This window comes from Nocardia jiangxiensis NBRC 101359 (assembly GCF_000308615.1).
GTDB lineage: Bacteria > Actinomycetota > Actinomycetes > Mycobacteriales > Mycobacteriaceae > Nocardia > Nocardia jiangxiensis.
Genome location: NZ_BAGB01000076.1, coordinates 326,057 through 383,727 on the forward strand (window position 1 = coordinate 326,057; position 57,671 = coordinate 383,727).

47 protein-coding genes (2 of these 47 running past the window's edge) are annotated in these 57,671 nt (G+C 67.5%); 22 read left to right on the forward strand and 25 right to left on the reverse strand.

Annotated elements, in window-relative coordinates:
- From ON40_RS34085 to lon, 5 genes are all read right to left on the reverse strand, one after another.
- A protein-coding gene (locus ON40_RS34085) for an enoyl-CoA hydratase/isomerase family protein (protein ID WP_040829226.1) crosses the window boundary here: on the reverse strand, positions 1 to 186 show its 5' end (the start). It extends 600 nt beyond the left edge of the window; 186 of the gene's 786 nt are visible here — the first part of the coding sequence; the start codon lies at positions 184 to 186; its stop codon lies off the left edge, out of view.
- Positions 187 to 257: 71 nt separating this feature from the next.
- Positions 258 to 1,325 carry a DNA polymerase IV gene (locus ON40_RS34090; protein ID WP_040829227.1) on the reverse strand — a complete coding sequence of 356 codons (1,068 nt, stop codon included), beginning with the start codon at positions 1,323 to 1,325 and terminating at the stop codon, positions 258 to 260.
- Between the two features lie 86 nt (positions 1,326 to 1,411).
- Positions 1,412 to 3,523 carry a hypothetical protein gene (locus tag ON40_RS34095; RefSeq protein WP_040829228.1) on the reverse strand — a complete coding sequence of 704 codons (2,112 nt, stop codon included), beginning with the start codon at positions 3,521 to 3,523 and terminating at the stop codon, positions 1,412 to 1,414.
- Positions 3,524 to 3,760: 237 nt separating this feature from the next.
- Positions 3,761 to 5,380, reverse strand: a complete 1,620-nt coding sequence (locus ON40_RS34100; protein ID WP_040829232.1) for an FAD-dependent monooxygenase — start codon at positions 5,378 to 5,380, stop codon at positions 3,761 to 3,763.
- A gap of 106 nt (positions 5,381 to 5,486) precedes the next feature.
- Positions 5,487 to 7,874, reverse strand: coding sequence for an endopeptidase La (gene lon, locus ON40_RS34105; RefSeq protein WP_051193996.1), 2,388 nt, complete (start codon positions 7,872 to 7,874; stop codon positions 5,487 to 5,489).
- Between the two features lie 318 nt (positions 7,875 to 8,192).
- On the opposite strand from lon, the gene ON40_RS34110 reads away from it, so the two are divergent.
- The 9 genes from ON40_RS34110 to ON40_RS34150 all read left to right on the forward strand — a co-directional run bounded on the left by ON40_RS34110 (position 8,193) and on the right by ON40_RS34150 (position 16,498).
- The gene (locus tag ON40_RS34110) at positions 8,193 to 8,768 is read left to right on the forward strand and encodes a TetR/AcrR family transcriptional regulator (RefSeq protein WP_040829234.1); all 576 of its coding nucleotides are present in this window, start codon (positions 8,193 to 8,195) and stop codon (positions 8,766 to 8,768) included.
- Between the two features lie 108 nt (positions 8,769 to 8,876).
- Positions 8,877 to 9,404 carry a hypothetical protein gene (locus ON40_RS34115; protein WP_157186578.1) on the forward strand — a complete coding sequence of 176 codons (528 nt, stop codon included), beginning with the start codon at positions 8,877 to 8,879 and terminating at the stop codon, positions 9,402 to 9,404.
- Positions 9,401 to 10,480 carry a PrsW family intramembrane metalloprotease gene (locus ON40_RS48555; protein WP_051193961.1) on the forward strand — a complete coding sequence of 360 codons (1,080 nt, stop codon included), beginning with the start codon at positions 9,401 to 9,403 and terminating at the stop codon, positions 10,478 to 10,480. Before ON40_RS34115 ends, ON40_RS48555 begins: the two co-directional genes overlap by 4 nt.
- Before the next feature lie 42 nt (positions 10,481 to 10,522).
- Entirely contained in the window at positions 10,523 to 11,527 is a 1,005-nt protein-coding gene (locus ON40_RS34125) for a zinc-binding dehydrogenase (protein ID WP_040829238.1), read from the forward strand.
- 60 nt (positions 11,528 to 11,587) lie between these two features.
- Positions 11,588 to 12,943, forward strand: coding sequence for a DUF445 domain-containing protein (locus ON40_RS34130; protein WP_040829239.1), 1,356 nt, complete (start codon positions 11,588 to 11,590; stop codon positions 12,941 to 12,943).
- Between the two features lie 92 nt (positions 12,944 to 13,035).
- Positions 13,036 to 13,827, forward strand: coding sequence for a TIGR03084 family metal-binding protein (locus ON40_RS34135; protein ID WP_040829394.1), 792 nt, complete (start codon positions 13,036 to 13,038; stop codon positions 13,825 to 13,827).
- Positions 13,828 to 14,155: 328 nt separating this feature from the next.
- A complete protein-coding gene (locus tag ON40_RS34140) occupies positions 14,156 to 14,824 on the forward strand; it encodes a hypothetical protein (RefSeq protein WP_040829240.1) in 669 nt (222 codons plus the stop codon).
- Positions 14,825 to 15,321: 497 nt separating this feature from the next.
- Positions 15,322 to 15,843: an SRPBCC family protein gene (locus ON40_RS34145; RefSeq protein WP_040829241.1), complete on the forward strand. Its 522-nt coding sequence runs from the start codon at positions 15,322 to 15,324 to the stop codon at positions 15,841 to 15,843.
- Between the two features lie 10 nt (positions 15,844 to 15,853).
- Positions 15,854 to 16,498 carry a ribonuclease H family protein gene (locus tag ON40_RS34150; RefSeq protein ID WP_051193963.1) on the forward strand — a complete coding sequence of 215 codons (645 nt, stop codon included), beginning with the start codon at positions 15,854 to 15,856 and terminating at the stop codon, positions 16,496 to 16,498.
- Positions 16,499 to 16,594: 96 nt separating this feature from the next.
- Here ON40_RS34150 and ON40_RS48560 read toward each other — a convergent pair whose 3' ends face one another.
- The 9 genes from ON40_RS48560 to ON40_RS34195 all read right to left on the reverse strand — a co-directional run bounded on the left by ON40_RS48560 (position 16,595) and on the right by ON40_RS34195 (position 26,316).
- Positions 16,595 to 17,446, reverse strand: coding sequence for a hypothetical protein (locus tag ON40_RS48560; RefSeq protein ID WP_157186579.1), 852 nt, complete (start codon positions 17,444 to 17,446; stop codon positions 16,595 to 16,597).
- Between the two features lie 137 nt (positions 17,447 to 17,583).
- Positions 17,584 to 18,753, reverse strand: a complete 1,170-nt coding sequence (locus tag ON40_RS34160) for an MlaD family protein (protein ID WP_040829244.1) — start codon at positions 18,751 to 18,753, stop codon at positions 17,584 to 17,586.
- Positions 18,750 to 19,832 carry an MCE family protein gene (locus ON40_RS34165; RefSeq protein ID WP_040829246.1) on the reverse strand — a complete coding sequence of 361 codons (1,083 nt, stop codon included), beginning with the start codon at positions 19,830 to 19,832 and terminating at the stop codon, positions 18,750 to 18,752. The genes ON40_RS34160 and ON40_RS34165 overlap by 4 nt, the downstream gene beginning before the upstream one ends.
- A gap of 92 nt (positions 19,833 to 19,924) precedes the next feature.
- On the reverse strand, positions 19,925 to 21,034 hold the full coding sequence (locus ON40_RS34170) for an MCE family protein (protein ID WP_040829247.1): 1,110 nt from the start codon (positions 21,032 to 21,034) through the stop codon (positions 19,925 to 19,927).
- On the reverse strand, positions 21,031 to 22,026 hold the full coding sequence (locus ON40_RS34175; RefSeq protein WP_040829398.1) for an MCE family protein: 996 nt from the start codon (positions 22,024 to 22,026) through the stop codon (positions 21,031 to 21,033). The genes ON40_RS34170 and ON40_RS34175 overlap by 4 nt, the downstream gene beginning before the upstream one ends.
- Positions 22,023 to 23,051 (reverse strand): MCE family protein, encoded by a 1,029-nt coding sequence (locus ON40_RS34180; protein ID WP_040829248.1) that lies wholly within the window; start codon positions 23,049 to 23,051, stop codon positions 22,023 to 22,025. Before ON40_RS34180 ends, ON40_RS34175 begins: the two co-directional genes overlap by 4 nt.
- Entirely contained in the window at positions 23,048 to 24,511 is a 1,464-nt protein-coding gene (locus tag ON40_RS34185; RefSeq protein ID WP_245568104.1) for an MlaD family protein, read from the reverse strand. The genes ON40_RS34180 and ON40_RS34185 overlap by 4 nt, the downstream gene beginning before the upstream one ends.
- 118 nt (positions 24,512 to 24,629) lie before the next feature.
- Positions 24,630 to 25,493 (reverse strand): ABC transporter permease, encoded by an 864-nt coding sequence (locus tag ON40_RS34190; RefSeq protein WP_040829250.1) that lies wholly within the window; start codon positions 25,491 to 25,493, stop codon positions 24,630 to 24,632.
- A gap of 4 nt (positions 25,494 to 25,497) precedes the next feature.
- Complete coding sequence (locus ON40_RS34195) at positions 25,498 to 26,316, reverse strand: MlaE family ABC transporter permease (RefSeq protein ID WP_040829399.1); 819 nt, start codon at positions 26,314 to 26,316, stop codon at positions 25,498 to 25,500.
- A 583-nt stretch (positions 26,317 to 26,899) separates the two neighbouring features.
- Here ON40_RS34195 and ON40_RS34200 point away from each other — a divergent pair.
- Positions 26,900 to 27,571 carry a S1 family peptidase gene (locus tag ON40_RS34200; RefSeq protein ID WP_040829252.1) on the forward strand — a complete coding sequence of 224 codons (672 nt, stop codon included), beginning with the start codon at positions 26,900 to 26,902 and terminating at the stop codon, positions 27,569 to 27,571.
- Positions 27,572 to 27,618: 47 nt separating this feature from the next.
- Here ON40_RS34200 and ON40_RS34205 read toward each other — a convergent pair whose 3' ends face one another.
- Complete coding sequence (locus tag ON40_RS34205) at positions 27,619 to 29,094, reverse strand: MFS transporter (protein ID WP_040829400.1); 1,476 nt, start codon at positions 29,092 to 29,094, stop codon at positions 27,619 to 27,621.
- A gap of 480 nt (positions 29,095 to 29,574) precedes the next feature.
- Between ON40_RS34205 and ON40_RS34210 the strand changes: the two genes are divergently transcribed.
- The 6 genes from ON40_RS34210 (at position 29,575) to ON40_RS34240 (ending at position 36,412) form a co-directional block, all read left to right on the forward strand.
- Positions 29,575 to 30,090: a DUF6764 family protein gene (locus ON40_RS34210; protein ID WP_308418320.1), complete on the forward strand. Its 516-nt coding sequence runs from the start codon at positions 29,575 to 29,577 to the stop codon at positions 30,088 to 30,090.
- Between the two features lie 168 nt (positions 30,091 to 30,258).
- Complete coding sequence (locus tag ON40_RS34220; RefSeq protein ID WP_051193967.1) at positions 30,259 to 31,665, forward strand: cytochrome P450; 1,407 nt, start codon at positions 30,259 to 30,261, stop codon at positions 31,663 to 31,665.
- A gap of 281 nt (positions 31,666 to 31,946) precedes the next feature.
- Positions 31,947 to 32,876: a L,D-transpeptidase gene (locus tag ON40_RS34225; RefSeq protein ID WP_051193970.1), complete on the forward strand. Its 930-nt coding sequence runs from the start codon at positions 31,947 to 31,949 to the stop codon at positions 32,874 to 32,876.
- Between the two features lie 395 nt (positions 32,877 to 33,271).
- The gene (locus ON40_RS34230; protein ID WP_040829255.1) at positions 33,272 to 34,201 is read left to right on the forward strand and encodes a carbohydrate ABC transporter permease; all 930 of its coding nucleotides are present in this window, start codon (positions 33,272 to 33,274) and stop codon (positions 34,199 to 34,201) included.
- Between the two features lie 53 nt (positions 34,202 to 34,254).
- On the forward strand, positions 34,255 to 35,046 hold the full coding sequence (locus tag ON40_RS34235) for a carbohydrate ABC transporter permease (RefSeq protein WP_083896120.1): 792 nt from the start codon (positions 34,255 to 34,257) through the stop codon (positions 35,044 to 35,046).
- 19 nt (positions 35,047 to 35,065) lie between these two features.
- Positions 35,066 to 36,412 (forward strand): ABC transporter substrate-binding protein, encoded by a 1,347-nt coding sequence (locus tag ON40_RS34240; protein WP_245568106.1) that lies wholly within the window; start codon positions 35,066 to 35,068, stop codon positions 36,410 to 36,412.
- Here the strand turns inward: ON40_RS34240 and ON40_RS34245 are convergent, their stop codons facing one another.
- The 4 genes from ON40_RS34245 to ON40_RS34260 all read right to left on the reverse strand — a co-directional run bounded on the left by ON40_RS34245 (position 36,413) and on the right by ON40_RS34260 (position 41,886).
- The gene (locus tag ON40_RS34245; protein WP_245568107.1) at positions 36,413 to 38,410 is read right to left on the reverse strand and encodes a M13 family metallopeptidase; all 1,998 of its coding nucleotides are present in this window, start codon (positions 38,408 to 38,410) and stop codon (positions 36,413 to 36,415) included.
- 108 nt (positions 38,411 to 38,518) lie between these two features.
- A complete protein-coding gene (locus ON40_RS34250) occupies positions 38,519 to 40,501 on the reverse strand; it encodes a M13 family metallopeptidase (protein ID WP_281033087.1) in 1,983 nt (660 codons plus the stop codon).
- A gap of 55 nt (positions 40,502 to 40,556) precedes the next feature.
- Positions 40,557 to 41,081 (reverse strand): hypothetical protein, encoded by a 525-nt coding sequence (locus ON40_RS34255; RefSeq protein ID WP_040829259.1) that lies wholly within the window; start codon positions 41,079 to 41,081, stop codon positions 40,557 to 40,559.
- 13 nt (positions 41,082 to 41,094) lie between these two features.
- Positions 41,095 to 41,886, reverse strand: a complete 792-nt coding sequence (locus ON40_RS34260; RefSeq protein ID WP_040829260.1) for a pirin family protein — start codon at positions 41,884 to 41,886, stop codon at positions 41,095 to 41,097.
- Positions 41,887 to 42,075: 189 nt separating this feature from the next.
- On the opposite strand from ON40_RS34260, the gene ON40_RS34265 reads away from it, so the two are divergent.
- A complete protein-coding gene (locus tag ON40_RS34265) occupies positions 42,076 to 43,467 on the forward strand; it encodes an MFS transporter (RefSeq protein WP_083896110.1) in 1,392 nt (463 codons plus the stop codon).
- Between the two features lie 167 nt (positions 43,468 to 43,634).
- Positions 43,635 to 45,254 carry a glycoside hydrolase family 183 protein gene (locus ON40_RS34270; RefSeq protein WP_373282012.1) on the forward strand — a complete coding sequence of 540 codons (1,620 nt, stop codon included), beginning with the start codon at positions 43,635 to 43,637 and terminating at the stop codon, positions 45,252 to 45,254.
- Between the two features lie 31 nt (positions 45,255 to 45,285).
- Here the strand turns inward: ON40_RS34270 and ON40_RS34275 are convergent, their stop codons facing one another.
- The 4 genes from ON40_RS34275 to ON40_RS34295 all read right to left on the reverse strand — a co-directional run bounded on the left by ON40_RS34275 (position 45,286) and on the right by ON40_RS34295 (position 49,168).
- A complete protein-coding gene (locus ON40_RS34275; RefSeq protein ID WP_245568108.1) occupies positions 45,286 to 46,434 on the reverse strand; it encodes a sulfate/molybdate ABC transporter ATP-binding protein in 1,149 nt (382 codons plus the stop codon).
- 256 nt (positions 46,435 to 46,690) lie between these two features.
- Entirely contained in the window at positions 46,691 to 47,572 is an 882-nt protein-coding gene (locus ON40_RS34285; RefSeq protein ID WP_051193999.1) for an ABC transporter permease, read from the reverse strand.
- A 433-nt stretch (positions 47,573 to 48,005) separates the two neighbouring features.
- The gene (modA, locus tag ON40_RS34290) at positions 48,006 to 48,773 is read right to left on the reverse strand and encodes a molybdate ABC transporter substrate-binding protein (protein ID WP_040829264.1); all 768 of its coding nucleotides are present in this window, start codon (positions 48,771 to 48,773) and stop codon (positions 48,006 to 48,008) included.
- Positions 48,770 to 49,168, reverse strand: coding sequence for a TOBE domain-containing protein (locus ON40_RS34295; protein ID WP_040829409.1), 399 nt, complete (start codon positions 49,166 to 49,168; stop codon positions 48,770 to 48,772). The genes modA and ON40_RS34295 overlap by 4 nt, the downstream gene beginning before the upstream one ends.
- Before the next feature lie 139 nt (positions 49,169 to 49,307).
- Between ON40_RS34295 and ON40_RS34300 the strand changes: the two genes are divergently transcribed.
- Positions 49,308 to 50,123, forward strand: a complete 816-nt coding sequence (locus tag ON40_RS34300; protein WP_040829266.1) for a hypothetical protein — start codon at positions 49,308 to 49,310, stop codon at positions 50,121 to 50,123.
- A 24-nt stretch (positions 50,124 to 50,147) separates the two neighbouring features.
- Here the strand turns inward: ON40_RS34300 and ON40_RS34305 are convergent, their stop codons facing one another.
- Positions 50,148 to 51,602 (reverse strand): CCA tRNA nucleotidyltransferase, encoded by a 1,455-nt coding sequence (locus tag ON40_RS34305; protein WP_040829267.1) that lies wholly within the window; start codon positions 51,600 to 51,602, stop codon positions 50,148 to 50,150.
- Positions 51,603 to 51,747: 145 nt separating this feature from the next.
- Positions 51,748 to 52,563 (reverse strand): SDR family NAD(P)-dependent oxidoreductase, encoded by an 816-nt coding sequence (locus ON40_RS34310; protein WP_245568109.1) that lies wholly within the window; start codon positions 52,561 to 52,563, stop codon positions 51,748 to 51,750.
- Positions 52,564 to 52,714: 151 nt separating this feature from the next.
- Between ON40_RS34310 and ON40_RS34315 the strand changes: the two genes are divergently transcribed.
- From ON40_RS34315 to ON40_RS34325, 3 genes are all read left to right on the forward strand, one after another.
- Positions 52,715 to 53,251, forward strand: coding sequence for an NUDIX hydrolase (locus ON40_RS34315; protein WP_063713138.1), 537 nt, complete (start codon positions 52,715 to 52,717; stop codon positions 53,249 to 53,251).
- A 22-nt stretch (positions 53,252 to 53,273) separates the two neighbouring features.
- Positions 53,274 to 55,838 (forward strand): DUF6049 family protein, encoded by a 2,565-nt coding sequence (locus ON40_RS34320; RefSeq protein ID WP_245568110.1) that lies wholly within the window; start codon positions 53,274 to 53,276, stop codon positions 55,836 to 55,838.
- A 1,390-nt stretch (positions 55,839 to 57,228) separates the two neighbouring features.
- Positions 57,229 to 57,671, forward strand: the 5' end (the start) of a protein-coding gene (locus ON40_RS34325; RefSeq protein ID WP_040829270.1) for a murein biosynthesis integral membrane protein MurJ. It continues 3,385 nt past the right edge of the window; only the first 443 of its 3,828 coding nucleotides appear in the window; the start codon lies at positions 57,229 to 57,231; the stop codon falls past the right edge of the window.

A 57,671-nucleotide genomic window follows, 5' to 3' on the forward strand; every position in this document is an offset into this window, starting at 1 on the left:
GAAGAACCGGCCCGAGCCGGTCAGCGTGACGACCTTCAGCTCGGGATCGTCGGCGATCAGGGATGCCACCTCCGCCAGCTCGCGGCCGAGAACATGATCGATTCCGTTGGCCGCCTTCGGCCGGTTCAGGGTGATCCGAGCGATATTTCCGGTGCGCTCGAACTCGATCGTCTGGTACTGGCTCATGAGGGCTCCCTCTCCATTGCGTCCGCATCCAATGTGACATACGGCGCATACCGTGCGGAGAGTCGGGAGGGCTATTCCGGCAGCAGTTCCAGGCGGACACCGAGCAGGCGGATGGGCCGGTCCAACTCGAAGCGACCCAGGATCTCCAGCGCGACCTGCCCGATCTCGGCCACATCGGTCGTCGGTTCGGGGAGTTTGCGCTGTTTGGTGCGAGTGTAGAAGGTGTTGGTGCGCACCGTGACTCCCACCCGCACGGTGACGCGTCCGGTCTCGGCGACCTCCTCGGCCACCGCGGTCGCCAGCCGCAGCACCGCGGCATCCAGCTCGGCGCGTTCGGTGAGGTCGTGCGGGAAGGTCTCGGATTTGCTGTGGCCCACCGGAATTCGCGGCTCGGTGACCACGTCCGTATCGCCCGCACCGCGGCCCAGCAGCCACAGATACGGTCCCGTGCTGGGACCGAATTCGGCGGCGAGCACCTGCCGGTCCGCCGCGGCGAGTTCGGCGACGGTGGTTATCCCCAGGTCGGCCAGCCGTTTGGCGATGCGCGAGCCGATACCCCACAGTGCGCTGGTCGGGCGGTGCGCCATCAGCTCGGACCAGTTCTCGGCGGTGAGCCGGAAGATTCCGGTTCGCGCATCGGAGACCTCCTGCGCCGAATCGCCGCTCTTACCCACGGATTTGGCGAATCCGGTGGCGAGTTTCGCCCGAAGCTTGTTGTCCCCGAGGCCGATTGCGCAGGTCAGATCCAATTCCTCGATGGCGCTGCGGATCTCGCGGGCCAACTGTTCGGGATCGTCGGTATCGGCGGCCAGGAACGCCTCGTCCCAGCCGAGCACCTCCACCCGGACCGGGAAGGTGCGCAGCAGATCCATCACCTCCTCGGACGCCTCGGAGTAGGTGGCCATGTCCAGCGGGAGGAATATCGCGTCCGGGCATTTGCGGGCCGCGGTGCGCAGCGGCATCCCGGCGTGCACCCCGTAGCCGCGCGCCGGATACGACGCGCAGGTCACGACCTTGCGAGGCTCGTCCGGATCCCCGTTGCCGCCCACGATGACCGGGCGGCCCCGCAGTTCCGGGTGACGGCGAAATTCCACCGCCGCCTGAAACTGATCCAGATCGACATGCAGCAACAAGCGCACCCCCGCCTCTCCGCGTCCTTTGCGTGTAGCTGGGTATTCACCCAGCCTAACGTCGTCGACCCCGGGCGCAGCGGTATTGCCGCGGATCAGTACTCGTCGAGAACGCGCCGCCAGTCGGCGCCGTATTTCTGACCGAGCACGAGGTCCTCCTCGGCGAGAGCGTGCCGCTGGTATTCGTCGAAGTCGTCCATGGACTGATGCTGCACATGGTGGATCCGGGCGCGATTGGTGACGATGCTCTGCAATCCGGCGCGCCTGATCCGGTATCCGTAGTCGTGATCGGTGCCGTATCCCATCACCATGTCCAGATCCCAGAATCCCAGCCGATCGATCGTCGAACGCTTGATGAGCGTCGCGGTCGGCTCGAGCAGGGGCTGGACGGCGGCGACCTCGTCCACGCGCTCCATGAATCGGTGCGTCGAATTGTGCTGCGGGGCGATCTGCGCGTAGTCCTGCGAGGAGAACAGCACGTCGACGAGGTTGCGCAGGACAGCGTTCCCGTAGTCGAAACTCACATCGGAATTGAGCAGCCAGAACGCGTCGTAATCGTCACGGGCCGAGGCAATTCGGTATCCGGCGTACATTCCGTGCGCGAAGCCCAGGTTCCGCGGCAGTTCGTCGGTGGCGGACAGCGGTGGCTCATCGGAGCCGTTGTCGATGACGTACACCCATTTCCGCCCGTAGGCGAGCCGGTGGTTCAGGTAGCCCGCGAGCTGGTTCGTCATCTCGGCGGTGTTGAAATTCAGGACGATGATCGCGATATTCGGCTCGTCGCCCGAATGCCGCGGCAGAACCGGCCGCAGGGAGCTGGGATTCATTCTCCCGCACGGGTTGCCGCCACCCGACGGGGTCGGCGCGGGCTGGTCGCCCGGCGGGCCGGAATTCTGGTGGGCCCGCACCTCGTCGTCGGTGGCGAGTTTGTTCTCCAGGGCGAGCTGCCAGTAGCGCCGGAGAATCGGATGGTGGTGCAGTGCGCTCGCCTGTTTGCCGGAGGAGAGATGAGCGACCAGGAAACTCGGGTGGATACAGTGCCGACGTTGCAGATAGGTGGGTATCTGGACGGACAGAGCGTGTTCGTCGTCCACCATATTCGCGGACATGTAGGACAGGTCCCGGCCGAGCCAGGAGACGAAGTGCGTGGCCAGCCGGCCCGACCATTCGACGGGTGTCGGCGGAACCTGCTCGAACAGCTGCTGGTTATCGATGAAGTGGTGGTGCAGCCCGGCCGCCAGGGTGGCGCTCTCCCAGAGCCTGCCACCGAATCCACCCGGTGGCAGTTCCAATTCCATCAGGCTCGGTGGTATCGCGCCGTGTTGCTGCTGGTGATAGGCGCACACATTGTTGTTGATCACGTTCGCGGACACCAGGAAATACTCCGGATGCGCGAGGCGGAATCGCAGGAAGTCCTCCAGCTTGTCGAGCTGGAGATAGACGATGTCGTCGTCGCATTTCAGGAATACGGTGTCGGCATGGTGGTCGGCGCGGTCGGCGTAGAAGTGCAGGGCCTCGGCGAATCCGGCACGCCACCGCTCGGTGCTGTGATAGAGGTATTCCTTCGTATCCGGCAGTCCGGTGACCCGCCATTCGCCGTCGGCGCCGTACCCGGTCTTCACGTGCACGTCGTATCCGGCGGTTGCGACGTCGGCATCGCATCGGAACACGGTGGCGCCGTCGATCGTCAGCGTCAGGCTCACCGGGTCGAGCGAGAGGCCGATGTCCCGGAATGTGTTCGCGGACAACACACCCGGGGTGAACACGTCGGTCAGCACATCGTGCGGGTGTGCCCGATCACCATCGTCCCGCACCAGGAGTTCGGCGGTGTCGACTCCCCGGAGCTGGGTGCGCTGGTTCTCCCACCCGCCGATCACGATCTCCAGAGACGGGGCATGCTCCTGCCGGGCCCGCAGGCCGAGGTGCACGTCGTGACCGGCGCGCACCCGCGCACCCCACTGTCCTACCGTCGGATCGATGCCACCCGCGGCACGGTATTCGAGGTCGTCCGCGGTGCGGCCCGGATGCGGGAAACGGGAGTGCAGCCAGTCCTCGTCGAGCTCGTCGCGGGGCAGGCTCCACACGTGCCATTCGTCCACGAGCTGGCGGTTCAGTGCCTCCCGCACGTAGCGGGCCAGCAACTCCATTCGATCCCGTCGACCGCCGAAAGTGACCAGAACCACGGACCGCCCGTCGATGATCGACATACCGCGATCCTCTCCCAACGACCTGCCCGTCACAACTCGGATCCGGGCAGCGCACCGGGGTATACCCGCTGTGGCGCAGGCCCGTGCGGGAGTACTCGCGTCACCGGACACACCCGCCACCAGGGCCGGTGCAGCTGCGAGACCTACGCCCGCAGTACAGCTGTGAGCAGGTGCTGTGCGCGTGATCCGGCCGGACTACGCGCACCTGGTCGGGCAGCAGACGTCCCGCTACTCCGGTCAGAAAGACTGCATCGGAACCGCTACGGCTGCATCGGCTTTCGCGGCGAGGCCGGTGATCGCGCGGAGCGTGTCGGTGAGTGTGGCGGGAGTGAGGCCGGTCTCGGAGCGGGCGGCGACGTGCATATCGGGCCGGACCAGGAGTGCGCCGCCCGGCGGCAGGTCGGTGCGGGCGGTCCACTGGTCCCGGGGGAGAGCGTGGACGGCGAGCTCGATTCCGGTGTCACGCTGGGCTCGGGCGGCGGCATCTCGCCAGGCGGCGGAGGTTCCCGCGACGAGCAGGGCGAAGCCGGGTCCGCACAGATCCAGGGTCGAGACGGTTTCGGCGGCGTCGATCCACAGGTGCGGGATGCGAGTTCCGTTCTGTCCCTTCAGCTCGCCTACGTGCAGCGATGCAGTGGACTCCGCGGCCACGGCGGTCGAGCGGTAACGGTACCGCACCATCACCTCGCCGATGTCGAGGCGTTTCGCCAGATCCTCGGCGTTGTCGGGAGTTTCGATGCCGTAGCGGGTCCGGAAATCGGTGCCCAGCCGGGCCTGCTCGGCGGCGACCAGCGCTCGCGGACGACGTTCTGCCACATAGGAATCCAGCAGCGCCGGACCGGCCACACCGGACAGCACGGCTGCCAGCTTCCAGGTCAGATTGTGCGCGTCGGCGATTCCGGTGTTGCCGTTGAAACCGCCCCAGGGCGCATGGCGATGGGCTGCGTCACCGGCCAGGAACACCCGACCGCGCTGATAGTCGTCGGCCACGAAAACGCCGGTGTCCCAGGCACTCCGGGCGAGCACCTCGACCTCGAGCCCCGGGACGCCGACCATCTCGCGGATCAGCTCGGCGCAACGCTGCTCCGGATAGTCCGCGACCGTCTCGTCGTTCGGATCGTATTCGATGTGGAAGGACCACTCGTCGGTGTTGTTCTTCGACAGCACCAGCCCGCGCACCCGTTCGCCGGTGATCTCGCACTGGCTGAAACTCTGCCCGTGCAGGATGCCGGTCAGATCGGTGCGAGCGAACACGTTGATCAGGTGATGCGTCGGCGGCAGTTCCCAACCGCCGATGCCCAGTGCGCGACGCACAGTGCTGCCCGCGCCGTCCGCGGCGACCAGATAGTCGGCCCGCAACCTCGTCGATACCCCGTCGGCCGCACGCAGTTCGGCGCAAACACCGTCCCCGTCGTCCCGGAATCCGGTGAGTTCCACACCGAATCGCAGGTCACCGCCGCGATTGCGGGCCAGATCCGCCAGCACCGGTTCCAGCAGCACCTGCGGCAGGAACAGGAAACGCGACGGACTCGGATCGGCGGCGGCCATCGCCGCGGCGACCCGCGAGATATCCAGCGGCTGTGCGTCGGTCAGCACCGACCCTTGCCAGGCACCGCCGAACTGGCCCTTGGCCAAGGCGGTCGCGGCGACCTGTTCCAGGCGCGGTCCCGCACCGATCTGCCGGTAGATCTCCGCGGATCGGGTGTGCAATCCGCGCGAACGCGGCAGCACCGACATCGCCGTACGTCGTTCGACGAGAACATAAGGGACACTGTGGTATTCCAGGAGCAACGCGGCCGAGAGGCCGACCATGCCGCCCCCGGCGATCAGAACCGGAACGTGCTGTGCAGTACTCATACGGCGATCGTGTGCGCGCCTGCTTGCACGGACCTTGCACCGCGGTCACATGACGAAGGGGCCGTGCGACTTCCGCGGAAGTGCGCACGGCCCCACGGGTGACCGATCAGGCCGAGGTGGCCAGCGCCTGGTAGGCCGGTTCGGCGACCGGCTCGATCGCGTAGGCCAGGATCTCGGCCACGTCGGCGACCGGACGCACATCCAGTGCGGCCAGCACCTCGGCGGGGACGTCGTCCAGATCCGGCTCGTTGCGGGCCGGGATGAACACCGTCTTCAGTCCCGCACGCTGGGCGGCGAGCAGCTTCTGCTTCACCCCGCCGATCGGCAGCACCCGGCCGTTCAGCGTGACCTCGCCGGTCATGCCGACATCCGAGCGGACCTGCCGGTCCAGTGCGAGGGACACCAGCGCGGTCACCATGGTCACACCCGCGGACGGGCCGTCCTTGGGCACCGCGCCCGCCGGGAAGTGGATGTGGATGTTGCGATCCAGTACCGCGGGTTGGATGCCGATCTCCTCGAGGTGCGAGCGGACGTAGGTCAGCGCGATCTGCGCGGATTCCTTCATCACATCGCCCAGCTGACCGGTCAGGGTCAGCGAACGCTCGCCCTCGGCGGCATTGGCCTCGATGTAGAGGACGTCGCCGCCCGCGCCGGTCACGGCCAGACCTGTCGCGACACCGGGGACCGCGGTGCGTTCCACCCCGTCGGGGGTGAAGCGCGGACGCCCCAGGTAGTTCTTCAGGTCACCGAGACCGATCACCAACGTGTCGGAACCGACTGCGGTCGAAACGGATTCGGCGTCGTAACCCAGGTCCTTGTCGTACCCCAGGCTCTCCGGCACGAATTCACCCTTCTCGACCAGACTTTCGGCTCCGGCCAGGTCCGCCGACCGGGACAGTTCGGTCGCGGCCTTGCGCAGCGCCTTGGCGATCAGACGTTCCATCTGCCGCACCCCGGCCTCGCGGGTGTAGTTCGCGGCGATCTCGCGCAACGCCTCGTCGGTGATCGAAACCTCCTGCGCGGTAAGCGCATTGCGCTCGAGCTGACGCGGGATCAGGAAGTCGCGGGCGATGGCCACCTTGTCGTCCTCGGTGTAGCCGTCGACCGTGATCAGCTCCATGCGGTCCAGCAGCGGGCCCGGGATCGTGTCCATGACGTTCGCGGTCGCGATGAACAGCACGTCGGACAGGTCCAGATCCAGATCCAGGTAGTGGTCGCGGAACGTGTGGTTCTGCGCCGGATCCAGCACCTCGAGCAGCGCCGCGGCCGGATCGCCGCGGAAGTCGGAGCCCACCTTGTCGATCTCGTCCAGCAGCACAACGGGATTCATCGATCCCGCCTCGTTGATCGCGCGCACGACCCGGCCGGGCAGTGCGCCGACGTAGGTGCGCCGGTGACCGCGGATCTCCGCCTCGTCGCGCACGCCGCCCAGGGCGACGCGAACGAACTTGCGGCCCAGCGCCCGCGCCACACTCTCACCGAGCGAGGTCTTGCCGACACCCGGAGGGCCGACCAGCACCAGCACCGCGCCGGAGCCGCGTCCGCCGACCACCTCCAGTCCGCGCGCGGCTCGCCGCGCCCGCACCGCCAGGTACTCGACCATGCGGTCCTTCACCTCGTCCAGGCCGTGGTGATCGGCGTCGAGAACTTCGCGCGCGGCCGCAACATCGGTCGAATCGGTGGTTTTCACCGTCCACGGCAGTTCCAGCACGGTGTCCAGCCAGGTGCGGATCCAGCCCGCCTCCGGGCTCTGATCGCTGCCGCGCTCGAGCCGGTCGACCTCGCGCAGCGCGGCGGTGCGGACCGTCTCGGGCAGATCCGCGTTCTCCACGCGGGTGCGGTAGTCGTCCGCGCCGTCGGGTTCACCCTCGCCGAGCTCCTTGCGAATCGCGTTGAGCTGCTGGCGAAGCAGGAATTCGCGCTGAGACTTCTCCATCCCTTCGCGCACATCTTCACTGATCTTCTCCGCCACCTCGGCCTCGGCGATGTGGTCCTTGGTCCAGCCGATCAGCGTGGTGAGACGTGTTGTCACGTCCGGGGTTTCGAGTATCTCGCGCTTCTGCTCATCGGTCAGGTACGGCGCGTACCCGGCCGAGTCGGCCAGCGCGGAGGGATCGGTCAGCCGGTTCACCGCGTCGATCACCTGCCACGCCTCGCGACGTTGCAGTACCGAGACGACCAGCTTCTTGTATTCGGCGGCGAGTTCCTTGGTGCGGCCGTCGGCCTCGGGGATCTCGACCGGTTCGGCCTCGACCCACAGCGCCGCGCCCGGCCCGGTCACCCCGTGGCCGATCTTCGCGCGCCGCTCGGCCTTCAGGACCGCCGCCGGTGCGCCGCCGCGCATCCGTCCGACCTGCTCGATCGTCGCCACCACGCCGAAGGACGCGTACCCCTCGGCCAGGCGCGGGGCGAGCAGCACGGCGTCGCGGCCCGCTGCCCGAGCGGCATCGATGGCGGCCTGCGCCGACTCGTCGAGCTCGATGGGCACCACCATGCCCGGCAGCACGATCGGATCGGTGAGGAACAGCACCGGCAAATTCTGTGGTGTAGTCACGTTCGACCCTTCCAAAGTTGAGCGATACCTACTCAACCCCGAGTCTTCCGGTTCTGTTCCGTTCTCGCGTTCACTGCTCGCGAACACGGACGCAACCCAAAGTTGAGCTTACTGCGCTCAACAACGACCGGTCGGAGATTGTTCCGATTCGAACATCCGAGCCGTGCAGACCGGCATCGCCGACGTCGCGGAACAGCGGCCGATTCCTGCTCGGCACCGCAACCACATGAGCCCGCCTAGAGATATTAGGTTGGGGGTATGTCCCCACGATCCGGCCTGACGACAGAACGTGTGGTGCGGGGTGCCGCCGAGTTGGCCGACGAGATCGGCTTCGAGAAACTCACCCTCTCGGCGGTCGCGCGGAAATTCGGGGTGAAGGATCCGAGTCTGTACGTCCACGTGCGCAATCTGCACGATCTGCGAGTTCGGGTGGCGCTGCTGGCCAGTGCGGAGTTGAACGAACGGATCGGGGCGGCGGTCGCGGGACGCTCCGGGCGCGATGCACTCATCGCCTTCGCGGACGCGTACCGGTCCTATGTGCTCGATCATCCGGAACGTTATGCGGCAACACAGATTCGGATGGATCCGGCCGAGGTGGGCCAGGACCCCGCACTGCTGCGCAGTATCGAACTCACCGCTGCGGTGCTGCGCGGTTACGACCTGGACGAGACCGCGGGTCTGGACGCGGCTCGCTTGTTGCGCAGCACTTTTCACGGCTTCGCCACGCTCGAGGCGTCCGGCGGATTCGCGCACTCCCGCCCCGCCGCCGACTCCTGGCCGCACATCGTCGACGCGCTGCACCACACCCTGTCGCACTGGCCGTCCCAGGACTGACCGCGCCGCCGCGTGTCGTGTTGCTCCTGGTCACCTCGCGTATTTACTTCTATCGTTGGCAGCGGTGCCGGTCGCCGGGAGGGTGGGGTGCGCCGAGAGGAGCGGGCGTTGGGCGCAGCACGGGACTGGCGACGAGCCGGGGCGATCCTCGGGATCGTGGGGGTGCTCATCGTGGTCCCCGCGGTACTGACCGCGCTGGTCCCGACCCGGGAGACGCCGGTGACCCACGGCACGACGATCCGTCTCACCGCACCGGGCCGAACACCCGACACGATCGAGTTCTCCGGCGTGGACGGCTGGCAGCAGCGGCCGACCGGCGACCGCACGACCGCGGTCCTGGACGGACCGAACGGCCGGATCCTGCTGGTGAGCGTCGTCAACGGGGTCACCGATTTCGATGCCGCGGCGCAGTGGCGGCGAAAAGTGCTGGGGGCACAGGCATTTCCGGTGCGCGAGGACGGCGGGAAGGTCGCCAACACGTACGGATTCACCGGACCGACCTGCCGGGGCGAGACGCGTGCGGGCGTGTGCGCGATTCTCGGTAATCACAATCTCGCGGTATCGATGCTGCTCAGCGGGACCGATATCGACGCCGATCTCCAGCCGATCGTGTACTCGCTGCGGGTCACGTCATGAGCTGGTTCCGGCCGCGTTCGGCGCTGTGGTGGACGTACTGCCTGATCTGCCTGGGCGGATCGATCGCACTGGTGCTGCAACTGCTCCCGGCCGCGCTGCTCACCTGGTCCGGCATCCTGGTCGGAGTGCCGTTCATGGTGGTGACGCTGCTGGTGGTCGCCGCACTCCTGGCGTGGCTGGACCTGTTCCGCGACCACGTGCGAATCCGCGTCGCGCTCGCGATGGGCTTCGTGTGGGGCGCCCTGGCCGGGCCCGGGATCGCGATCTTCGGCAACGACAACGTCATTCACGCCATCGCGAATCTCGCCGGTGACGCGTTCGCGGTGGACTGGCAGGCCCCGATCTCGGCCTCGATCATCGAGGAGGGCATCAAGGGCACCGGGGTTCTGGCGGTCGCCTGGCTGTTCCGGTCGCAGCTGAGCAGACCCATGCACGGGCTGCTGCTCGGCGGATTCACCGGACTCGGATTCCAGCTCACCGAGGACGCCACCTACCAGGCCAATGCCGGATTGCAGTCCGCGCAAGGCGATCTCGGCACCGCGCTGCTGGTGGCAATTCTGCGGCTGCTGACCGGCGTCACCTCGCACTGGATGCTCACCGGGATCGCCGGGATCGGCATCGTCACCGCGGTCGGCGCGTCCGGCTGGTCGCGCGGTCGGCGCGCGGCGGCCCTGGTGGTGTTCTATCTGCTCGGCGCCGCAATGCATTTCGGCTGGGACGCGCCGATGTCGGGCAGTACCGGATTCGGCAGCGTCGTGCGCCGGACCATGCTGTATGTCGTCATATTCATCGCGGTCTACCTGTGGGTGGTCCGCATCGAAACGCGCTGGTTCCGATCGGTGGTCGACTGGGCGGTCGCACAGCATCTCGCCCCGCCCGACGAACTGAACACGCTGATCTCCCGCCGCAGCAGACGGCAGGCCCGGCGCGCATTGCGTCTGCCGCACCGGATCGCGGTGTTGCGCCGACACGAACTACTGGATTGGGTGCAGATCGTGGATGCCCGGCTGACCGGTACCGACGGTGCGATACTCGGAGGGTCCGCCGGGCCCGCCATCGATCACGGAACCGGCTGAGGCCGAGCGCACCACCGACAACCGACCCGCGAGGAGTGGACGATGCTGGCAGCGCGACTGCATCTGGGACCCGAACGTCATCTGTCACTCGACGAGGTGCCCGTTCCCGAACCCGGCCCGGATCAAGTACTGATCGAGGTGGCCGCGGCGGGGGTGTGCCTGTCCGACGTCCATCTGATCGACGGCACCCTGACTCCGCTGTTCCTGGATGGTGACGTGGTCACCCTGGGTCACGAGGTCGCCGGGACGGTGCACACGCTGGGCCCGGGGGTGACCGCGGCGAAGGTGGGCGACCGGGTACTGCTGCAGGCCGGTGAGCAGCGCAACGGCGCGGTGTTCACCCGCGGCGTCGACTACGACGGCGGCTGGGCCGAATACACCCTCGCCCGCGTCGACACCCTGGTCCCGATTCCCGACGATCTGCCCTTCGAACAGGCCTGTTTCATCCCGGACGCGGTGTCCACACCGTGGGCGGCGATCACCGCGACCGCACAGGTGCGCCCGGCCGAACCGGTCGGCGTCTGGGGTGTGGGCGGCCTGGGCGCACACGGCGTACAACTGCTGCGGCTGATGGGCGCGGCGCCGATCATCGCGATCGACCCGCTGTCCGCCGCACGGGAACGCGCCCTCGAATTCGGCGCTGACCTGGCGTTGGACTCGGCCGATCCCGACCTGCGCAGCCAGGTCTTCGCCGCGACGAGCGGTACCGGACTGGCCGCGGCCTTCGACTTCGCCGGCGTTGCCGCGGTCCGCGAACAGGCGATCATCTGCCTCGGACCGGGTGGACGCCTGGTGCTGGTCGGGCTGACCGACAAACCGATCACCATCACCGGCGGCACCGCGTTCAGCTTCTTCGGGCAGCAGTTGCGCGGACACTACGGCTCGACCCCCGAACACGTCACCGAACTGGTCAAACTCCAGCGCCTGCACCGGGTGGACTTCGCCCGGTCGGTCAGCGCAGTACTGCCGCTGGCCGACGCCCCGAAAGCGGTGGCCGAACTGGAGTCCAAACAGGGCAACCCCATCCGAATCGTGCTGAATCCCTAGTATGAGAGGGTTGGTGCCTCGAGATATCAGCACCGGTACCGCATAAGGGGGCCCCAGACGATGACGTCACTCGGCAGCGGGGTGTTCATCGACTGGGAGAACCTGACCCACCAGTCCAAACTGGTCGTCGATCTGATCAGCTTCTCGATCTTCAGCGGCGTCGCGGGCTGGCTCACCAACTGGACCGGCGTACTGATGTTGTTCTGGCCGTTGCAGTTCCGCGGTATCCGCGTGCCGGGCCTCAAGGTGCTCTACCCGTACTTCCCGCGCCGGGTGCAGGTGCTGCCGACGTTCTCCGGCGACGGCAGCCGCATCGGTTTCCAGGGATTCATCCCCGCCCGCGCGGAGAAGATGGCCAGTATCTGCGTGGATATGGCGATCATGCGGATCGGCAGTCCCCGGGACTTCATCCACGAACTGGATCTGCAGGGCATCGCGGACTACATCGCCGAGGTCGCCCGCCCACAGCTGCCCGAACTGGTCGACAGCGTCATGCAGCGGGAGAATCCGGAGCTGTGGCGGGCGGTCCCGCGCGCGGCTCGCCAGCTGCTGTATCAGCGGGTGGAGCGGGAACTGCCCACGATGTGCCGCCGGGCGTTCGAGCAGCTCGGGGACAATGTCGATCAGCTGATCGATATCAAGATCTTCGTCATCCGCTATCTGCGCGAGAATCCGCACATCCTCAAGGATCTGACCACCACGATCGCCGCGCCGGAGCTGAAGTTCATGGTGCGCATCGGCCTGCTGGGCGCGCCGTTCGGACTCCTGCTGGCGCTGGGCATGTATGTGCACGACAACGCTCCGGTGCTGAACCTGATCCCGGGCTGGTTGATCATCCTGGCCGTGACGGCGGCGATCGGTGTGCTGGTGAACGTCATCGCGATCAAGATGGTGTTCGAACCGGGCGATCCGCAGCCACGCTACAAATATCTGTGGAAGCAGGCGCTGCTGGCCAAACGGCAGCCGCAGGCCGCGGGCGATCTGGCGCACATTCTCGCCTATCAGGTGCTCACGCTGCCGAATCTGGCCAACGAACTGCTCGCCGGTCCCAACGGCGACAAGACGTATCAGATCGTGGAGACGCTGATCTCGGATGAGATCCACCGGCAGCTCGGCCCGACCACCGGCATGGTGCGAGTCGCGTTCGGCCGCAGGCAGTTCGACAATCTGAAGGTGGGTGCGGCCGGCGCCGCGGTGGGCCTGGCCCCGACTCTGGTGGCGGACGAGGAGTTCGCGCTGGAGCAGGCGAAGAAGATCGACGATTTCGCCGCGCGCAAACTGCAGCAGCTCACCCCGGGCGAGTTCATGGAGATGTTCTACGCCTCGGTCGAGCAGGACGCCTGGCTGCTGTATCTGCACGGTGCGGCGCTGGGGCTGGTCGTGGGCGCGGTGCACATGGTGCTGTTCGGCTGGTAGCCCGAACCGTTTCGTTGGCGGCGGGCTCCTCTCGCTCGATAACAAGCACGCATGCTTGCATTTTTCCGAGGTTGTTTGCCATGCTGAACCGCATGGTCGACGTGGCAGCACTGCTGGAGGACTTCGCGGCGGAATGCGCGGATCTGGACCGGATCCTCGGACCGCTGCCCGCGGCGGAGTGGTCGCGCGCCACACCCGCGCCCGGCTGGACCATCTCCCATCAGATCGCCCATCTGACCTGGACGGACGACGTCGCCAGCCTCTCCGCGACCGATGACGCGGCATTCGCCGAACTGGTTCTGGCAGCATTGCCGCGGGCGGCGACCTTCGTCGACGAAGCCGCGGCCGAGGCCGCTACGACCCCGCCGGGCGAGCTGCTCGAGCGCTGGCGGCGTGGTCGCGCCGCACTGGCCGAGGCCCTGCTCGCGGTGCCCGCGGGGACGAAGCTGAGCTGGTTCGGGCCGCCGATGAGCCCGGCGTCCATGGTCACCGCGCGACTGATGGAGACCTGGGCGCACGGGCAGGACGTCGCCGATGCGCTCGGCGTGACCCGCACCCCGACCGCGCGACTGCGCACCATCGCCCACATCGGTGTGCGCACCAGGAATTTCGCGTACGCGGTGCACGACCGGCCCGTTCCCGCCGAGGAGTTCCGCGTCGAGCTGACCGCGCCGGACGGCACGGTGTGGAGCTGGGGGCCGGAATCGGCGAGTCAGCGCGTCACGGGACCGGCGGTGGATTTCTGTCTGCGGGTGACGCAGCGGCGGCATCTGGACGATCTGGCGCTCGAGGCGACCGGTGCGGATGCGCGGGAATGGCTCACGATCGCACAGGCATTCGCGGGGCCCGCGGGCTCGGGACGTACGGCGGGACAGTTCGCCTGAATCGGTGACGACGCTGGTGCGGCGGCCGATGGAGCGGGCGAGCGCCAACTCGAGATTCGCCGTGGCTGATGCCCGACCGGACGCCGTTGGCCGGAGGTCTCTGTGTTGGCAGTCGAAGCGGACGCTCGCCAGCTGATTCCCTGATTACCCGTTCGATCCGACCCGGAAACGTCGCGGCGAGACATTCTCCCGGAATGCACGACCTGTGATCTTCACCTCCACGTTCCGAATCGGTAACTCGCGACGCAGTAACCTGGACAAGCGTACGACTTTCAACGGTGCGGGTCGGCGCGGCAGGGGAGGACCAGGACAGGGAGAGGTACGCACCGTGACATCGCAGATCCTCCGGCACACCGCCGTCGTGCTCGCCGGTATGGCCAGCATCGGATTCACCGTGGCGGCGGGAACGTACGTCGTCAACCAGATGGGCGCCGATCAGCACGAGGCCGCCGGAACCCCGCAACCGGAAGCCGGTGCGGCCGATCCGATTCCGCCGCTGTCGCAACCTTCGACCGAACCGGACGTTCAACGAACGTCCACCGCCGCAGTGCGATTCATCGCGGAGACCCGCGAGCTGCCCGTCGCCATTCAGGTCCACCGGCCCATCGCGGCCGTCCCGGCGCCCGCCCTGCCGAGCATCCCGGCCACCGCGGCCGTGCGCGCGGACGCCGATCCGAGCGCCCGTCTGCCGCTGCTCGGCGACCTCTACATCGGCGCGAATCTGACCAGTCCCCAACCTGATTCGCTGTCGATAACCCTCGACACGAATCTGTTCGCCCCGCTGACCGACGCCGCCGCCCCCGGCAGCACCCGGCTCCGCACCGACCTGGACGTCCGGCACGGCCAGATCACCCTCGCGGTGTCCGACCCCTCGCTGGGTAGCCGATCGGTCCAGATGTCGCCCCGTCACGCCGATCGGGCCACGCCCGACCCGGACGCCGATATCGCGAACCCCGCGCAATCCACACTCCCGGATCACGAACTCGCTGCCACGTAGCGACGAACCCGCCGGTCGTCGCATACCCATTGCGATCAGTCGTCGAAGTGACACTGCCGCTTCATCTTCCGGGAGTAGTGCAAGTTCGTCATCCGGCGATTGCATCCCCCGGCACTACACGTAGCCGAATACCCACGTCGCACCGCAACCCCACAGCGGTCGGCGAATACCCCAGGGCGGCAGCGCCGTACGAGTCGACCAGCTCGGAACCGGTAGTAGCGCAATCACGTACGGGCACCGGCCCCTTTGCGAAACCCCCTCCCGGCCCAATCACCCTGCGGCGCAACGCAGGGACTCCCAATGTTTCACGATGAACAATGACCGCGAGCCCAGACCGGAGTGTGCGAGGTTGCCTGTTGCGACGCTCGGGTAGTCCGATGATCATGGGCGAAGCACATCCTCGCCACGCTCCGGCTTCCGAGCCATCTGCCGATAACCGTTCAATAAAGAGGATATCTGTAGTATTTTTATCGGCAGCCGTGGAACAGGGAGCGCCTATGGGCCACATCAAGTACGCGAGCGACGTCGGAGCACCGGTGGAGGTCGCGTTCACGTATACGGACACTCCGATGTTCGTGCCGGAGTGGATGGTCGGCATCGCAACCTTCGAACCGGCCGACGACGCCGGTTACGGGTCCGGAGCCGTCTACGCCGCGACACTGCGGCTGGGCCTGTGGCACCCCACGGTCGAGTGTGAGATCACGCAGTACCGCCCGAACGCGGTCATCGGATACACACTGCGCAGGCGCCGCTCGGGGAAGGCGGCGCCTGCGGACTCCGACCCGGCCCACACCCCTGCCGAATGGTGCACGATGACCCTGCATTTCGACCCGCTCGGCTATGGCCGCACCGTGCTGACCTCGGAAATCGAGTACCCCCAGGCGCATCGACTGCCCGGCCGCCTCTGCGCCCCGTCGGTGCAGGCGACCCTGCGCTGGGCGCTGCGTCGCACCGAATCTCAATTGCGAAGAGCTATAGAGGAATTCCACGGTACAGATCTTGTCGGCCGGATTGCGTAGGGTACCTGCCATGATCATCGTGAGCACCGACGGATCCTGCCTCCGCAATCCCGGTGGCGCAATCGGCTGGGCCTGGGTCAACCACCAGGGCACCTCCGGCAGCGGAGGTGCCGCATCGGGCACCAACCAGGTGGCCGAGCTACGCGCGGTGCTCGAGGCGGTCGTCTCGCATCCGGGCGCGGAACCGCTGTTCATCGAGAGCGATTCGCTGTACGCGATCAAATGCGCCTCCGAGTGGATCTCCGGGTGGCGGCTGAACGGCTGGCGCACCTCCACCGGCGGCCCGGTCAAGAACGTCGAACTGGTCCGGCACATCGACCAGGCCATCGCCAGCCGCCCCGGGCCCGTGCGCTTCCGCTGGGTGCGTGGACATGTCGGCAACTACTTCAACGAGCAGGCCGATCAGCTCGCCGGTACCGCGGCACGCCAGGCCGCGGCGGCCCCCGACGCCGCCGCGACCGGAAGTTCCGATCTGCCGGCACTGGCGATGCCCGATCCGACCACCACCGATCCGACCGAACCCATCCCCGTCATCGAGCCGGTCGATCCGACCGAGCCGATTCCGGTGGTGCCTGCGCGCCCCAAAAAGGTTGCCGCACCAGCACAATCAGCTCACGCCAAGACCCGTAAGGCCGACGCGCTGACGCTGTTCTGAGCACGGCCGCCGTACTGTGCCCACGGCGGCCCGCAAGCCTGACGGCAGTGGTGGAACGAACCCACTGCCGTCAGGCGCCCCGCGAGGTCGCTGAACTCAGTTACCCGGCTGGGTACCGCTGTTCGGCGCCGGCTGCTGGGTGTCCGCACCCGGAGCCTGCGCCGTACCGGCCTGCAGATCGTTGGTCATCGGCGACTGGAAGTTGTCGACCATCCACTTGCCGTTCTGCTTCTCCAGCGAGGCCACCACGCCGATGGTCAGCGGCTGCGGCGTCGGGGTCGCGGCCTTGGACTGGTTCTGCGTGATCAGCATGACCACCGACGCCTTGTTCGCATCGCCGGACTCGTAGGCGCAGTGGATCTCACCGACGGTGGAGCGGGCCTGCGCCTGCTGGGTGATCTGCTTGAGCGCGGTCGAGGCGCCGTCGAACTGGGTCAGCCATTCGCCGGCGGAACGATCCTTCACCCGCTTGATGTAGTCGTCGAAGTTCTTGGCGTCGTAGGTGCCGACCTGATGACCGAAGTCGCAGGCCGCGGCCACCGCCGAGTCGCGAGCGTCGAGTTTGTCGCCCCGATCGCTGGCCTGCTTCCAGAACACGACCACCGCGGCCGCGGCGGCGACCACCACGACGCCCGCGGCGAACGCGGCCACCATCGGCACCCAGTTGTTGTTCTTGCTCTCGGCGGCGGCCGGCTGCGGCGGGACGGGTGCGGCGGCCTTCGCGGCCTGCGCAGCAGGCAGTTTCACGGTCGCATCGTCATCCGAACTCGACTTCTTCACCGTCTCGTCGGCGTCGCTTTTCGCATCCCCGCCGTCGGCCACCGTAGCATCGGTGTCCTTGGCAGGCTCGTCCTTCGCGGGCGTGTCCTGCTCGACGGTCTTGTCCGTCGCGGCCGTCTCCTCCGCCTTCCCGGTCGTCTTGTCGGTGGCGGCGTCGTCATCGGACATGAATGAATCTGTCACTTTCCCGGTACGCCAGTACGCACCGTATTGCCGGATCGGACCAGGCTACAAGGCCCGGACCACGCGGGACACCCGCCGAGTGTAGGCACTCGCCGACGGGATCGCCGCCTGCCGGTTACCACTCACCGCACCGGTGGCAAGGTCCGGGCATTCGGATCGACTCCCGCGGGCATCTGCGCACCGTTGTTCGGGATGGCGGGCCGAGGAGCATTCGCCGAACCACGAATCTGCTGATCCGGCGGGGGGTTGGTGCAGTAGTTGTACTTGTTGAGCGTACCGTCGCCCACTCGCCAGGGAGCGCTCAGCGGGTGCGCGTACGCGCAGTACGGCCGCGGCCAGATGTCCACGATGGTGTAGAACTCCCCGTCGTGGGCGGGAACGCCGATCGCGGAACTACCGGTGACCAGAGCCGGGAACAACGCCCGCAACGCGGGCAGGCGCAGCGAGGCGGCCTTGGTGATGGCCGAGAAATTGCTCGCCAGCTTGGTGATCGGATCGGCGGTCTTGTCCAGCACCGCACCCAGTTCCTTCATCTGGCCCGGGGCCTTGTCCAGAACCTTGGTCAATTCGTCGTTGGCATTGTTGAACTGCTTGAACAATGTGGACGAATTGTTGGTCAGCGTGCCCAGATCGGGTTGCGCCTGCGAGGTGGTCGCCGCGATCGTGCGCAGGTTCGCCAGCAGGTTGGTGGTCTGCGGCAGCAGACTGTTCAGACCCGCGGTGACCAGGCTCAGCGCATCGATCATGCTGCGCAGCTGATCGGGACCGCCGCTCAGCGCGGTGTCCATCTCCTTCAGGATGCTGCTGAGCCGAGCCGGATCGATCTGCTTGAAGAAGGAGCTGGAATTGTCCAGCACCGCCCACACCGGCGTCGGGGTGTGGATCCGGTTCGCGTCGTACTTGATCACCGAACCGTTGGACAGGTACGGCGCCTGATCGGTCTTCGGGCGGAAGTCGATGTACTGCTCACCCGCGCCGGACAGAGCCTGCACCGCGACCTCGGTGTCCGAGGGAATCTTGTACCGGGAGTCGATCGAGACGTCGGCCCGGATCGCATCACCGGCGTTGGTCAGGGTGATGTCCTGCACCTTGCCGATCCGGTAGCCGCGCAGGGTGACGTCGTTACCGGGCTGCAGTCCACCGGACTGGTCCAGATCCACCGTCACCGCGTACGTGCTCTGCAGCGGATTCACCCGCATCACACTCACCAGCAGATACGACGCGCCGATCACCAGGGCGATCACCAGCGCGACGTTCGACACCAGCATCTTGTGTCGTCGCACCCAGTTCATCGGTGACCCCCTTGCAACCGGCCCTGGACGACCTGCAGCACCTGGATCAGGCTGCCGGTGAAGTCCTGCGCGTCGCGCAGATCCCAGAGTTTGCTGTGTGCCGGATCGGTGATCAGGCCGACGTCGAGATTGGTCAGCGTCGCCGCGACGGCGAGGCTGTTGCCCTTGAACGAGGCGTCCACCCCGGGCCGCACCAGATGCAGCGCATCGAGCATGGGGCCGAAGGACTTCTGCGACTGGGACAGTGCCGACATCAGCTTGCGCAGGTTGTCCAACAGACTGGACAGCTGATCCGAGGTGGTGTTGGCGTAGTCGCCGAGGGCGGCGCTGGTGGTGGAGATCTTGGCCAGCAGGTCGCCGAGCGCCTTGTTGTTCTCGGCGATGGTGCCGATCATCGAGGGCAGCGTATTCGCGACCTGGCCGAGCTCGTCGTGATGCTCCTGGATCGTGTTGGCCAGCGTGTCGAATCCGTTGAGCACACCGTCGATTCGCGCACTGTCGGCATGCAGCGTGGTGGTCACGGCGGTCATCTGCTCGAGCAGATCCGCCAGCTGCTGCGGTCGCCCGCCCACCACCGAGTCCAGCTCGCCGGTCAGCTTGGTCAGCGCCGAAATACCGCCGCCGTTGAACAGCATCGACACCGACAGCAGGAGTTCCTCGACGGTGGCACCAGCCGAGGTGCGGTCGATGCCGATGGTGTCGCCACTCTGCAGCGGCGGCTGACTGGCCGCATCCTTCGGCCTGCTCACCGCGACGAACACATCGCCGAGCGGAGTGGCCTGGCGCAGTTCGGCGGTGGTGTCCTTGGGCAGGTCGATGTCCTTGCGGATGGTCAGATCGACCACCGCCTGGAAGTTCTTGGTGGTGATGTGCGAGACCGTGCCGATATCCGAGCCGCCGATCTTCACCTTGGCCTGATCGGGCAGATTCAGCGCGTTGGAGAAGACGGCGTGCACGGTGTAGGTATCACCCTGGGTGCCAGGTTTGGGCAGCGGCAGGGATTCCACCGTCAGCCCGCATCCCGAGGCCAGGACCAGCACCGAAGATGCCGCGGTAGCGGCAATCAAGCTGCGGCTCAATCGTCTTGCAGTGCTCCCGGGCCCTACGTGGTTACGCAAGCTGCCGCCTCCGGGCCTGACGTGAGCACTGGGGCGTTTTCGCATCAGTCGGATCATTTCGTCAATCCCAACATTGCCGCGGTCAATCCGAAGTCGGGACCGAGATCCTGCACCTTGCCGGTCCGGCAGCCGTCGGCGCGCATCTGGATCTTCTCGCAGAACGCGCTGACCACCTCACCGTCCAGGACGGTGCCGATCAGGGCGTGCAGCCGCACGAAGTGGCGGCCGCGGTCCATCGAGTTGTCCACGTTCTGCAACAGCATCGGCGCGACGTCCACGACCTCGATCAGGCCCGCGGCGTTGGCGCGGAGCTGATTGGTCACATTGGTCAGCCCGGTCAGGCTGGAGGCCAGCTGATCCTGATACTGGCCGAAGGTGCCGCTGGTGTTGGACAGGAACGCGTTGAGCTGATCCAGCGTCCCCTGCAGACCCGGCGCCTGCTGGGCCAGCAGCGTGGACATCTGGGTGACCTTGTTGCTGAAGTCCCGCACCGACTTGTCGTTGTCGGCCAGCATCGTGGTCAGCTCGTTGAGCTTGATGATGATCTCCGAGATCGCGTCCTTGTTGTTGACGCCGATCTTCAACGCGCCGGACAGGGCGTTGAGGGTGTCGCGGATCTTCTCGCCCTGGCCGTTGACCATGTCGTAGAGCAACGTGCCGTCCAGCGGACCCGATTTACCGTCGGTGCCCGGCGCCGGCTTCAGTGAGGCGGTGAACTGGTCGATGGTCTTGATCAAGGTGTCCAATTCGACCGGGGTGCGGGTGGACTCGATGGTCAGGTGCGAATCGTCCGGCAGGGTCGCCCCGCCGGTGTACACCGGGGTCAGTTCGATATGCCGATCGGTCACGATGGACGGCGAGATCAGCGCCGCGGTCACGTTCTTCGGGATCTTCACATCGCTGTCGATGGTCATGTGGACCTCGGCGTACTGGCTGTGCGGGACGATCTTGTCCACCTTGCCGACCTCGAGGCCCAGCACGGTGATCGGATTGCCCACGAACATGCCCGCGACATTGCGGAAATCGGCGGTGATGTGCGTACTCGCCCCGACCGTGTCCTGCACCGAGAGCGGCATTGCCGAACAGCTGCCCACCGCGACGGCCACGGCGCCGATGCCGAGGCCCTTCGCGATCCGCGCGATCGCCCGTGCGGTCGGTCTCATCCCTGGCACCCCTCGATCACTCGGGCGAAGCACAACCAGTTGTCCGGGAACAGCCACGGCAGGGCGACCTCACCGTAGGGGCCGTTGCCGAAGGCATTGTTCAACTGCCGCAACGCGGGCGGCATGATCTGCAGCAGCCGGTCGAGGTTGTCCTTGTTCTTCTGCAGACCCGCGGCCATCGTGTCGAGCTGGGTGATGGTCGGGCCGATCTGGTTGTTGTTCTGCGCGCCGATCTGCTGCAGCTGTTTGGTCAGCGAGGCGACGTTGTCCAGCAGCTGACGCAGCAGCTGCTGCCGCTCCATCACCCGGTTGGCGATCGCCTCGCCCTGGGTGATCACCAGCAGCACGCTGTTGCGGTTGTCGCCGAGGATCTTGGTGACCCGGTCCAGGTTCTTCAGCAGGCCGTCGACCTGGTCCTTGCGGTCGTTGATGGTCTTGGCCAGCGCGCCGACGCTGTCCAGCGCCTGTGCGGTCAGCTGCGGGGATCCGTCGATCTGATCGCCCAGCACCTTGAAGGTCTGCGTCAGCTTCTGGGTGTCCAGGGCCTCGAACTTCGGGGTGCCGATCTGGATCACATCGGACAGGTCGTACGGAACCGTGGTGTTGTTCTTGTGGATCCGGCCGTCCTTCAGACCCGAGCCGTCGCCCGGATCCAGGCTGACGTACCGCGCGCCCAGCAGCGTCGCCATCTTGATCGCGGCCTTGGCGTCCGCGCCCAGCTTCAGATCGCCGTTGACCTGCAACGTGATCAGCACGTGGTCGCCCTCGAGCTTCTGCGAGGACACCGTGCCGACCGGAACACCGGCCACGTCGACCTTGTCACCGGTCTTGAGACCGGCGGTCTGGACGAATTCGGCCTTGATCTCCTGCTTGCCGACCCCGAGCTTGCCGAAACTGGAGGAGACCACCAGCAGCAGCACCACCAGCGCGGCGCCGATGATGCCCAGCCAGAAGTAGCGGTTCGCGTTGAAACGTTCCTTGAGCTTCGTCATGGCCGGCACACCGCCGACTGGGAGTGTCCGCCGATCTGGGTGAGCAGGCCACGCGGCAGCAGAATGCCGTACAGCGAGACGTCCAGGCTGCACACATAGGCACTGGCGTAGGCGCCGTCCTGGGTGAACTTACCGACGTCGGACATGATGTTCGGCAGGTCGATCGCTGCCTGGTCGAGTTTCGCGCCGTTGCCGATCAGCATGGTCAGCGCGCTGGTGCTGGCGTTCTGCGCGGCCGCGATCTTGGGCTGCACGCCGCCGAGCATCTTCACCATCGCCGTGGTGGCGTCGGCGATCTTGACCGTCGAAGTCTGCAGGGTCTGGCCCTGTTGGTACAGCCCGCCGATCAGCGCGCGGGTCTGGGTCACCAGCGTCTCCAATTCGTCGCCTCGTTTCGCCAACCCCGCCATGACGCCGGAGAGGTTGGTGATCACGTCGGACAGGATGGCGTCGCGGCGCTGGAAGTCGCCCGCGAGTGCTGCGGCCTGAGTGATGAACGCGCTCAACGAAACTCCGTCACCCTGCAGCGCCTGGATGAAGGTGTTGGACAGCTGGTTCACCTGTTCGGGCTGCAAGGTCTGGAACAGCGGTTCGAAACCGTTGAGCAGTCCGGAGATGTCGAAGGACGGTTCGGTCTGGGCCAGCGGGATCGAGCCGCCGTCGTGCAGGGGAGCCGCGACGCCCTTGGTTCCGGGCGCCAGCGCGACGTACCGCTGGCCGATCAGGTTCTGGTAGCGGACCAGGGCCTTGGTGGTGCCGTACAGGGTCTGATCGCTCTGCACGATGAACGTGACCACGGCGTGATGCTGCTTGTCCAGGTCGATCTTGTCGACCTTGCCCACTCGCACACCTGCCATGCGCACGTCGTCGCCGGGCCGCAGGCCCAGCACGTCGCTGAAGGTGGCCGAATAGCTGGTGGTGGACCCACTCACGCTGCGCGCCAGCGTATTCCAGATGGTAACCGTCACCAGGACCGAGACGATCGCGAAGATGCCGAAGCCGATCAGGGGTTTACGTATGTTCATCGGCCTGCACCGTTATCGGTCACTTGCAAGGTTCCACCCCTCAGGATCGAGCTCAGCAGCACGTATTCGGCGACGGTCGGGCGGTGGCCCAGCAGTGCGGTGATGGCGGCATCACCGGTGTAGTCGGTCGTCCCGGCGATCGGCGCCGCGACGGGCTTGTTCGGCAGCTGCGCCGAGGCGGGCTTGTTCGGCGTGCCCGCGGCGGGGGCGGTCAGGCCCGCAATGCCGTGCGGGAACAGGTTCTGCAGCGGGTTTCCGGCGAACGGGTTGGCCGCGTTCGGCGCGTTGTTCTGCGGGGCCGCGGTCTGCGCGGTGAACCCGGGGATCGCGGGCAGGCCCGGAATCGCGGGCAGCTTGGGCAGCCCCTTCGCCGAATCCAGCGCCCGCGGCTCGAGCGCGTCGGGCAGCGTGCCCGGATCCGAAACCGCCGGCGCCGTACCGCAACTCGGTCCGGCCATGGCGCCGTACCGCGGGCAGTCGCTGCGGTCGTACGGCTTGTACGGGGTGAAGGTCAGGCCCATGTTCCAGACCATCTGCTTCTGCGGACCCCAGTGGAATGTGGTGCCCAGCTGGCGAATCGAGCTGTTCAGGTTCGCGATGGCGATCGGCAGCGCATCCGGCTGGCTGGTCAGCGCGCCGAACAGATCGCCGGTGCCGACCGTGAGCCGCTTACCGGCATCACCGTTGGCGGCGAACAGCGCGTTGACCTTGTCCACGGTGCTCTCGCTGCCGGTGATCAGGCCCGCGACCGCGGCACGCTTGTCGGAGATGGTCTTCGCGGTCTTCACCGACTCGGCCAGCGAGCCCATCAGTTCGGGCGCGGACTGGTTCAGCGCGTGCATCGACGCGGAGAAGTTGTCCAGCGTCTGCCCGACGTCCGGCACGGCCTTGCGCAGTTGGGTCAGCACGTTGTCCAGACGCTCGACCGTGGAACCCGGTACCCGGCTGCCGCTTTCGAGTCCGTAGGACAGGGTGCTGAGCACCCGGCCCAGCTGCACCGGGTCGATCTTGTCGAGGATGGTGCGCACGGTGGTCAGGGTGTCCTGCAGGGCGATGGTGCCCTGGCTGCGGTCCTCGGCGATGGTCGAGCCCGCGCGCAGATGGGACTGCGCCGGACCGTTGTAGACCAGTTCGACCGAGGTGACGGCGAACAGGTTGCTCGGGACCACGCGCGCGGTCACGGTGGACGGGATGTTGCCGACGAAGTCCGGCTTCATCTCGATGTGCACCTGCTGCTGCGCGCCCTTGTCGGCCACCGAGACGTCCTTGACCGAACCCACCAGGATTCCGCGGAACTTCACGTCGGCGTTGTCGGGCAGGCCGTCACCGGTGGTGCTCAGATCGGCGGTGACATCCACCTTGGGGTGCAGGATGTATCCCTTGTAGCGGGCCATCAGGAAACCCAGGATCAGCGCGAAGACGATCAGGCCGGACGCACCCGCGACCAGCAGCTGCCGCATTGTCGGTCCGCGGCCACTCGGATCGATGATCAAGAGCGGACCCCTATTCTGTATCTGATGCGGATGAACGTGGGGCCTGCGTGGTTACGCTCCGCTGCCGCCTTCGGCCCTGACCCGTTCATCCGGAAATCCTGATGCCGGGGTTGACGCCCCAGACCGCCAGCGTGATGAACAGGTCGGCGAACACGACCGCGATGATGCAGTACTTGATCGCCCGGCCGGCCGCGACGCCGACGCCCTCGGGACCGCCGGAGGCGAAGAACCCGTAGTAGCACTGGATGAACGTGGTGATCGCGACGAACACGATCGCCTTCAACAGCGACCAGAGCACGTCGTGCGGGACCAGGAATTGGTAGAAGTAGTGCTGGAAGGTGCCGCTCGCGGTGCCGCCGTACAGGCCGACGGTCCACGCGCAGGTCAGGTAGGCGAACGGCAGCGCCAGGCAGTACAGCGGGACGATCGCGATCATCGCCGCGATCATCCGGGTGCTGACCAGGTACGGCAGCGGCCGGATGGCCTGGGATTCGAGCGCGTCGATCTCCTCCGCGATGCGCATCGAGCCCAGTTGCGCGGTGAATCGGCAACCGGCCTGTGCGGCGAAGGCGACCGTGGCCAGCATCGGGCCGAGCTCGCGAGTGGTGGCGAAGGCCGAGATGGCGCCGGTGATCGGGCTCAGACCCAGCAGGTTCAGCGAGGTGTATCCCTGGATGCCGACGGTCATACCGCCGAACGCGCTCAGGATGAGCACCACGCCGATGGTGCCGCCACCGACGATCAGGCTGCCGTTACCCCAGGTGACGTCCGAGAGCAGCCGCCAGACTTCCTTCGGATAGTGCTTGAACGCCAAGGGGATCGAGCCGAGCGACCGCAGGAAGAAGAAGACCTGATGGCCGATGCGCGCGAGCCAGTCGCGGGGTGCGCCCGCGGAATGCTTGATGCGCTCGAGTGGCCGCAGTAGCGGCGGGACATAAGTTGACGACACCGGCTCAGACCATCTGTGCGGGGAACAGGGTGTTGTAAATCTGCGTGATGATCAGGTTGACGCCGAAGAGCATCACCGCCGAGAGCACCACCGCCGTGTTGACCGAGTTGGCGACGCCACCCGGGCCGCCGCGCGTGGTGAGTCCGGCATCGCAGGCGATGATCGCCGCGAGCAGTCCGAAGATCAACGACTTCACGAGGGCGACGAGCAGGTCCGTGGTCACGGCGAACGACGCGAACGTGCCGATGTAGGAACCCGGCGTACCGCTCTGCGCGAAGATGTTGAACACGTAGCCGGTCAGGAAGCCGACGAAAACCACGAAGCCACACAGCAGAACGGACACTAACATAGCGGCGCCGAGCCGGGGGGCGACCAAGCGCCGCAACGGGTCGACGCCCATCACCTTCATCGCGTCGATCTCCTCGCGGATGGTGCGCGAGCCGAGGTCGGCGCAGACCGCCGATCCGACCGCACCGGCGATCATCAGCGAGGTGACCAGCGGTGCGCCCTGCTGGATGATGCCCAGGCCGTTCGCGGCGCCGATGAACGAGGTCGCGCCGACCTGCTGGGCGACCGAACCGACCTGAATCGAGACGATGACACCGATGGGGATGGCGACCAGAAGTGTCGGCGCGGCGGCGACACTGGCCATGAACGCGCATTGCCGAACGAATTCCGCAAATGGAAAGCGCCCGCGGAAGATGCTGACGAACAGCTCACCGACGGCTTCGATACCCATCGTGATCTGGCGGCCGAAGGTCTCGATCGACCGTTTCGGATGATCCTGCCAATAGCCTCTGCCCCAGTCGAGCGCACCACTCATTCGTGACGCTGGGCGTACGGCCTCCGGCCCGCCCGGACGGTCGGTGGTGAACTGCACTGGCTAACCCCTCTCGACGTCGGTTACCCGCCCCGACGACTGTTTGCTTGAGGCACCTTACTACGGAGTTAGGAAAAACACACCACCATCAGTGACTGCAGTCATTGACCCAGATCACAGCCGGTAAAAGGCTGTGACTCGGGACAAGCAGTTGGTAAATACCACAAAAAGACCGATTGCTTTCTAGAACACGTTCTACGTTCTTGAACGATCGTCCAACTTGGGTCCGCAGTCCGGCTGAATACCCCGGATTACGTTTATCCAAAACCAATCGCTGCTTTTCGATGCGCGATGAGCGTAACTCTCGGGCGAGCCGATCCCGGATCCATCACACTCGTGTCGTAGCGGCGACTCGCCGGTCATCACCTGCCTCCGTGGTAATGGCAACCGCACCGTCACGCTCGGTTCACCGGCATCGAACCGGCAAACTCGCTTGTCACACCGCACGCGCCGGCGCGATGATACTGACAGGATGTAGTACGACATGGATTGATATCGTGCGGGCTTCCGACGTCTCTGGAGGGACATGTTCAACACACTCGCCAAGGCGGCGCGCACCGCCTTCGCCGTGGCCATCGGCGCGGCGCTGCTCGGTACGGGCGCGGGGGTCGCGCAAGCCGCCGGCGGTGCGCCGGTGATCGGCGGCGGTTCCGGAATCATCATTGACAACCAGTTCGAATGCACCGTCACCACCATCGGTCACGACCGAGGCGGGCGACTCGTCGGACTGACCGCCGGGCACTGCGGCGAAGCAGGCGCGCAGGTGTGGGCCGAACAGGCTCGCGGAGCCGGAGTGATCGGTCACTTCGTCTACTCCAACCACGATCTGGACTACGCGGTCATCCAGTTCGATCCGAACAAGGTCACGCCGACCAACCACATCGGCAATGTGACGATCACCGGGGTCGGCGCACCGGCCATGTTCCCCAACATCGTCTGCAAGGAGGGCCGGACCACCGGCAACACCTGCGGCATCGCCTGGGGCGACATCTTCCAGACCGATGAGACCTGGAGTCAGATGTGTGTGGTCGAGGGCGATTCCGGCGCGCCGGTCGTCGTCGGCACGAAACTGGTCGGCATGGTCAACGCCTATCTGGCCGTGGCCTGCTTCGGCCCTGAGGTCGGCACCAATATGAACGCCATCCTCAACGATCTCAATCGTCGCGGCGGCGTCGGCGCGGGCTACAACCCGATCTGATCCGACCGTCCGAACCACCTGCCGCGGGGCGGTGATCCGAATCCGGGTCACCGCCCCGCGGCATGTCCGGGGACCTCCGGTTGTACGGCGGGGCCGCTCATCCCGCACTGCGGCAACGTATCGACCGAGCCGGGCTCGCGGCGCGCCCGCGGTCCGCCCAGCAGTGCCGCGGCGATCGCGGAGCCGATCAGCAGCAGTCCCGCGCAGATCCACATGGCCACGCCGAATCCGTGATCGATCGCGGCCGCGTCGGTGACCGATCCGGAGATCCCGGCCAGGCCGGGCAGCGCGGCCACCGCGAGCAGCTGCGCGGTCCGGGCGACGGCGTTGTTCACCCCCGAGGCGATGCCGGCCTCGGACGATGCGGCCGCGCCCAGCACCGCCCCGGTCAACGGAGCCACCAGCGTGGACAATCCCAGACCGAACACGATCACGCCCGGCAGCACGTCGCGCAGATAACCCCCCAGATGTCCGGAGCCGGGGCCGATGCGCAGCAGCAGGACCAGTCCGGCCGCGGCCAGCAGCGGTCCGACCGTCATCGGCAGGTGCGGACCGTGCCGCTGGGCCCATCGACCGGCGGGCGCGGACAGCACCAGCATGATCACCGTCATCGGCAGGGTCGCGACACCCGCGACCAACGGCGAGAAGTGCGCGACCTGCTGCAGTTGCAGGACCAGGAGGAAGAACACCCCGCCCAGGGCGGCGTACACGGCCAACGTCACGAGATTGGCCGCGGTGAACACCCGGGAGCGGAACAACGTCGGCGGGACCAGCGGATGATCACTGCGCAGCTCGATCACGACGAACACCGCCAGCAGCACCACGCCGAGGACCGCGAGCAGCGGCATCTTCTCGATCAATCCGAAGGTCAACGCGCCCAGGGCCAGGGCGACCACCAGTGCGCCCGGCACATCCGCCCGGCGCGCGGCCCCCGGATCCCGGCTCTCGGGCACATGCCGCAGCGCCACCGCGACCACGATCGCGGCCAGCGGCACATTGATCAGGAATATCGACCGCCAGGAGGCCACCTCGATCAGCCAGCCGCCCAGAAACGGCCCGGCCGCGCTCGCGATACCGCCGAATCCGGACCACAGCCCGATCGCGGCCCCCTGATCGCGCTCGTCGATGGAGGAGGAGATCAGCGCCAGACTGCCCGGCGTCAGCAGCGCGCCCGCCACCCCCTGCACGATCCGCGCGGCCACCAGCATCTCGATATTCACCGCCGCGCCGCACAACACCGATGCGGCCGCGAAACCGACTGTGCCCCAGACGAGTACCTTGCGTCGCCCGAGCCGGTCACCCAGTGACCCGCCGAGCAGGATGAACGACGCGAGCGTCAGCGTGTAGCCGCTCAACGTCCATTGCAGCCCCGCCACCCCGGTGTGTAACGCATCCCCGATCCGCGGCAGCGCGATATTGACCACCGTGGCGTCGAGCGAGGCCACCGCCGACGCCAGCACGGTCGCCACGACTATCCACCGCCCGGTCCGCGACCGCAGCCGCGGCAGTTCGGCCGCACTCACGTCCGAACTCTCATCACTGTTCGTCTCGGTCACGAGCGCCACCTCGTTCCCCTGTTCGCCCGCCACGCACTGCCACGTCCTCAGGCTACGATCCGCGGCCCGCCCGTCAGTGTGATTTCCACCGGCCGGAGGAGAACAGAACACCGGGACTGTCGGCGGCCCGGCCGACCGAGCCCGGAGGGGACGCGGTGCGCGATCCCCTCCCGCGAGGCACAGGGCCCGCGATCCGCGAGGATTTCGACGTACCCGCAAGCGTGGCGTAACCCGTGCGATTGCGCAGAGCTGGGATTCGATTCCCTGGGGCGCACCACGTTCCGGGGAATCGCGGCCATCGACCTGAACCTCGAGGGTCTGGTGGCGTCCCGCATCCACGAATGCAGAGGCTGGCCGGGCATGGGGCGCGGGAAACGTTCACGTGCTCGATTCCTACTCGTAGCAAATCTTCTGGGTATGGTGTGCAGGTAGGCCAGGAGGGAGCTAATGGTGAAGGTGATCAGCGTAGTTGGAGTTTCTGCCGTTGCGGTCGGCGTCTATCTCTGCTCCACTGGCAATGTATCGGCAACCCAGGTGCAGTGCGATTCCGACGGTGGGCGGGACATCACGGTGGTGGCCGGTACCACCGCGTGCCGCGCCACGGTCGGCGATTCCGGGCACGCGCGCGCGGCCGGGTACGACGGTATCGGTTTCGCGCGGGCCAACGCCGGGGCGATCGCGCTGGGGCTGGGAATTTCCGGTGGAATCGGGGCGAGCGAGGGTTCGAGAGGTATGCCGATCGCGATCGGCGTGGGGCCCCAGGCCTATGCGTTCACCTCACTGCACGACGCGGCCGGGCCCGGTGTGAGTTTCGCGATGAACGGCTCACTGGCACAGGTGATCTCGGACAACCACAGCGTCACCTGCCTGGGTTCGGCCGCGCTGGCGTGGGACTCCCGCAGCGGTACGAGCTGCCTGGCGACCCCCCTGGGCGTGTGGCGCACCGCCGCACCGGACCGCTGATCACACCGACGCGTCGCATTCGGCTCTGGTTCGCCGTCCGTTCGCAGGCACATACCGAGCGCGGCGTGTACCGGCACATGCCGACGACGTCATATGTGGCCGATAGCCGGTCACATGTGGCGATACGCGAGAACCGAACCGGATCGGGCCCGGCCTCGTATCTCTGATATGACTGCCGTGACTTCTGCCGACGGTGGGCTGCGGGCGCCGCGGCCGATGCTGGTGCACGCCCTGGCTGCGGGTGTCGATTTCGAGCGGTACTTCCGGTGGCGGCGGGGGCGGGACGGGGATCCGTTCGCGGTGCGATTTCCCGGATTCGGGGGTGCGGTGTTCACCGGGACGCCCGAGGGGGCCGGGGAATTCTTCCGCGCGCCGGTGGAGTTGCTGACACCGCCGCTGCCGAATCCGATCGAGCCGCTGGTCGGGTCGGCTTCGCTGATCCTGGCTCGCGATCAGCGGCATCGCCGCGAGCGCGCACTGCTGACGCCCGCCTTTCATCGGTCGCATATTGCGCACTACGCCAACGTCATTCGCGATTCCGCGGTCGAGGAACAGAACGGTTCGGGTGCGGGCCCGGCGTGGCGGCCCGGTGTCCGGGTGGATGCGCGAGCGGCAGCGCGGGCGATCACTCTGCGGGTCATTACCGAGGTCCTGTTCGGCGACGGAAGTCGTTCCCGCCGTGCGGAATACACCGATGCGGTGGTGCGGTTCCTGAATGCGTTCAACGGGCCGCTGATGTTGCTTCCGGCCTTGCGGCACAGCGCCTTCGGGCATGCGCCCTGGGATCGGTTCCTGGCCGCCCGCGATCGGCTGGACGCACTGATCAGCGCCGAGGTCGCCGCGCGGCGCACGGCGGGCGCGGATCGCTCCGGCAGCGACGTGCTGTCCACGCTGCTCGCGGCCCGCCACGACGACGGGTCCGCGATCGAGGATGCCGACCTGCGCGATCAGCTGCGCACCCTGCTGGTCGCCGGGCACGAGACGACCGCGACCAGCCTGGTCTGGGCGCTGTACCGGCTGCACCGGCATCCCGAGACGCTGGCCCGGCTGCGCACCGAACTGGCCGATCTCGATCCGGACGGCGACCCCGCCGAACTGTCCCGGCTGCCGTATCTGGATGCGGTCTGCCAGGAGACGTTGCGGCTGCATCCGCCCGTGCCCATCGTGCTGCGGCGGTTGACCGGACCGTTCACCTTGCGCGGCGCCGCGATGGACGCGGGGGACACGATGGGCATCGCCGTACCGTTGCTGCATTCGGATCCTCGGGTGTGGCCGGATCCCGAACAGTTCCGACCGGAACGTTTCCTGGACCGCCGTTACGGCCCAGCCGAGTTCGCCCCGTACGGCGGCGGGCATCGGCGCTGTCTGGGATCCACCCTGGCGGACTACGAATTGCGCATCGTGCTCGCGACCCTCCTCATGCGGACCGAACTGGCACTTACGCGCCATTATTCGCGAGGGCGAATCCCGATGTCCGTGCCGCACAACATCGCTACGGGACCGCGTTCCGGGATTACCTTCATTGTCGTGTCTTACCAAGGACGCGTGGGTGATTCGCATCACAATACGATGTGACGTGACATCGTTCCGGTTGTTGCTGGGTACTGCTCCAGGTCGGCCTCGCGCCCCCCGCGAACGGCGATAACGCCCCGAATCACATCCCTGTCAGTACACCGGTGACACATCACACTGCGATCGGAACTGGTCAATGACAACGGATCTGCGATTGGCCGAAGCCGTTCGGAAATGTAGTAATGGATGCCGGGCCGGGGACGACATACATCTCGTTGTGCATCGTGAGCGAGATCTTCCGCGCATCTTCGCGCGTGAGTTGATGATTGAGAGGACGTACGGCTTTGCGCACCACCACCTGTCGGAAACCCGCGCGGGACAAGGCAACACGGGGCACGCGGATCGGCGTCCTGACCCTGGCGGTCAGCGCCGCCGGAGCGCTCGCCGTGGCGCCCGCGGCCGCGTCGCCGCTGTGGCCCGGCGGCCCCGATGTGCCGGGCGCACCCGCCCTGGTGCAGAGCCCGCAGCCCGAACCGGGTGCAGCGCCGATGAAGAGCCCGCCGCCGCTGCCGCAGGCCAACTTCGCCGCCCCCAGCCTGAGCCCCGGTGACGGCGACGTGGTCGGCGTGGCCGAGCCGATCTTCGTGAACTTCAAGGCGCCGGTCACCGATCGCGCCGCCGCGGAGAAGGCCATCCGGATCACCTCCTCGACGCCGGTGAAGGGCCACTTCTACTGGTACGGCGACAAGCAGGTGCGCTGGCGGCCGGAGAACTTCTGGCCCGCCCACGACGAGATCACCGTCCAGGCCGGCAACACCCACGTCGCGTACAAGACCGGCGACGAGGTGATCACCACCGCCGACGACGCCACCCACCAGATCACCATCACCAAGAACGGCCAGGTCGTGAAGACCATGCCGACCTCGATGGGCAAGAAGGGCCACGAGACGCCCAACGGCACTTACTACGTGGGTGAGAAGAACCGCAAGATGATCATGGACTCGGCCACCTTCGGCGTGCCGAGCACCTCGCCCGAGGGCTACAAGACCCCGGTCGAGTACGCCACCCGGCTGGCCAGCAACGGCATCTTCCTGCACGCCGCCCCGTGGTCGGTGGCCCAGCAGGGCAACTCCGACGCCAGCCACGGCTGCCTCAACGTCAGCACGGCCGACGCCAAGTGGTTCTTCGACAACGCCCAGAAGGGCGACCCGGTCGTGGTGAAGAACTCCACCGGCGCCGCCAGCCACAGCGATGGCATGGGCGACTGGGACTGAGGGTAAGCTCGTCCGGCTCCCCGCGACGCTGTACCGCCTCCCCGCGACTTCAGCGTGCCGTTGAGCGCGGGGAGGCTCGGACGTCGGGCCGACGGTCGATTTCGGCAATACTTTCGGGCGTTTCCGGGGAGTCACCCATGTGCTCCCGAAATCGGTTGGCAGCGTCGGCGTAATCGTCGTCGACCGGATCACGATCGTGACCGGTAGCCCCTGGGGCACACCCGAAACCCCCCTGATATTCATCGTCGATTTGCTGTTGTAGCGGGGTGTGCGCCTTTACGATTCGGCGCATGTCCGTTTTGCCGCAGGGGGAGGGTTCGGCCTCCGCTGAGCCTGCACACAGGGGGTTGGGCGGGATCGGCCGAGTGCTCACGCGTAGCCGTCGTGGCGGCGCGGTGCGGGCGAGTCCGGAACGGGTGCTGCCGCAGGCTCGGGGGCGCGGATTGCGCGGGCGGCCGTGGAGTGACTACGCGTTGTTCCTGGTTCTGGTGGTGCCGAATCTGGCGCTGTTGGGGGTGTTCGTCTACCGGCCGCTGATCGATGACATCCGGTTGTCGTTCACCGACTGGAATCTGGCCGATCCGCTGGCGCACTACATCGGGTTGGAGAACTACCGAGAGTGGTGGGGGCGCAGCGATTCCTGGCAGATCGTGGGCAATACGGTGATCTTCACCGTCGCCGCGGTGGCCGGAAGTATGCTGCTGGGGCTGGCGCTGGCACTGCTGCTGGATCGGAAGCTGTTCGGGCGCAACGTGGTTCGCTCGGTGATCTTCGCGCCGTTCGTGATCTCCGGCGCGGCGATCGGGGTGGCCTTCCAGTTCATCTTCGATCCCAGCTTCGGCCTGATCCAGGACGTGCTGCACCGGCTCGGTGTCACGAATGTTCCTGACTTCTACCAGAATTCGCACTGGGCACTGTTCATGGTGACGGTGACCTACATCTGGAAGAACCTCGGCTACAGCTTCGTCATCTACCTGGCCGCACTGCAGGGGACCAGGGCGGATCTGATGGAGGCCGCCCGGATCGACGGCGCGGGCCCGTGGACCAGATTCAGTCGAATCCTGTTGCCGCAGTTGCGTCCGACGACGTTCTTCCTGTCGATCACGGTGATGCTCAACTCGCTGCAGGTGTTCGACATCATCAACGTGATGACCCGCGGCGGACCGCTGGGCACCGGCACCACGACCATGGTCTACCAGGTCTACCTGGAATCCTTCCGCAACTTCCGGGCCGGCTACGGCGCGACGGTCGCCACCATCATGTTCGTGGTGCTGCTGATCATCACGCTGGTGCAGGTCCGGGTCATGGATCGGGGAGAGCAGTGAACGCCACGTACCAGCGCCGCAAACTCGCGGCCACGCTGCTGGGTTACGCCGCGATGGTGTGTGTGCTGATCATCGTCGGGGTGCCGCTGTTCTGGATCGTGATCACCTCGTTCAAGGCGCGCCCGGACATCTACACCGCGCCCGCGGTGTACTGGCCGCACAGCTGGCATCCGGAGAACTACCGCGAGGCGACGACCACGCTGCCGTTCTGGCAGTTCCTGCGCAACTCGCTGATCATCACCGCGATCATCTCGGCGGTGAAATTCGTGCTCGGCATCATCAGCGCGTACGGGCTGGTGTTCCTGCGGTTCCCGGGCAAGAACCTGGTGTTCCTGGTGATCATCGCGGCGCTGATGGTGCCGAATCAGATCACGGTGATCTCCAACTACGCCATCATCGCCCAGCTCGGCTGGCGGAATACCATCCTGGGCATCATCCTTCCGCTCTGCGGCGTCGCGTTCGGCACCTTCCTGATGCGCAATCACTTCCTGTCCCTGCCCGCCGAGGTGATCGAGGCCGCGCGGATGGACGGCGCGGGCTGGTGGTCGCTGCTCACCCGGGTGGTGCTGCCGATGTCGGGGCCGACCATGGTCGCGTTCGCGGTGGTTACGCTGGTCAACGAGTGGAACGAATATCTGTGGCCGTTCCTGATGGCCGACGACGCACGGGTGGCTACCCTGCCGGTCGGCCTGACGCTGCTGCAGAACACCGAGAATCCCAGCGTCACCAACTGGGGTCCGGTGATGGCCGGAACCCTGCTGACCATGGTGCCGATCCTGCTGGTGTTCCTCGTTCTGCAACGGCACATGATCAAGGGTCTGACCTCCGGTGCCATCAAAGGTTGAGCCCGAGAAGGAGAATGCCGTGTCCGATGCTGTCACCCGTAGCGTCGCCGGAACCCGCACAGCGTTGTCCCGGCGCGGATTCCTGGGTCTGTCCGTGGCGGCGGCCGGGGCCGGGGCCGCGGCCTGCGCCGGCATGGGCGGCGGCGGGGTGCAGGGCGGGGATCCGAACAACATCACCTTCTGGTCGAACCATCCGGGCACGTCCAAGCGCCGGGAACTGGCGATGATCGACGCCTTCCAGGCGGCGCATCCGGGCCTGCGGGTCACCCTGGTCGACGCGGGCAAGGACTACGAGGAGGTGTCCACGAAGTTCAACGCGGCACTGATCGGCGGCCAGCTGCCCGATATCGTCGTGCTCTCGGACGTGTGGTGGTTCAATTTCGCGATCAACAAGGCGATCACGCCGCTGGATCAGTATTTCGGCGATGCCGGTGTGCGACTGGACGATTACGTGGACACCTTCGTCAACGACTACAAATTCCAGGGCAAGCACTACGCGCTGCCGTATGCCCGGTCGACGCAGATCTTCTGCTACAACCAGGATGTATGGGCAAAAGCCGGTCTGCCGCAACGGGGTCCGCAGTCGTGGCAGGAATTCGACGAGTGGGGCCCGAAGATCCAGAGCGTGCTGGGCCCGAACAAGTGGGCGCACGGGTGGTACAACGCGACCAACAACCTGTCCTGGACGTTCCAGGGTCCGATGTGGACCTTCGGCGGCGCCTACTCCGACGGCTGGAACCTGAAGTTCACCGACCCGGCCACGATCGCCGCGGGAAATGCGCTGCGCGAGATGATCAACGTCAAGCGGTACGCCAGCATTCGCCCGCAGGCGGCCACCGATTTCGGCACCGGGGTCATCGCCTCGGCGATCACCTCCACCGGGGACCTTGCGGGCATCAATGCCAACGCCAAGGGAAAACTGTCCTTCGCGACGGACTTCCTGCCGCATCCCGACGGTCCCGGCTGCACCACCGGCGGGGCCGGACTGGCCATTCCCGAGCGTATTTCCGATGAGCGAAAAGTGAACGCGCTCAGGTTCATCGAATTCATCACCGATCCCGCCAACACGGCCACGTTCGCGCAGTCCACCGGATACATCCCGGTGCGCAAGTCCGCGCAGCAGGATCCGTCCGAGGTGGCGTTCCTGGCGAAGAATCCGAATTTCCAGACCGCGCTGAATCAGCTGCCGCTCACGAAATCCCAGGACTACGGCCGAGTTTTCCTGCCGGGCGCCGATCAGATCATCGGCACCGGACTCGAGCAGGTCGGGCTGCGCAATCAGGACGTGCACGCGGTCATGTCGAGTGTGCAGAATCAGTTGCACGGGATCTATACCCGGCAGGTCGCACCCAAACTGCCGAAATAGTCACCAGATGCGCACGCGCTCTTCGGGTTCCAGGTACAGCTCGTCGCCGGGACGCACGTCGAACGACTCGTAGAAGTCGTCGATGTTGCGGACCACGGCGTTGCAGCGGAATTCGTTGGGTGCGTGCGGATCCGCGGTCAGGCGCCGGATGGCCTCCTCGGGACGCACCTTCGCACAACGCATCCGGGCCCAGCCCATGAAGAACCGCTGCCCGGCGGTGAATCCGTCGATGGTCGGGGGTTCGGCGCCGTCCAGCGAGATCCGGTACGCCTTCATCGCGATCGACAGACCGCCCAGATCGCCGATGTTCTCGCCGATCGTGAACTCGCCGTTGACGGTGTACTCGTCGGGCAGATCCCGCGGCGAGAGCACCGCGTACTGATCGATCAGCGCCTTTGTCCGCCGGTGGAATTCGGCGCGATCCTCGGCGGTCCACCAGTCCACCATGGTGCCGTCACCATCGTGCGTGCTGCCTTGATCGTCGAAGGCGTGCCCGATCTCGTGGCCGATCACCGCGCCGATCGCGCCGTAGTTCACCGCGTCGTCGGCGGCCGGGTCGAAGTAGGGCGGACGCAGATATCCCGCGGGGAAGGTGATCGCGTTCATGCCGCGGTGGTAGAAGGCGTTGACCGTCTGCGGGGTGGTCAGCCATTCGGCGCGATCGACCGGACGCTCCAGTCTGCGCAGCGCGAAGTCGTGTGCGGCAGCGTATCCGCGTCGATAGTTGCCCACCAGATCGTTCGGATCGATGTGCACGTCGGAGTAGTCCCGCCAGCTGTCCGGATAGCCGATCTTGGCGACGATCTTCGCCAGTTTGGTCGTGGCCGCGACCTTGGTGTCCGGCCCCATCCAGGGCAGGTCCGCGATGCTGCGCCGATATGCCTCGCGCAGGTGGGTGACCATCTCGGACATCTTCACCCGGGCCTCGGGCGGGAAGTGTTCGGCGATGAAGATCTTCCCGACCGCGTCGCCCAGCAGTTCCTGGACCAGCGCCACACCGCGCTTCCAGCGATCCCGGATCTGCCGCGCACCGGTCAGCGTGCGGCCGTAGAACTCGAAATGCCGGTGGGCAACCTCATCGGTGAGATACGGTGCGCGCCTGCGGATCACCTGCCAACTCGTCCACGCCTGCCAGTCCGCGAGCGGGGTGTCGGCCCACAGCCGGGCGAAGGCGGTCAGGTAGTCCGGCTGCCGCACCACCACCTCGGCGTGCACCTCAGGCCCCGGCCGCCCGACCCCCTCGGCGAGCGCGGACGTCCAGCGCGACCAGTCGAATTCCGGGCACTCGCCCCTGAGCTGATCGAATGTGCGCAGGTTGTAGGAGGATTCGGCGTCGCGACGGCGCACCACGTCCCAATGTCCGGCGGCCAGAGCGCGTTCGAGCTCGAAGATCCGCTTGCCGACGCCGTCCAGGTGCTCCGGCAGCGACGCCCGCAGTGCTGGATCGGCGGCGAACAGGGCGAACATCGCCTCGATATGCTCGACGTAGGCCGTGCAAATGTCCGCGAATGCCGCTGTGCGGTAATAGGATTCGTCGGGTAGGCCCAGGCCGGACTGGGTCAGGTGAACCAGATTCCGGCGCGCGTCGTGACTGTCGCCGCTCACGAAGATCTCCACCGCGCCACCCACGCCGGTGCGCTGCAACCGGCCCAGCAGTGCCGCGAGTTCGGACCGGTCGGTGATCGCGGCGATGTCGGCGAGTTCCCCGGCGATCGGCCCCAGACCGGCGTCGGCCACCGCGTCCAGATCCATGAAACTCGAGTACAACTCGGCGATGCGGCGCACTTCCTCACCCGCCGAAGCCGGTGCGGTGACCGCGGCCATGATGATCGCCTGCACATCCAGTTCGGCCTGATCGCGCAGGTCCGAGACCGAACCCGAATGCACGCGGTCCGCGGGGATCTCACAGGTGTCCAGCCAGGCGCCGTTCACATAGCCGTACAGATCGTCGTGCGGCCGCACGGCAGTGTCGATGCGGGACAGATCAATACCTGACACAGGGCTCTGCTCGGCAGTCACCTCTACCAGTATGCCGTGCCGGGTCCGCCGATTCAGGCGAATCGGACCGCCCGTCCGCCGGGAACAACCGGCGAGCGGGCGGGCGAACTACCAGATCCGAACGCGCTCAGCGGGTTCCAGATACAATGCATCACCCGGCTGCAGCTCGAAGGCCTCGTGGAAGGTGTCCAGATTGCGGACCACGCCGTTGCACCGGAACTCCGCGGGGGAGTGCGGATCGATGGCCAGACGGCGGATGGCCTCCTCGTCGCGCGCCTTGGTGCGCCAGACCTGCGCCCAGCCGAAGAACACCCGTTGCAGACCGGTGAGCCCATCGATGACCGGAGCGGGCGCCTCGCCCAGGGCGATCCGGTAGGCCACCAGGGCGATCGAGAGACCGCCGAGATCGCCGATGTTCTCGCCGATCGTGAACTCGCCGTTGACCTTGTGGTTCTCCGCCAGACCCTTGGGGGTGAACTCGTTGTACTGATCGATCAGGGCCCGGGTGCGCTTACCGAATTCGGTCCGGTCCGCATCGGTCCACCAGTCGACCATATTGCCGTCGCCGTCGTATTTGCTGCCCTGGTCGTCGAAGCCGTGACCGATCTCGTGACCGATCACCGCGCCGATACCGCCGTAATTGGCCGCGTCGTCGGCGTTCATGTCGAAGAACGGCGGTTGCAGGATCGCCGCGGGGAAGACGATCTCGTTCATGCCCGGGTTGTAGTAGGCGTTGACCGTCTGCGGGGTCATGAACCACTCGTCGCGATCGACCGGGCCGCCGAGTTTGTTCAGATCGCGGTCGTGCTCGGCGGCATAGCCGCGACGGTAGTTGCCGACCAGGTCGGCCGGGTCCACGACCACGGCGGAGTAGTCGCGCCAGCGGTCCGGATAGCCGATCTTCGGGGTGAACTTGTCCAGCTTGGCCAGTGCGGCCTCGCGGGTGTCGGGGCCCATCCACTCCAGCTCGGCGATATTGCGCCGGTACGCCTCCTGCAGATTCGCCACCAGCTCCTGCATGCGCGCCTTGGCCTCGGGCGGGAAGTGCTGGGCGACATAGAGTTTGCCGACCACCTCGCCGAGCAGATCCTCGACCAGCGAGACGCCGCGCTTCCACCGCTCCCGGTTCTCCTGGGTGCCGGTGAGCGTGCGGCCGTTGAAGTCGAACGCCTCCTCGACGATCTCGGCGGTGAGATACGATGCGCGACCGCGCAATACCCGCCAGCTCGCCCACGCCTGCCAATCGGCCAGCGATTCCGAGGCCCAGAGCCGGGCGAAGGTACGCACGTAATCCGGCTGGCGCACCACGATCTCGGCGAACAGCTCCGGACCCGATGCCGAAACGCCCTCGGCCAGGCCGGAGGTCCAACCCGCCCAGTCGAATTCCGGATTCTCCGCGGCCAGATCGGCGAAAGTGGTGAGGTTGTAACTCAATTCGGCGTCACGGCGACGGACCACGTCCCAATGCCCCGCGGCCAGCTTGGTTTCCAGATCGAATACCCGCTGCGCGTCGAAGTCCAGCCCGGCCAGCGTGAACATCCGCCCGATGTGCTGCACGTACTTCGTGCGGATCTCGGCGTAATCGTCACTGCGGTAGTACGACTCGTCGGGCAGCCCGATCCCGGCCTGACTGGCGTGCACCAGATAACGCTGGGAGTTCTTGTCGTCGGTGTCGACGTAGAACCCGAGCGCACCGCCGACGCCGACGCGCTGCAACCTGCCCAGCAGCGCGGCGAATTCGGCGCGATCGGTGACGGCGGCCACCGCGTCCAGTTCGGCGGTGATCGGGGTCAATCCCGCCGCCTGGACCGCGGCCTCGTCCAGGAAACTGGTGTAGAGGTCGCCGATCTTGCGCTCATCGGTACCGGGTGCGGCATCCGAGGCCGCCGCGGTCTGGATGATCGTGCGCACATCCCGCTCGGCCTGGTCGTAGAGCGTGCGGAACGCGCCGTCGACCGCGCGGTCCGCCGGAATCTCGTACGTCTCCAGCCATTGCCCGTTGACGTGCGTGAACAGGTCGTCCTGCACCCGCACGGCGTCGTTGCGATAGGTCAGATCCAGGCCGGAGGAACTCGTCAGATCAGCAGTCACGCTGTCCAGTATGCCGATGCGCGGCCGGGGTCGCCGCAAACGCCGTCGGCGGCGCTCAGCGAGCCGGGGTGGGAGTGTTCTCCAGGCTCGACCGGAACTGATCGGCGCACTGCCGCACCTTCGCCTGGTCGCCGTTCGCCTGCCTGGTGCAGTCCAGATAGGTGCGACCGCCGTGGTCGGCGATCCACATCCCCTCCACGACGCCGATCACGATCCCGGCGATGATGCCGAGGGTCGCCAGGGACAGGCCGAACCACGCCATGACCCCGCCACCCGCGGTGCCCCGGCGGGCCTTGACCACCGCGATGATGCCGAAAACCAGTCCGAGAAGTCCGAACAGCACACCGCCCAGCACCGTCGGGCAGCTCAGAATCGCCAGAATGCCCAGCACCAGCGCGGTGATCGCCAGCCCTCGGCCCTGCCCCTGCGGCCGGTACGACTCGCCGGGTGGCGCCGGATAGTCGCTCGGCGGCGGCGGATAACCGCCCGCATTCGACGGGGGCGGATACGGGCCGGGCGAGGGGTAGCCGCCCTCGGGCGAGGACGGCGGTTGCTGACCGGGCGGGGGATACTCCGTCATGGCTGTCCTCTCGTCATTGTCCACCCAGGCGCGCGTGCATCTCCCACACCAGGATCTCCGCGGGCCGATTCGCGGTGATGCGCTGGCCGCCGCTGCGGGTCAGGCGCACCGCGTCGCCCGCGTAGAGGGTGCCGGTGCCGGCCATGTCGACCTCGCCGTGGGCGATGAACAGATGTAGGTAGGGCGCTTCGGGCAGGTCCACCGTGGTCGGCTGACCGGGCAGACCCAGGCGCGCGACGTGCAGCGCCGAATGGCTGCTGTTGATCTTGATGGCAGTGCGATCGCGATACCGCGGCAGTCCGGAGGCCACCGTCACCAGGCCGCCCGCGGCCAGTTCGGTATCGATCTCGAGTTGCTGATAGCCCGGCTCCAGACCGGGCTCGTCGGGCACCACCCACATCTGCACGAAATGCACCGGTTCGGTGTGCTCGGCCGTGCCGCCCTGGTCGGGGGGCAGATGCCAGGAATCGTTCTTCTCCGAGTGCAGGATTCCGGTGCCCGCGCTCATCCGCTGCGCCAGGCCCGGATAGATGATGCCGCTGTGCCCGAGCGAATCCTGATGGACCAGTGAGCCGCGCAGCACCCAGGTCACGATCTCCATGTCCCGATGCGGATGGGTCTCGAAACCCTCCCCGGGGCGCACCACGTCCTCGTTGTTGACCAGCAGCAGGCCGTGGTGGGTGTTGTCCGGATCGTAATGCTCGCCGAAGGAGAACGAATGCTTCGAATCCAGCCATGCCACACGGGTTTTCATGCGGTCGCCGCCGCGGTGGACATCGATGTGCGGGGTCGTGAGTGTGGACACCGTGGTCCTCCTCTCGGGCCGGGCGTCGAAAAGACAGTTCCAGCGTGCCACAACATTGCCCGCATCCGCCCGGTGGACGCGGCGACCACACCGGCACGCACTGTACCAGCTATTATGCGGCAAATACGCTGCGTCCCATCGTCCACCCGGGATATCGGCCCCGGCGTCGCGATCGGCTAACCTCGCGGGGTGGCCGCCCCCAGCCCCGATGACGTTCCGTCCACACCGGGTCGACCGGCCGCGCGGCGAGATCTGCTGCGCCTGCTCTGGCGTTCGGGTGCGGACCTGCGGCGACTGTCGACGGTGCGGTTCGCGGGGCAGTTCGGCGACGGGATGTTCCAGGCCGCGCTGTCGGGGGCGATTCTGTTCAATCCGGAGCGGCAGACCGATCCACCGGCCATCGCGGCCGGATTCGCGGTGCTGCTGCTGCCGTATTCGGTGATCGGGCCGTACGCCGGCGCCCTGCTGGACCGCTGGGATCGGCGCGCGGTGCTGTTCGTGGCGAATGTGTTGCGCGCCTTACTGATCGGCGTGGCGAGCGTCGCTCTGGCGACGGGTATCGCCGAGACGCCGCTGCTGCTGCTCGCCCTGTCGGTGGTGGGCGTGAGCCGATTCGTGATGGCGGGCGTCTCGGCGGCGCTGCCGCACGTGCTCGAACCACGATTGCTGGTGCCGATGAATTCGGTGCTGGCCACGGTGGCCTCCGGATGCGCGGCGGCCGGCGCCGCGGCGGCGGTGGCGATCATCGGCGCGATCGGGGCGGGCGACCTGGCCGGAGCGGTCGCGGTGGCGGCCAGCGCCGCCGGATCGGTGATCGGCGCGGTGTGCGCGGCCCGCTTCGCACCGCGGACGCTGGGCCCCGGCGACGAGGATCCGGCGGCGGACCGCGCGGTGAGTTCGGTGCGGGCCATCCTGACCGGACTGCGCACGGGCGCGCGAGCGGTCCTGGAATCCGCGCACTGCACGATCGCGATGATCGGCATCGGCGTGCACCGGATCGTCTTCGGCGCGGACACCCTGCTCATGGTCCTGGTGCTGCGCCGCTCCGCGAACGATCCCGGCTCGCTCAGCCGCGGTCTGGTCGGATTCGGCGTGGCGATCGCGGCCACCGCCGCCGGAATGCTCTTCGCCGCGGTCCTCGCGCCGCTGGTGATACCGCGGCTCGGTCGGCCCCGCACCGTCCTGGCGGGTCTGCTCACCGCGTTGGTGGTGCAGACAACGCTGGTCACGCCCATCACCGTGACACACGGCGCGAACACCGACATCGCGCACCGGCTGCTGCTGGCCGGGGCGTTCCTGCTCGGCCTGGCCGGGCAGACGATCAAGCTCACCGGCGACGCCACCATGCAGATCGATATCGACGACTCCCGGCGCGGCCAGGTGTTCGCCCTGCAGGACACGGTGTTCAACATCGCCTTCGTGCTGGCCGTGGCCGCTGCGGCACTGGTCGTCCCGATCGACGGACGCTCGATCGGGGTGGTGCTGGCCGGATCGGCCTGCTACGCGGTCGGCATCGTCGCGGTCGCGGTGATCATGGCCGGATCCGCTCGTCCCAGGTCCCCGGTCCGCTCGGATCGGTGACGCAGTGCGTCGGCTCATCTGCGGGTTCCCGGTGAATCGGGCCCGTTTCGGCAGCCGCGGGCGATTCGACCTGCAATGCGAGGATTCGGTCCGCTAGATTGAACGGGCTGTGCCCGGCTCCACTCGAGCGAGTGATTTCGCTGTGCGATGTCATCGCGGTACGGCCCGTGCCCCGAACAGAACCGAGAGAGGCCGTAGGGTTGCTGGCGAAATCCGCGCTGTTCGGCGTTCTGCTGACCGGCGCGCTGGTAGTGCCCGCCCCGGCCCGGTCGGCACCGCTGCCCTGGCAGCCGCCACCCGAGAATTCCTGCGGGGAAACGGGTTTCGATCCGCGAGCGCGTGAACCCGATCCGCATGCCAAACCCGGGCCGCTGCTGCCGCCCACCATCGACATTCCGGTGCCGGTACCGAAGATCACGCCCGTGCCGGTACCCGGTCCGCCGCCGAACAACACCCGGATCACTCCCGCGCCGCTGCCGAAGGATCCGTGCCGCAATCCGTGTCCGGACGTTCGCGATACGCCCAAGCCGGCGCCGCCCGCGACGAAGCCCGAAAATCCCGCCCCGCCACCCAATTCCGGATCTGCCGCCGGATCCGGCACCGGATCGGGCACCGGGTCCGGAACCGGATCGGGGCAGTTCAACCTGCCCGACATCCGCATCGAGCCCGATATCGAACCGATTCCGATTCCGGTGCCGGGCGGTCCCGCCCCGTCCCCGCAGAAGCCGCCGCCGACGGTGGTGCATCCGGCCGCGCCCGGTCCGGTCGCCGCGCCGCCCGCGCCGCGGACGGTGAGTTCGGTGGATCTGGTCGACCAGGTCACCGGGCACGGCTCGGCCAACCGCACCGATATGCGCTGGCAGGTCGACGGCACCGATCTGGGCATCATGTGGCAGACCAAGCCCGGACAGGTCGCGGTCCTGTTCGGCGACAGCTTCGGCAAGGGCTGGACCGGCGGCGGAGCGGGCGGCGACGACCAGGACTGGCGCAGCAATGTGCTGGGCTACAGCAGCAATCACGATCTGTCCGAGGGTCTGAAGATCGACACCATGGTGCAGGACAGCCGCTGCCACGCCGCGGAACTGCTGGACAGCCGCAAGATCGTCAACTTCGAGACCACCGTCATCCCGACCTCCGGATTCGCCCTGGGCACACGGCAGTACGTGAGCTACATGTCGGTGAACCACTGGAGCAAGATCCCCGGCATGTGGTGGACCAACGACGGCGGACTGGCCTACTCCGACGACGACGGCAAGACCTGGGTCAAGGATCAGTACGCCAAGTGGAACAACATGTTCGGGGTGGACCGGTTCCAGGTCGCGACGATGGTGCCGCACGGCGACTACGTCTACATGTTCGGTACGCCCAACGGGCGCATCGGCGTCATCGGACTGGCGCGGGTGCCGAAAGCGCAGGTACTCAACAAATCCGCGTATCAGTACTGGGTGAACGGCACCTGGGCCCCGGCGCAGGAGAACCTCGCCACACCGCTGGTTCCGGGCATCGCGGGCGAATTGTCCGTGCGCTACGACGAATCCAGCCAGCAGTGGCAGATGGTGTACCTCGATTCGCTGCGGCGCGCCATCGTGCTGCGCACCGCGCGGGAGCCGCAGGGCACCTGGACCGACGGTGTGCCGCTGGTCAACACCGACGACTATCCCACGGCCTACGGCGGTTTCATCCACCCGTGGTCCACGGGTAAGGATCTGTACTTCACCATTTCGGCCTGGAACAGCTACAACGTGTACCTCATGCACGCGACGCTGAATCAGCCGCAGCAGCGGTGACGCACTACGCCGGACGCGTCGGTCCGCGTGTTCAGCACGGGTAGACCTGCACCTCGACGGCTTTCACGGTGAAGTAGACCTGCTCGCCCGGAGTGATGCCCAATTCGGCGATCGCCGCGGGCGTCAGATCCGCCACCATCCCGGCGACGCCGTCCTCGCGATCCGCGGTGTGTACCCGGATCACGCCGCCGCGATCGGTGAGTTCGGCGACGTGGACGTGAAAGACGTTGCGCGGACTGCCCTGCGGATGTTCTCGGTACACCGCCACGGCCGCGGGGGAGAACACCGCGGCGGCCCGCACGCCCGGCATCCACGGTGATTCGGCGCGGCCCTGGATCAGATCCGCACCGCGGCGCACGAGGCCGGTTCCCGAATCCTGCTGGGCAGCGGCCGGTTCCGCGGTGCCGATCATCAGGTTGACGCCCGCGATGCGGGCGGCGAAGGCGCTGCGGGGCCGGGAGAGCACGTCGGCGACCGGGCCCTGTTCGACGATGTGCCCGGATTCGACGACCACGACGCGATCGGCGAGCGTCAGGGCGTCGACGATGTCGTGGGTGACCAGGATCGCGCTGGGCGCGGGACCGGCGCGGCGGGAGGACATTTCGGCATCGCGCAGGGCACGTCGCAGCAGGATGCGCATCGCGGGCGCGGCGGCTACGTCGAGTGCGGCCATCGGCTCGTCCAACAGCACCACGCGCGGCTCCACGGCCAGCGCCCGCGCCAACGCCACCCGCTGCGCCTGACCGCCGGACAGCTCGCCCGGCCGCCGCCCGGCGAACTCGATCGCATCGACCGCCCGCAACCACTCCTGTGCCACCGCCGCCGCTGCACGCGAACGCATTCCGCGACTGCGCGGCCCGAACGCCACATTCGCCGCCGCCGTCAGATGCGGGAACAACAGTGCATCCTGCGCCAGCAACGAAACCTCCCGCCGATGCGCCGGAACCGCAACCGCCGCACCGGTATCGGTCAGCACCCGCCTACCCAACCGAACATGTCCCGCATCCGGCCGCACCAGTCCCGCAACGATTTCCAGCAACGTCGACTTGCCCGCACCGTTGGGCCCCAGTACGGCCAGCACCTCACCCGGCGCGACCTGCAGTTCCACCTCCAGTCCGCGCTGCGCCAGCCGGACCGAAACCTCCAGCCCGTCAGCGTCGTTCACGACCTCGGCACTCACCACACACCGCCCTGATCCACGGACCGAGCCGGACCGGCTCCCCGCTTCACGACCGGCTCGTCGCCGCGCACTCCCGAGGGCCGCCGCCCCGAGCGGCATATCGAAATCCGCAGCACTGTACGGCTGTTCACCGAACCCGGCATCAGCCACGAAGGGTCGACGCACAGCCCGCCGACCAGTGCGAAGCACACCTGCGGCGGCCGCTCGACAGATCGGATCGAATTCTGTCGTCCGGCAACTTCGTTCACCATATTGCTCATCGCGGACCACTTTCCGTGGTCGTGGCGCGACCACCCCAACTCCACAGGCCCGCGGCCCATTCGCGACCTTCCGGAACGCCGACGCGGCGGTAGGCGACCAGCACGATGAGCACGGCCATGAGCACCAGCAGCAGCGACAGCGCGACGGCGGCGCCGGGATCGTTCTCGCGCTGCAGGTAGATCTCCAGGGGCAGGGTGCGGGTGCGACCCTGCAGGCTGCCCGCGAAGGTGAGGGTCGCGCCGAATTCGCCCAGCGCGCGGGCGAAGGCGAGTACCGAGCCGGAGATGAGCGCGGGTCGCAACAGCGGCAGCGTGATTCGCCGCCACACGGTCGTCGGCGCGGCCCCGAGCGTGGCCGCGATCCGCTCGTACCGCTCACCGGAGGTGCGCATCGCCCCCTCCAACGTGATCACCAGGAACGGCAGCGCCACGAAGGACTGCGCGAGGACGACAGCCGTTGTACTGAAGGCGATCTCGACGCCCATCGCCTCGAGATGCCTGCCCAGCAGCCCGTACCGCCCGAACAGATACAGCAGCGACAATCCACCGACGACCGGCGGTAACACCAAGGGCAGCAACACCATCGCCCGCAACACCGGCAGAATCCGCCACCGCACCCGGGCCAGCAACACCGCCATCGGCACCCCCAGCACGACGCACACCACGGTACTGGCCAGCGCGGTCTTCAGACTCAGCCACAACGCATCCCGCGACGCCTGCGAGGTCACCAGCTCCCCGAAGTGCGACCACTCCACCGCCCCCGTCAACGCCACCAACGGCCCGATCACGAACGCGAACCCCAGCAACGCCGGAACCAGCAACCACCGCGGCACCCCGGGCCCCGGCCCCCGCAGCACAACCCGCAGGCCACGCTGCATCGGCCCTACCGCCGTACGCTCCGCACCGACGCCCGAGGCAGTCGCCTCCGAAACTTCCACCGAATCATCACCACTCACGCCGATATCACCCACGCACGTCCCGAATCCCGGCCCACGACACCGGGCCGAGCGGGCAACCCGCCGCCTGCAAGGCACGTCCCGGCCATCTCCACCGAGTCGCCCCCGGGCGCGACGGTACTTGCCATATGCGTCCGGAATCGTGACGTCGCACCGGGCGCAGTGTCGCCGGACCGCCCCGGCACGTTCTCGCCGGAGTGAACGGCGATCGGCCGTGCGAGCGCCTGTTCGTCCCCGTTCATCCGTGTCGCGGCGCCATACGCCCTGCCGACGGGTGGGAAGTGCCGGGGGACAGCGTCATTCATCGGCGCAGCCCGGGATGATCCGGCCGCCGAACGACGCTGTCCGCCGGCGATCACGGTGCGCCGAATCCGGCCTTCGCCAGGGCCGCGCGCCCGTCGGGGCCGGTGACCAGCTCGTCGAACTGTTTCGCCAGCTCGGCGTGCTTCGAATCGGCAACCGCGGCAATGGGATAGGTGTTGACCGCGCCGGAGGATTCCGGGAAAGAGACGGTGGTGACCTTGTTTCCCGCGCTGGACGCATCGGTCACGTAGACCAGCCCGGCATCGGCGTCACCGGAGGTGACCTTGGCCAGCACATCGGTGACGTCGGATTCCTCGCTGACCGGGGTCAGCGTGACGTGTGAGGCGGCCTCGACCTTCTTGGTCGCCGAACCACACGGCACCTGCGGTGCGCACACCACGACCTTCAGGTCGGGCTTGGCCAGATCCGCCAGGGTCGCAACATGTTTCGGGTTGCCGGGCGGCGTGACGATGGTCAGCACGTTGGTCGCGAAATTCTGCGGCTGCTCGGTGATCCGCTTGGTCTTCACTACCTTCTGCATATTCGCGGTGTCCGCGGAGGCGAACACGTCCGCGGGCGCGCCCTGGTTGAGCTGCGCGGCCAGATCCGAGGATCCGGCGAAGGAGAAACTCACCTTGGTGTTCGGATGGTCGGACTCGAACTTCTTGCCCAGATCCGCGAAGACGTGATTGAGCGAGGCCGCGGCGAACACGGTCACCGTGGTCGTCGAGCCGCCCGAACTGCTGGAACCACAACCCGCCAGCGCCGCACCCAGCGCCGCGGCCGTGATCACCACGCCCGCCCGGCGCGCGTACCTCATGCCGACGGCGTTTCGACCACCACCGTGGTCGCCTTCACGCTGGCCACCGCGACGCTGCCGGGCTCGAGCCCCAGCCTCCGCACCGACTCGCTGCTCATCAGGGATATCACCGTGAACGGCCCGCATTGCATCTCCACCTGTGCCATCACCCCGTCGGCCACCACCTTGGTGACCAGTCCGGGAAACCGGTTGCGGGCCGAGCTGGCCCCGCCCAGCGTCACCTGCGGCGGCCGCGCCTGCGCGACCGCCCATGCCGCCAGATCCCTGCCGTCGATCACCAGACGACCGGACGCGTCCTTGTGTGCGTCCAGTGCGCCGGTATCGATCCACCGGCGCACGGTGTCGTCGCTGACACCGAGCAGTTCGGCGGCCTCACGAATCCGCAGGTCGGGCATCAGTGAAGAATAGTTCCGCAGATTCGGTGGAAGCAATGGCCGATCGTCCGAATCTGCGGATGAATTCGGGTCGAACACGGTAGATGTGACCGAAACGGACCTCCGGATGTCACCGCCTGCCAGTACGCTCGGAGCAATCATGGCCACCTATTTCGATCCGAGATCCTGGTCGCCGTTGCGGGCCGTCGGACTCGGCAGGCGGCTGCTGGATCCGGGCTGGTTGGAACAGTGGAGTTCGTTCACCACCGCCTGGCTCGATCCGGTCGCCGACCTGGGCGCGGGCGCGGTCACCGCACTACTGCCCGATGTACTGATGACGCTGCTGAGCGAGGGGATCCTGAGCCGGTTCGGCGGCCAGGTGATCAGCGCGACACTGCTCGGCAGCGATATGACCGCCACCCTCGAATCCCTCGAAGCCCGCCGCCGCGGCGCGCATTTCGAGACCAGGGCCATGCTGCGCGGACTGCGCTGGAACCGTCATCCGATCGAGCGGATGACCGTCGTCGCGCACGGTGTGCGGCTGATTCCGGGTGTGCCGACGAAGGTGCGCAGCACCCATCTGGACATCACCGGCACCATCACCACCGCCGCGCTGATCGGCTGGCTGAACACCTGGCAGCTCGACTGGGAGCTGGGCGTGGGCGCCGGCGGGCTGATCACCGCGCGGCATCGGCGGCTGCGCATTCAAGCGCTGGTGGATGCGTCGGTGACCAACGATCTGCTCACCGTCCAGGTCCGGCAGGCGAGCTGGATGGGTGTGCGAATTCCGCGGCGAGCGTTCGCCGTGACCCCGATACCGCTGAGCGACCTGCCGAAACAGCTTTCGGTGCGGAGCGCGGAACGCGACGGTGAGCTGGTGCGATTCCACGTCGACGTGCCCGAGATCATCGGATCGTTCGATCTGGCGCAGATGCGCTCGGCCATCGTCGCGGGCACGACGCTGATCATCTTCTAGCGAGCTTGCGCAGGGACGCGCGCCCTACTGCCCGCCCGCGCTCCACCACTCCCGCAGCGCCGACTCGGCCTCCTCGCGCGTCATCGGACCGCGGTCCAGCCGCAACTCCTTCAGGAATCGCCAGGCCCGGCCGACCTGCGGTCCCGGTTCCAAGCCGAGCAATTCCATGATGGCGTTGCCGTCCAGATCCGGGCGCACCCGCGCCAGATCCTCCTGCTCCTGCAAGCGTTCGATGCGCGCCTCGAGATCGTCGTAGGTGGCGCGCAGTGCGGCGGCGCGGCGCTTGTTGCGGGTGGTGCAGTCCGCGCGGACCAGTTTGTGCAGACGCGGCAGCAGTTCGCCGCCGTCGGTGACGTAGCGGCGCACCGCCGAATCGGTCCACTGCCCCTTGCCGTAGCCGTGGAAACGCAGGTGCAGGTAGACCAGACGGGCCACGTCCTCGGTGAACTGCTTCGGATACTTCAAGGCGCGCATCCGCTTTCGCACCATCTTCGCGCCGACCACCTCGTGATGGTGGAAGCTCACCCCGCCGCCCGCCTCGTTGCGTTTGGTCGGTGGTTTGCCGATGTCGTGCAGCAGCGCCGCCCAGCGCAACACCAGGTCGGGATCGCCCTGTTCCTGGTCGATGGCTTGGCGCAGCACCGTCAGCGAATGCTGGTAGACGTCCTTGTGCTGGTGGTGCTCGTCGATCTCGAGTTTCATCGCGGGTACCTCGGGCAGGACCCGTTCGGCCAGCCCGGTCTCGCACATGATGTCGATACCCTCGGTCGGGTGTTCCCCGGCGATCAGCTTGTCCAGTTCGGTACGCACCCGTTCCGCGGTGATCCGGCCCATCTCGTCGGCCATCATCGCCGTCGCGGTGCGCACCCGCGGTGCGAGTTCGAAGCCGAGCTGGGCGACGAATCGCGCACCGCGCAACATCCGCAGCGGATCGTCGTTGAACGAATCCTCCGGTGCGGCAGGGGTATCGAGCACACCGGCCAGCAGCGCGGACATGCCGTCGAGCGGATCGACGAATTCGAGCGCGCCGTCCGCGCCGATCCGCACGGCCATCGCGTTGACGGTGAAATCGCGTCGGACGAGATCGCCTTCGAGCGTGTCACCGAAGGTCACCTCGGGATTGCGCGAGACCCGGTCGTAGCTGTCGCTGCGGAACGTGGTGATCTCCAGTTGCCAGCCCGACTTGGACGCGCTGACCGTGCCGAACGCCAAACCGCCCGTATCCCAGAGGTTGTCGGCCCACCCGCGCACGATCTGCTGCACGACCTGCGGCCGCGCGTCGGTGGTGAAGTCCAGGTCGGTGCCCAGCCGCCCGAGCACCGCGTCGCGCACACTGCCGCCCACCAGGTACAGCTGATGCCCGTGCGCGGCGAACATCTCCCCGAGCGGGGTCAGCACATCGGACACCCGCCCCAGCGTGATGGCCGCCGACGCAAGCAATCTCGTACGCCGATCCTCCGGCGACAGCGGGACCGGCACTGCTACATCCTCGGACTTCGGCGAAACCACAGCCACGCAGCTTACTGACCGGAGAACCCGCTACCCCATCCGCAGCATCGAGACGGCGGACAACCGGCGCGAGAGAAGGGGTGCGGGAGTCCTTCGGCTGCGTTGGGGGAGTCCTTCAGCTGCGCAGGTACGAAGCGCCGTTGAGGTCGACGATGGTGCCCGAGGCCCAGGCCGCGGCCGGTGACGCGAGAAAACGGACGGCGGCGGCGATCTCCTGCGGAGTGCCCACACGCCCGAACGGGCTCTGGTCGCGAATCCGATCACCGTCCGGACCGGCCAGTTTGGCGGTCTGCCGTTCGGTGGCGACGAATCCCGGGGCCACCGACGTCACGACGATGTCGTGCGGCGCCAGCGCCAGGGCCATCGACTGTCCGAAGGCGTGCAGGGCGGCCTTGCTCGCTCCGTAGGCGGGAAAGTCAGGTTCGCCGCAGAACGCACCGCGCGACCCGACGTTCACGATGCTCCCGCCGGCGCCGCGATCGATGAGGTGCCGGGCCACCGCCCAGGTCACCTCGGCCGTCCCCAGCACGTTGACGTCCATCATGCGTCGCCAGATCTGCTGCCAGGCGTGCAGCGACACGTCGGCGACCGGATGGCGAGTGCTGTCCGCCGGGGCCACGGCCGCATTGTTGATCAGGACATCGATGCCCCCGAGCGCCGCCAGGGCCTCGGCCACGATCCGTTCGCCGGTGCCGGGCTCGCCGAGATCACCCTCGATCAGCGTGTGCCCGTCGCCGGGCAACTGCCGCAACGTCTCCTCGGCGTCCGAGCGTCGGCTGGCGTACTGCACCGCCACCCGGTCACCAGCTTCCGCGAAGGCCGTGGCGATCGCCCGCCCGATCCCCCGGGACGCGCCCGTGACGAGCACGCCCCTCATCGCACGAACGCCGTCGACCGGAACGGCCGGGTGGACAGTGGGACGGGACGACATGGCGCCCCTCCTCTCATGACGCGACGGGGAAACAACCCCGTCCACCTTCCTCCCACCGCGGGGAATTCCCGGCACCCCCACTCCGCACCAGCGCCGCAAACCCGCCGGAGCGAAGCGGAGGCCAAGGATTCAGCACAGCTAGACTGACCGGGTGTCTCCGGCCGATCGCGCGAACAGTCGACGCCGCCAACCCCGGCGCCGCGGTTCGGCCGGTAATGCGGCCAAACCGAGGATGCGCACTGTCCGCGAAACGTCCGCGGGCGGCCTGGTCGTGGACGGGCTGGACGGGCCCCGCGATAAACGCTGCGCCGCCCTGATCGGTCGTACCGACCGGCGCGGGCGGCTGCTGTGGTCGCTGCCGAAGGGACATATCGAACAGGGCGAGACCGCCGAACAGACCGCGGTGCGCGAGGTGGCCGAGGAAACCGGCATCAACGGTCTGGTCGTCGCCGAACTCGGCAGCATCGATTACTGGTTCGTCACCGAGGGGCGCCGGGTACACAAGACGGTGCACCACTATTTGATGCGCTCGGTCGGCGGCGAGCTCTCGGACGCCGATATAGAAGTCACCCAGGTTGCCTGGGTTCCGCTCACCGACCTGGATTCCCGGCTGGCGTACGCCGATGAGCGCCGGCTGGCGGAGGTCGCGAACCGCCTGATCGACCGGATGGAGAACGGCAAACAATGACGCATGCGGGTCGGAGGCGTCGATGAGTCAGCTCATGGACGCCCCGCAGGCGCGGGCGCGCACACTGTCTCGACACCGCTGGGCGGCGATCCTCGCCGTCCTGGTCCTCGGGGTGCTGAACCTCGGTCTCACCGGCCCGGCCGCCGCGGAGCCGTCGGGGGTCGGCGATTCCTCCTCGACGCCGAAGTTCCTCAAGCTCACACTCGACTCGGTGTCGCCGAACACGGTCACCACCAGCAGTGATTCGGTGGTGACCATCACCGGGACGGTCACCAACATCGGTGATCGCATGGTGGACGACATCGAGGTGCGAACCCAGCGCACCGGTGCGATCACCGATCCACGCGGGCTGCGTTCGGCCCTGCGGCTGGATCAGTCCAGTTATCCGGTCGCCACGCCGTTCGTGGATGTGGCGAATCGGTTGAGTCCCGGGCAGCGCAAGCAGTTCACTCTGCGGGTGGGCGTTCGGGCCGGTAGTAGAGGCACGCCGGGAAGTGCGCCGGTCACCGCATCGCTGGATATCCCCGGTCCGGGGGTGTATCCGCTGCTGCTGAACGTCAACGGGACGCCCGCGTATGGCGGTCAGGCCCGCTTGGACGACGCGCGTTTCCTGCTCCCGGTGCTGGGCCTGCCCTCGCCGGCGGGTGACTCGGATCAGAAGTCCGCACAATCTGTTTCGGCCCCGACCGACGCACCCGTCGCGACGACCATGCTGTGGCCGCTGGCCGACCGGCCGAGACTGGTGGCCGGAATCCCGGGCTCGGTGAACGGCAAGGCACTGCTGACCGATGACGAACTGGCCGGTGAGCTGGCCACCGGCGGACGCCTGGATCAGCTGCTGGGCGCGCTGGAATCGGCGGTGCACCCCGATTCGGCCGGGACCTCCGCCAATGTCGCCAGTGCGCTGTGTCTGGCCGTGGATCCCGACCTGCTGCTCACCGTGTCGGATATGACCAACGGATATCGGGTGCTGGCCAGTCCGTCCGATCCGGACGGCCCGACTCGTGATGGCACCGGCACCGATGCCGCGAAGGCATGGCTGAATCGGCTGCGCGCGCTGGCGCCGACGATGTGCACCGTCAGCCTGCCGTTCGCGCAGGTCGATCTGTCCGCCTTGGCCGCCGTGCACGATTCCGCGCTGACCTCCCGCGCGATCTCCTCGCCGACCGATCTGGTCGATCAGATCCTGTCGATGCGGTCGATGCACGGGGTGAGCCTGCCCGAATCCGGCAGTATCGACTCCGATGCGGCGACGATGCTCGGCCAGCACGGTTTCACCTCCGCGGTGTTGGCCGACAACGCCGTCGCGCCCGCCGGGACGACCGGCACCTCGAGCAGCTCCGGTTCCTCGACGCACAGCGCGACGACGGTATCGGCGAGTTCGAGCACCGCGACCCCCGCGACCGTGCGCCTGCCCGGTCCGACACCGCCCGCCGCGCCGTCGAACGGAACCTCCACGCCCGATCCGGGCATGAAGGTGTCCACCTTCGACATCTGGCCGGCCACGGCGCTGGCCGCGGTCGGCTCCAATCCGCCGACGCCCGCGTTCACACCCGAGAACGTGCGTTACGACGTGGCCAAGGATTCGCGGACCGCACGTCTGCAGGACGCGCTCGGCGCGATGTCGTGGACCGCGCTCAATCCGCAGCCGAATCGGCCACGTTCGCAGCTGCTCATGCCGCCGCAGCAGTGGAGCGCCAACCGGGACGAGGCCGCCACACTGCTGACCCAGTTGCAGACGCTGGTGCACAGCGGTCTGGCGACGCCGCGGTCGTTCCAGGATCTGCTTGCCGTCCAGGCGGATTCGCACCCGTACGAGGTGAGTCATCCGTCCGGCGCGTCGTCGGGCGCGGTGCCCGATAGTTTCGTCGCACCGGTTCAGCAGCAGGCCGGGCGGATCACCGATCTGACGAACACCCTGGTCGAGGTGCCGCAGCAGGAGCCGACCCCGCAGACCTTCGTGACCCCGCTGCGGGACGATCTGGTGCGTACGTTGTCGCTGTCCGATCGCACCAGCACCGGTTCGCAGGCCGACACCGCCGCACAACGTCGTCTCGACCAGACCACCACCGCCCTGGACGGACTGTTCCGATCGGTCACCGTGCTGCCCCCGGGCGGGGTGTACACGCTGGCGTCGGAGCAGAGTCCGCTGCTGCTGGTCGCGCGGAACGAACTGCCCGTCGCGGCCCGGATCCGGTTCAAGATCGGCGTCCCGTCCGGGACCGACATCACCGATATCGGCGAACAGACCATCCCCGCGGAGGGCACCCGGTCGTTCCAGATCCCGACGAAGGTCAGTGACAGCCGAAGTCTGACGATTCCGATCTCCATTACCACACCCGACGGCATCGCGCTCGGCAACGCCACCTCGGTCAAGGTACGGTCCAACGCATACGGTTCAGCGTTGGCGATAATTACCGCATGTGCCGGTGCACTGCTGTTCCTGTTGGCCGGTCGCCGCTTGTGGCGGCGCTTCCGGGGACAGCCCGATCCGGCCGACGAGGGGTTGGACCCGGGGAAGCGACGCAGACTGAACAGATATCTGCGCGCGCGGACGCGGGTCCTGCAGCGACAGGAGACACCATGATCCAGTACAGCGACCGAGCGGACGGGGCCGGACACGGCACGACCGCTCGGGGTGTCCCGTCGTGCCCGGGTGAGTTCGCCGACGCGTCCGGGCCCGGCCGCCCGGCGCCGGGGGTCCGATGAGTGAATACGACGACCCTCGCCACCTGGATCCGGCCGGAGACGATTCGTCCCGGCGACGGCCACCTGTCGCGCCGTGGGAGCGGGGGGCCGCCACGCCGGACCAGTTCGGCGAGCCGGAGCCACCGCAGTCCCCGCCGCTGCGGGTACCGCTGACCGGACCCATTCCCCAGGTATCGCAGGCCGATCCGCGCGGACCGGAACAGCCGCCGCCGGGCGGAACCGTACGAGGCGTCCCGCCGGACCGCCGGACCGCCGACCGGATGCCGCCGAGCGGAACCATGCGTCAGTCCCCGCCGAACGGTGCGGAGCGTCGTCCTCCGCCGGACCGCATGCCCCCCGGTCCGGACCAGCGTCCGCCCAGCGGAACCATGCGACGGGTACCACCGGACCAGATCCCCCCGAGCGGGACGCCGCGACGGGTACCCCCGAACGCCCCCGATCAGCGTCCGCCGAGCGGAACCATGCGCCGGGTGCCTCCGGGCGAACCCGACATGCCGCCCAGCGGAACCGTCCGGCGCGTACCTCCCGCCGGACCCGACCAGACACCCCCCGGCGAGCGCCCGCGTCGCCCGCGCCCGGCCGGCCCCGACCAGCGTCCACCCAGCGGAACCATGCGACGGGTGCCTCGGGGCGAACCCGATCAGATGCCCCAGGACGACGCCGCACGACAGGCGCGCCCGCCCGCGCCCGATCGACAACCGCCGAGCGGAACCATGCGCCGGGTGCCTCCGGCCGGATCGGACCAGACACCTCCGGACGAAACCGGCCGTCGGCCCCGTCGAGGCGGACCGGATCAACGCCCACCCAGCGGGACCATGCGTCGAGTCCCTCCGGGCGGTCCGGACCAGACACCCTCGGACGAGCCGGCCCGCCGGACTCGCCCGGCGGGTCCGGACCGACGTCCGCCCACCGGGTCCATGCGACAGACGCCCCCGGACCGACGGACCGACGAACCCGGACCGCCGACCGGAGCCACCCGCCGGACACGGCGTGGACCGGTCCGCCGGACAGCACAGGACCAGCCGCCCTCCGGTCCGATCCGGCCGGACCAGCAGCCGCCCACCGGCGCGCGCCGCCGTGTTCCGCCGCAGGGCAGACCACCCGCACCGACGAGCGGACCGATCCGGCAGACCCCGCCCGGCGAACCCGAGGGCAGGGGACCGCGGCCCGGACAGCAGGGTCGCCGGACCGCATCCGGTCAACAGGCCCCGCCCGGACAGCAGCCCCGACGCCGCCGGCCGGCGGAAGGACGGCCCGGACCGCAACGCGTGCCCGCCCGGACCGAACGGTCCGAGTCCGGCGCGACCGCACAGCAGACCGAGGCCAAACCGGCGAGCTCGAATTCGCGGTTGCTCAGCGCCACCGGTTCGATCGCGATCGCCACACTCATCAGCCGGATCACCGGATTCGGTAAGCAGGCGCTGCTGCTCATGGCGCTCGGCCCCGCGGTCGCGAGTGCGTACACGGTCTCCAGCCAGATCCCGACGATGATCGAACAGTTGGTTCTGGGTGCGGTGCTGACCGCGTTCGTGGTCCCGACCCTCATCCGCGCGCAGAAAGAGGATCCCGATCGCGGCGCGGCGTTCATCCGGCGGCTGTTCACCACGGCCGCCGTGCTGCTGGGCACGGCCGCGGTGGTGTGTACCGCGATGGCCCCGGTGCTGACCAGGTATCTGTTCCTCACCCACGACGGCAAGGTCAGTACCGGACT

Excerpts from the sequence above, each read along its gene's own strand:
- ON40_RS34180 (WP_040829248.1), bottom strand. The coding sequence starts at position 23,051 with ATGAACATACGTAAACCCCTGATCGGCTTCGGCATCTTCGCGATCGTC.
- ON40_RS34235 (WP_083896120.1), top strand. The coding sequence starts at position 34,255 with ATGGTGTGTGTGCTGATCATCGTCGGGGTGCCGCTGTTCTGGATCGTG.
- lon (WP_051193996.1), bottom strand. The coding sequence starts at position 7,874 with ATGGTGGTGCCCATCGAGCTCGACGAGTCGGCGCAGGCCGCCATCGAT.
- ON40_RS34285 (WP_051193999.1), bottom strand. The coding sequence starts at position 47,572 with ATGCAGCGTGGCCTGCGGGTTGTGCTGCGGGGGCCGGGGCCCGGGGTG.
- ON40_RS34220 (WP_051193967.1), top strand. The coding sequence starts at position 30,259 with ATGACTGCCGTGACTTCTGCCGACGGTGGGCTGCGGGCGCCGCGGCCG.
- ON40_RS34160 (WP_040829244.1), bottom strand. The coding sequence starts at position 18,753 with ATGAACTGGGTGCGACGACACAAGATGCTGGTGTCGAACGTCGCGCTG.
- ON40_RS34145 (WP_040829241.1), top strand. The coding sequence starts at position 15,322 with ATGGGCCACATCAAGTACGCGAGCGACGTCGGAGCACCGGTGGAGGTC.
- ON40_RS34100 (WP_040829232.1), bottom strand. The coding sequence starts at position 5,380 with ATGAGTACTGCACAGCACGTTCCGGTTCTGATCGCCGGGGGCGGCATG.
- ON40_RS48560 (WP_157186579.1), bottom strand. The coding sequence starts at position 17,446 with ATGTCCGATGACGACGCCGCCACCGACAAGACGACCGGGAAGGCGGAG.
- modA (WP_040829264.1), bottom strand. The coding sequence starts at position 48,773 with ATGAGGTACGCGCGCCGGGCGGGCGTGGTGATCACGGCCGCGGCGCTG.
- ON40_RS34130 (WP_040829239.1), top strand. The coding sequence starts at position 11,588 with ATGACGTCACTCGGCAGCGGGGTGTTCATCGACTGGGAGAACCTGACC.
- ON40_RS34175 (WP_040829398.1), bottom strand. The coding sequence starts at position 22,026 with ATGACGAAGCTCAAGGAACGTTTCAACGCGAACCGCTACTTCTGGCTG.
- ON40_RS34110 (WP_040829234.1), top strand. The coding sequence starts at position 8,193 with ATGTCCCCACGATCCGGCCTGACGACAGAACGTGTGGTGCGGGGTGCC.
- ON40_RS48555 (WP_051193961.1), top strand. The coding sequence starts at position 9,401 with ATGAGCTGGTTCCGGCCGCGTTCGGCGCTGTGGTGGACGTACTGCCTG.
- ON40_RS34255 (WP_040829259.1), bottom strand. The coding sequence starts at position 41,081 with ATGACGGAGTATCCCCCGCCCGGTCAGCAACCGCCGTCCTCGCCCGAG.
- ON40_RS34125 (WP_040829238.1), top strand. The coding sequence starts at position 10,523 with ATGCTGGCAGCGCGACTGCATCTGGGACCCGAACGTCATCTGTCACTC.
- ON40_RS34195 (WP_040829399.1), bottom strand. The coding sequence starts at position 26,316 with ATGAGTGGTGCGCTCGACTGGGGCAGAGGCTATTGGCAGGATCATCCG.
- ON40_RS34170 (WP_040829247.1), bottom strand. The coding sequence starts at position 21,034 with ATGAGACCGACCGCACGGGCGATCGCGCGGATCGCGAAGGGCCTCGGC.
- ON40_RS34300 (WP_040829266.1), top strand. The coding sequence starts at position 49,308 with ATGGCCACCTATTTCGATCCGAGATCCTGGTCGCCGTTGCGGGCCGTC.
- ON40_RS34095 (WP_040829228.1), bottom strand. The coding sequence starts at position 3,523 with ATGTCGATCATCGACGGGCGGTCCGTGGTTCTGGTCACTTTCGGCGGT.
- ON40_RS34295 (WP_040829409.1), bottom strand. The coding sequence starts at position 49,168 with ATGCCCGACCTGCGGATTCGTGAGGCCGCCGAACTGCTCGGTGTCAGC.
- ON40_RS34320 (WP_245568110.1), top strand. The coding sequence starts at position 53,274 with ATGAGTCAGCTCATGGACGCCCCGCAGGCGCGGGCGCGCACACTGTCT.
- ON40_RS34210 (WP_308418320.1), top strand. The coding sequence starts at position 29,575 with ATGGTGAAGGTGATCAGCGTAGTTGGAGTTTCTGCCGTTGCGGTCGGC.
- ON40_RS34135 (WP_040829394.1), top strand. The coding sequence starts at position 13,036 with ATGGTCGACGTGGCAGCACTGCTGGAGGACTTCGCGGCGGAATGCGCG.
- ON40_RS34150 (WP_051193963.1), top strand. The coding sequence starts at position 15,854 with ATGATCATCGTGAGCACCGACGGATCCTGCCTCCGCAATCCCGGTGGC.
- ON40_RS34200 (WP_040829252.1), top strand. The coding sequence starts at position 26,900 with ATGTTCAACACACTCGCCAAGGCGGCGCGCACCGCCTTCGCCGTGGCC.
- ON40_RS34310 (WP_245568109.1), bottom strand. The coding sequence starts at position 52,563 with ATGTCGTCCCGTCCCACTGTCCACCCGGCCGTTCCGGTCGACGGCGTT.
- ON40_RS34185 (WP_245568104.1), bottom strand. The coding sequence starts at position 24,511 with ATGCGGCAGCTGCTGGTCGCGGGTGCGTCCGGCCTGATCGTCTTCGCG.